44 protein-coding genes, 3 pseudogenes and 1 riboswitch are annotated in these 57387 nt (G+C 71.3%); of the genes and pseudogenes, 16 read left to right on the top strand and 31 right to left on the bottom strand.

What is annotated here, in order from left to right; genetic code table 11:
• Window positions 1–322 precede the first annotated feature (322 nt).
• Window positions 323–453: riboswitch (cyclic di-AMP (ydaO/yuaA leader) on the top strand.
• A gap of 6 nt (window positions 454–459) precedes the next feature.
• Window positions 460–1269, top strand: a complete 810-nt coding sequence (locus tag AB0M88_RS31345; protein ID WP_364108653.1) for an NlpC/P60 family protein — start codon at window positions 460–462, stop codon at window positions 1267–1269.
• A 51-nt stretch (window positions 1270–1320) separates the two neighbouring features.
• Here the strand turns inward: AB0M88_RS31345 and AB0M88_RS31340 are convergent, their stop codons facing one another.
• Window positions 1321–3336, bottom strand: a complete 2016-nt coding sequence (locus AB0M88_RS31340; RefSeq protein WP_364108651.1) for a response regulator — start codon at window positions 3334–3336, stop codon at window positions 1321–1323.
• Between the two features lie 221 nt (window positions 3337–3557).
• Between AB0M88_RS31340 and AB0M88_RS31335 the strand changes: the two genes are divergently transcribed.
• On the top strand, window positions 3558–5300 hold the full coding sequence (locus tag AB0M88_RS31335; protein ID WP_364108649.1) for a protein kinase: 1743 nt from the start codon (window positions 3558–3560) through the stop codon (window positions 5298–5300).
• Here the strand turns inward: AB0M88_RS31335 and AB0M88_RS31330 are convergent.
• Window positions 5290–6474 (bottom strand): MFS transporter, encoded by a 1185-nt coding sequence (locus AB0M88_RS31330; RefSeq protein WP_364108647.1) that lies wholly within the window; start codon window positions 6472–6474, stop codon window positions 5290–5292. The genes AB0M88_RS31335 and AB0M88_RS31330 overlap by 11 nt on opposite strands.
• Before the next feature lie 226 nt (window positions 6475–6700).
• Between AB0M88_RS31330 and AB0M88_RS31325 the strand changes: the two genes are divergently transcribed.
• Window positions 6701–7450 (top strand): L,D-transpeptidase family protein, encoded by a 750-nt coding sequence (locus AB0M88_RS31325; protein WP_364108645.1) that lies wholly within the window; start codon window positions 6701–6703, stop codon window positions 7448–7450.
• Window positions 7451–7692: 242 nt separating this feature from the next.
• Complete coding sequence (gene tuf / locus AB0M88_RS31320) at window positions 7693–8883, top strand: elongation factor Tu (protein WP_364108643.1); 1191 nt, start codon at window positions 7693–7695, stop codon at window positions 8881–8883.
• Between the two features lie 6 nt (window positions 8884–8889).
• Here tuf and AB0M88_RS31315 read toward each other — a convergent pair whose 3' ends face one another.
• The 8 genes from AB0M88_RS31315 to AB0M88_RS31280 all read right to left on the bottom strand — a co-directional run bounded on the left by AB0M88_RS31315 (window position 8890) and on the right by AB0M88_RS31280 (window position 23088).
• Window positions 8890–12423, bottom strand: a complete 3534-nt coding sequence (locus tag AB0M88_RS31315) for a glycosyl hydrolase family 28-related protein (protein WP_364108641.1) — start codon at window positions 12421–12423, stop codon at window positions 8890–8892.
• Window positions 12420–13247 carry a carbohydrate ABC transporter permease gene (locus AB0M88_RS31310; protein WP_364108639.1) on the bottom strand — a complete coding sequence of 276 codons (828 nt, stop codon included), beginning with the start codon at window positions 13245–13247 and terminating at the stop codon, window positions 12420–12422. Before AB0M88_RS31310 ends, AB0M88_RS31315 begins: the two co-directional genes overlap by 4 nt.
• Window positions 13244–14200: a sugar ABC transporter permease gene (locus tag AB0M88_RS31305; protein WP_364108637.1), complete on the bottom strand. Its 957-nt coding sequence runs from the start codon at window positions 14198–14200 to the stop codon at window positions 13244–13246. The genes AB0M88_RS31310 and AB0M88_RS31305 overlap by 4 nt, the downstream gene beginning before the upstream one ends.
• 5 nt (window positions 14201–14205) lie before the next feature.
• A complete protein-coding gene (locus AB0M88_RS31300) occupies window positions 14206–15582 on the bottom strand; it encodes an extracellular solute-binding protein (protein ID WP_364108635.1) in 1377 nt (458 codons plus the stop codon).
• A gap of 174 nt (window positions 15583–15756) precedes the next feature.
• Entirely contained in the window at window positions 15757–16905 is a 1149-nt protein-coding gene (locus AB0M88_RS31295; protein ID WP_364108632.1) for an ROK family protein, read from the bottom strand.
• Between the two features lie 104 nt (window positions 16906–17009).
• Window positions 17010–18599, bottom strand: a complete 1590-nt coding sequence (locus tag AB0M88_RS31290; protein WP_364108629.1) for a hypothetical protein — start codon at window positions 18597–18599, stop codon at window positions 17010–17012.
• The gene (locus AB0M88_RS31285) at window positions 18592–20232 is read right to left on the bottom strand and encodes a lectin (RefSeq protein WP_364108626.1); all 1641 of its coding nucleotides are present in this window, start codon (window positions 20230–20232) and stop codon (window positions 18592–18594) included. The genes AB0M88_RS31290 and AB0M88_RS31285 overlap by 8 nt, the downstream gene beginning before the upstream one ends.
• A gap of 15 nt (window positions 20233–20247) precedes the next feature.
• Window positions 20248–23088, bottom strand: coding sequence for a hypothetical protein (locus AB0M88_RS31280; protein ID WP_364108623.1), 2841 nt, complete (start codon window positions 23086–23088; stop codon window positions 20248–20250).
• Window positions 23089–23443: 355 nt separating this feature from the next.
• Here AB0M88_RS31280 and AB0M88_RS31275 point away from each other — a divergent pair, with 355 nt between their 5' ends.
• From AB0M88_RS31275 to AB0M88_RS31260, 4 genes and pseudogenes are all read left to right on the top strand, one after another.
• Window positions 23444–24535 carry a glycoside hydrolase family 11 protein gene (locus AB0M88_RS31275; RefSeq protein ID WP_364108620.1) on the top strand — a complete coding sequence of 364 codons (1092 nt, stop codon included), beginning with the start codon at window positions 23444–23446 and terminating at the stop codon, window positions 24533–24535.
• A gap of 272 nt (window positions 24536–24807) precedes the next feature.
• Window positions 24808–24989, top strand: a pseudogene (locus tag AB0M88_RS31270) (IS481 family transposase); the annotation flags it as partial.
• 157 nt (window positions 24990–25146) lie between these two features.
• Window positions 25147–25380, top strand: a pseudogene (locus AB0M88_RS31265) (transposase); the annotation flags it as partial.
• 68 nt (window positions 25381–25448) lie between these two features.
• Window positions 25449–25835, top strand: a pseudogene (locus AB0M88_RS31260) (transposase); the annotation flags it as partial.
• A 407-nt stretch (window positions 25836–26242) separates the two neighbouring features.
• On the opposite strand, the gene AB0M88_RS31255 reads toward AB0M88_RS31260, so the two are convergent.
• Window positions 26243–27448 carry a pyridoxal phosphate-dependent aminotransferase gene (locus AB0M88_RS31255; protein ID WP_364108617.1) on the bottom strand — a complete coding sequence of 402 codons (1206 nt, stop codon included), beginning with the start codon at window positions 27446–27448 and terminating at the stop codon, window positions 26243–26245.
• Window positions 27449–27573: 125 nt separating this feature from the next.
• Here AB0M88_RS31255 and AB0M88_RS31250 point away from each other — a divergent pair, with 125 nt between their 5' ends.
• Window positions 27574–29025, top strand: a complete 1452-nt coding sequence (locus AB0M88_RS31250; RefSeq protein ID WP_364108614.1) for a gamma-glutamyltransferase — start codon at window positions 27574–27576, stop codon at window positions 29023–29025.
• On the opposite strand, the gene aroA is transcribed toward AB0M88_RS31250, so the two are convergent.
• From aroA to AB0M88_RS31210, 8 genes are all read right to left on the bottom strand, one after another.
• Window positions 29022–30260 carry a 3-phosphoshikimate 1-carboxyvinyltransferase gene (gene aroA, locus AB0M88_RS31245; RefSeq protein WP_364108611.1) on the bottom strand — a complete coding sequence of 413 codons (1239 nt, stop codon included), beginning with the start codon at window positions 30258–30260 and terminating at the stop codon, window positions 29022–29024. The genes AB0M88_RS31250 and aroA overlap by 4 nt on opposite strands.
• 84 nt (window positions 30261–30344) lie before the next feature.
• On the bottom strand, window positions 30345–31466 hold the full coding sequence (locus AB0M88_RS31240) for a hypothetical protein (RefSeq protein ID WP_364108609.1): 1122 nt from the start codon (window positions 31464–31466) through the stop codon (window positions 30345–30347).
• A gap of 72 nt (window positions 31467–31538) precedes the next feature.
• Window positions 31539–31982, bottom strand: a complete 444-nt coding sequence (locus AB0M88_RS31235; RefSeq protein ID WP_364108607.1) for a hypothetical protein — start codon at window positions 31980–31982, stop codon at window positions 31539–31541.
• Window positions 31983–32058: 76 nt separating this feature from the next.
• On the bottom strand, window positions 32059–32766 hold the full coding sequence (locus AB0M88_RS31230; RefSeq protein WP_364108605.1) for a nitroreductase family protein: 708 nt from the start codon (window positions 32764–32766) through the stop codon (window positions 32059–32061).
• Window positions 32759–34396, bottom strand: coding sequence for a hypothetical protein (locus tag AB0M88_RS31225; protein ID WP_364108603.1), 1638 nt, complete (start codon window positions 34394–34396; stop codon window positions 32759–32761). Before AB0M88_RS31225 ends, AB0M88_RS31230 begins: the two co-directional genes overlap by 8 nt.
• Complete coding sequence (locus tag AB0M88_RS31220; RefSeq protein WP_364108601.1) at window positions 34393–35022, bottom strand: TOMM precursor leader peptide-binding protein; 630 nt, start codon at window positions 35020–35022, stop codon at window positions 34393–34395. Before AB0M88_RS31220 ends, AB0M88_RS31225 begins: the two co-directional genes overlap by 4 nt.
• Window positions 35023–35056: 34 nt before the next feature.
• On the bottom strand, window positions 35057–36367 hold the full coding sequence (locus AB0M88_RS31215) for a YcaO-like family protein (protein WP_364108599.1): 1311 nt from the start codon (window positions 36365–36367) through the stop codon (window positions 35057–35059).
• A gap of 135 nt (window positions 36368–36502) precedes the next feature.
• Window positions 36503–37234 carry a TetR family transcriptional regulator gene (locus AB0M88_RS31210; protein ID WP_364108597.1) on the bottom strand — a complete coding sequence of 244 codons (732 nt, stop codon included), beginning with the start codon at window positions 37232–37234 and terminating at the stop codon, window positions 36503–36505.
• 34 nt (window positions 37235–37268) lie between these two features.
• Between AB0M88_RS31210 and AB0M88_RS31205 the strand changes: the two genes are divergently transcribed.
• Window positions 37269–38087, top strand: coding sequence for an alpha/beta hydrolase (locus tag AB0M88_RS31205; protein ID WP_364108595.1), 819 nt, complete (start codon window positions 37269–37271; stop codon window positions 38085–38087).
• 37 nt (window positions 38088–38124) lie between these two features.
• Here AB0M88_RS31205 and AB0M88_RS31200 read toward each other — a convergent pair whose 3' ends face one another.
• The 5 genes from AB0M88_RS31200 to AB0M88_RS31180 form a co-directional block, all read right to left on the bottom strand.
• Window positions 38125–40338, bottom strand: a complete 2214-nt coding sequence (locus tag AB0M88_RS31200; protein ID WP_364108593.1) for a carbohydrate-binding protein — start codon at window positions 40336–40338, stop codon at window positions 38125–38127.
• 84 nt (window positions 40339–40422) lie between these two features.
• Window positions 40423–40740 (bottom strand): PLDc N-terminal domain-containing protein, encoded by a 318-nt coding sequence (locus AB0M88_RS31195; RefSeq protein WP_364108591.1) that lies wholly within the window; start codon window positions 40738–40740, stop codon window positions 40423–40425.
• Between the two features lie 54 nt (window positions 40741–40794).
• Window positions 40795–41829: an ABC transporter substrate-binding protein gene (locus AB0M88_RS31190; RefSeq protein ID WP_364108589.1), complete on the bottom strand. Its 1035-nt coding sequence runs from the start codon at window positions 41827–41829 to the stop codon at window positions 40795–40797.
• Window positions 41822–42667 (bottom strand): ABC transporter permease, encoded by an 846-nt coding sequence (locus AB0M88_RS31185; RefSeq protein WP_364108586.1) that lies wholly within the window; start codon window positions 42665–42667, stop codon window positions 41822–41824. The genes AB0M88_RS31190 and AB0M88_RS31185 overlap by 8 nt, the downstream gene beginning before the upstream one ends.
• Window positions 42657–43454, bottom strand: coding sequence for an ABC transporter ATP-binding protein (locus AB0M88_RS31180; protein WP_364108584.1), 798 nt, complete (start codon window positions 43452–43454; stop codon window positions 42657–42659). Before AB0M88_RS31180 ends, AB0M88_RS31185 begins: the two co-directional genes overlap by 11 nt.
• A 169-nt stretch (window positions 43455–43623) precedes the next feature.
• Between AB0M88_RS31180 and AB0M88_RS31175 the strand changes: the two genes are divergently transcribed.
• A complete protein-coding gene (locus tag AB0M88_RS31175) occupies window positions 43624–45210 on the top strand; it encodes a sensor histidine kinase (protein WP_364108582.1) in 1587 nt (528 codons plus the stop codon).
• A complete protein-coding gene (locus tag AB0M88_RS31170; RefSeq protein ID WP_364108580.1) occupies window positions 45207–45866 on the top strand; it encodes a response regulator in 660 nt (219 codons plus the stop codon). The genes AB0M88_RS31175 and AB0M88_RS31170 overlap by 4 nt, the downstream gene beginning before the upstream one ends.
• A gap of 24 nt (window positions 45867–45890) precedes the next feature.
• Here AB0M88_RS31170 and AB0M88_RS31165 read toward each other — a convergent pair whose 3' ends face one another.
• Entirely contained in the window at window positions 45891–46682 is a 792-nt protein-coding gene (locus tag AB0M88_RS31165) for an SGNH/GDSL hydrolase family protein (protein ID WP_364108578.1), read from the bottom strand.
• A 191-nt stretch (window positions 46683–46873) separates the two neighbouring features.
• Here AB0M88_RS31165 and AB0M88_RS31160 point away from each other — a divergent pair, with 191 nt between their 5' ends.
• Entirely contained in the window at window positions 46874–47269 is a 396-nt protein-coding gene (locus AB0M88_RS31160) for a hypothetical protein (protein WP_364108576.1), read from the top strand.
• Here the strand turns inward: AB0M88_RS31160 and AB0M88_RS31155 are convergent.
• The 4 genes from AB0M88_RS31155 to AB0M88_RS31140 are packed head-to-tail and all read right to left on the bottom strand — an operon-like array spanning window position 47259 to window position 50846.
• Window positions 47259–47525 (bottom strand): DUF6510 family protein, encoded by a 267-nt coding sequence (locus tag AB0M88_RS31155; RefSeq protein ID WP_364108574.1) that lies wholly within the window; start codon window positions 47523–47525, stop codon window positions 47259–47261. The two genes, AB0M88_RS31160 and AB0M88_RS31155, sit on opposite strands and share 11 nt — an antisense overlap.
• The gene (locus AB0M88_RS31150; RefSeq protein ID WP_364108572.1) at window positions 47522–48277 is read right to left on the bottom strand and encodes a ferredoxin reductase; all 756 of its coding nucleotides are present in this window, start codon (window positions 48275–48277) and stop codon (window positions 47522–47524) included. The genes AB0M88_RS31155 and AB0M88_RS31150 overlap by 4 nt, the downstream gene beginning before the upstream one ends.
• Window positions 48247–48846: a sulfite oxidase-like oxidoreductase gene (locus AB0M88_RS31145; RefSeq protein ID WP_364108570.1), complete on the bottom strand. Its 600-nt coding sequence runs from the start codon at window positions 48844–48846 to the stop codon at window positions 48247–48249. The genes AB0M88_RS31150 and AB0M88_RS31145 overlap by 31 nt, the downstream gene beginning before the upstream one ends.
• A gap of 32 nt (window positions 48847–48878) precedes the next feature.
• Window positions 48879–50846, bottom strand: a complete 1968-nt coding sequence (locus tag AB0M88_RS31140; RefSeq protein WP_364108568.1) for a S8 family serine peptidase — start codon at window positions 50844–50846, stop codon at window positions 48879–48881.
• A gap of 128 nt (window positions 50847–50974) precedes the next feature.
• Between AB0M88_RS31140 and AB0M88_RS31135 the strand changes: the two genes are divergently transcribed.
• Window positions 50975–51727, top strand: a complete 753-nt coding sequence (locus AB0M88_RS31135) for a hypothetical protein (RefSeq protein ID WP_364108566.1) — start codon at window positions 50975–50977, stop codon at window positions 51725–51727.
• Between the two features lie 115 nt (window positions 51728–51842).
• Here AB0M88_RS31135 and AB0M88_RS31130 read toward each other — a convergent pair whose 3' ends face one another.
• A complete protein-coding gene (locus tag AB0M88_RS31130) occupies window positions 51843–53768 on the bottom strand; it encodes a S8 family peptidase (RefSeq protein ID WP_364108563.1) in 1926 nt (641 codons plus the stop codon).
• A gap of 87 nt (window positions 53769–53855) precedes the next feature.
• Window positions 53856–55556, bottom strand: a complete 1701-nt coding sequence (locus tag AB0M88_RS31125; protein WP_364108561.1) for a S8 family serine peptidase — start codon at window positions 55554–55556, stop codon at window positions 53856–53858.
• Between the two features lie 197 nt (window positions 55557–55753).
• Here AB0M88_RS31125 and AB0M88_RS31120 point away from each other — a divergent pair, with 197 nt between their 5' ends.
• On the top strand, window positions 55754–56515 hold the full coding sequence (locus AB0M88_RS31120; protein WP_364108559.1) for a hypothetical protein: 762 nt from the start codon (window positions 55754–55756) through the stop codon (window positions 56513–56515).
• Between the two features lie 143 nt (window positions 56516–56658).
• Window positions 56659–57348, top strand: coding sequence for a hypothetical protein (locus AB0M88_RS31115; protein WP_364108556.1), 690 nt, complete (start codon window positions 56659–56661; stop codon window positions 57346–57348).
• The last annotated feature ends 39 nt before the right edge of the window (window positions 57349–57387 follow it).

Here is a 57387-nt window from a genome sequence, read left to right as displayed (position 1 = left end):
AATTGTGTGTTCTGGTTCACGCCGAATTCTCAACAAGAAGTAGTCGGGCACCTACGGAATGTCGCGGCAAATGTTCCCGGTCGATGGCAAATTGGACAACGCCTCGATCAACGATTACGGAAAGTCACCAAATGGCGCCCGACGATCATCAAAAAATTCGGATAGGAAGGTTTCCGCCGGTGGGCATCCGCTCGCCGGTCGCGCCGCCCAGGCTCACGCCGAGCCCTGCCCCGGGTCGGACGACGCGACCTTTGCACGCACGACCACAAAGGCATACGGGGGCAGGGACGGGGGACCCACAGCTTCTCGAGAGAGACAGCCGGTCCGCTCCGCGCCACCCGCTCCGGTGGCGGGCAACGGAGCAACCTCGGGGTGAAGTCGCGGCAACGCGACCGGGCACACCTTCCCGCCCGAACCCGACAGCTAACCTCGCAGGCGTGCCGGAGGGATTCCCTTACCGTGCCTCAGCACACCCTGAGCCGGCCTCGACGGCTGTCCGTCGGCACCGGCACCGCCGCGCTGTCCCTTGGTCTCTGCCTCTGCGCGGGCCAGCTGATGACGACGACGGCGGCGAACGCCGCCACCCCCGTCGTCACTCAGGCCGCGGTCGCCAAGGTCACGCCCAAGGTCATCGACTCGGTCAACACCTCGACCGTCTCCCTGGGCTCCCGAGTTCGGCTGACCACCAAGGTCATCAACCCCAAGACCGGCAAGGTCGTCACGTCGGGCCGCGTACGCGTCCAGGCGTACCGGAACGGCAAGTGGAACAACTGGTCGTCCACGCCGATCGGCAAGAACGGCTACGCCACGCTCTACGCCAAGCCCGGGGTCAACGGCTACTTCCGCACCGAGTTCTACGGCAACAGCGGCCTCAACGCCGGCTACGCCAAGCGGCTCTACGTGAAGGTGCAGGTCAACAAGGGGGCCAAGGTCCTCGCGGAGGCCAAGAAGCACACGGGCGCGCTCTACAAGTTCGCCGCGGCCGGGCCCAAGCGCTTCGACTGCTCCGGATTCACCATGTACGTCTACAAGAAGGCAGTGGGCAAGAAGCTGCCGCACAAGGCGAACTCGCAGCAGCACTACGGCAAGGCCGTCAGCAAGGGCAGCAAGAAGGTCGGCGACCTGATCGTCTTCCGCTCGGGCTCGTACGGCTACCACGCCGCGATCTACGCCGGCAACGGCTACATGTACGACTCCCCGCACACGGGAGCCCGCGTCGGCAAGCACAAGATCTACGGCAGCAACTACGTCGTACGCCGCATGGCCTGACACGCGGGAAAAGATGATGAGAGAGGCGTGAGCGGTTCGCTCACGCCTCTTTCATGTACGCGGCGGCTGCGGCCCGCACAGCGTACGGATCGCGCCCAGCAGAGTGGACCGGGTGAACGGCTTCTCGATCAGCATGCTGTTCTCGTCGAGCGTCAGCTGCGGCCCGAGCGACGCCGCCGTGTAGCCCGACATGTAGAGCACCGGCAGATCCGGGTGGTGCGTACGCAGCGCCGACGCCAGCTCCGGCCCGGTCATCGTCGGCATCACCACGTCGGTGATCAGCAGGTCCGGATGCGCCCCGGCCGCCACCTGGGTGACCGCCGTCAGCGCGTCGGTCGCCACCGTGATCACGTAACCGGCCGGCTCGATCAGCCGCTGCACCAGCTGGGCGACCTCGGGCTGGTCCTCGACGATCAGGACCCGGCCGATCACCGCGGGGGCGCCCTGCCGCTCGCCGGCCGCCGCCGTGCGTTCCTCGGCCGCCGGGAGATAGAGGTGCACGGTCGTGCCGATCCGGGGCTGTGACTCCAGCTCGATGTGGCCGCCGATGCCCTGCACGATGCCGGCCGTGGTGGCCAGGCCGAGCCCGGCCGCGGTCGGGCGAGTGGTGAAGAACGGTTCGAGCGCCCGCTGCCGCACCTCGTCGCTCATGCCGCTGCCGGTGTCGGTGATGACCAGGTGGACGACCCGGCCGGCCGGTGCCCCCTGGGGTGGCGCGCCGGCCTCGTGCACCTCGTTGGTCGCCGCCACCCGCACCATGCCGCCGTGCAGCATCGCGTCGCGGGCGTTCGCCGCCACGTTGACCAGCGCCTGCTCCAGAGGCCCGCGCTCGGCCCGAACCGGCCACACGTCGGCTCCGAACGCCAGGTCGAGGCCGATGTGCTCGCCGAGCGTACGGGAAAACAGCGATTGGACGTCGGTGAGTAGGTCGGGAATCGGGATGATCTCCGGCCGGTTGCCGTCGCTGCGGCCGAAGGCCAGCAGCTGGTGCGTGAGGGTCCGCCCGGTCGAGACGGCCTCCATGATGTCTCTGGCCAGCTGATGATGCTGTTCGTTCTCGGGGGTCGTCGTGAGGATCATGTCGGCCGAGCCGGCGACGACGGTGAGCAGGTTGTTGAAGTCGTGCGAGATGCCGCCGATCAGCTGGCCCAGGCTGTCGAGCCGGCGCAGGTGGTCGAGCTGGCGCTTGAGGCCGCGGGCGTCGATGTGGTCGGTGGTGTCGGTGATCATGCAGACCACGCCGTTGAACCGGCCGTGGTCGTCCATCAGCGGCATCATGCTCATCCGCACGCTGCGCCGGGAGCCGTCGGCCCGCATGAGCCGGGTCGCGCCGACCGTCGAGCGGCCGGCCTGGCACTCGTTGAGCCGCCGGGCGAGCTCCTTCTGTCCCTGGTCGTCGAGGAAGCCGCGCAGCGAGACCCCGACCAGCTGGGCCCGGGGGAGGCCGAGGACGACGCCGATCGGCTCGTTGGCGTACGTCGCGACGCCGTCCCGGTCGAGCTGGAGGACTCCCTCGGGGATCGTCTCGAGCACCCGGCGGTAGCGTTCCTCGCTCGCCCGCAGGCGTTCCATCGCCTGGGCGCTCGAGATGGCCAGGGCCAGCTCGCCGGCGATGTCGCGGGCCAGTTCGACCTCGGCGGTGGAGTAGAAGGCGCCCGGCGTCTCCCGGGTCAGCACCAGGTAGCCGGCGTAGGTGTTGTCGACGATCACCGGGCAGAGCACGGCGGCGTGGACCGGGTGCTCGCCGTCGCCGACGGGTGAGGCTCCGTCGCCGGCCAGCACGATCGGGCGCCGGCTGGCCGCCAGCGTGGTCGAGAAGTCGTCGTCGGGCAGCCGGCCGGCGTGGTCGAGCACCCGGCCGAGCGTGGCCGACCGCTCGTCGTCGATGTGGTGGTAGGTGATCGCCTCGTAGCGGCCGTCGTCGCGCAGTATCTGCACGCCGGCGCCGTCCCCGATCATGTCGGCGGCCGCCCGGGCCGCGGTCGAGCGCACCTCGGCGGCGTCATCGGCGGCCCGGCTGAGGGCCAGGGCCAGGTCGGCGAGCGCGTACCGGAGGGGGTAAGCCATGACACCCATGTCGTCACTATTCCGTGCCCGGTGGGGGGCGCGGGGCCGGTTCGCCAGGAATGCAACCGGTGTTTCTGTCGCGTCGAACGAGACCGGGGCGGCTGAGGTGACGCGAATTCGGGGACTCCTACCGAAGGTGCGAACTCGGGCGCTAAAGCTTGCCATCCTATCCGGACAAACAGCAGTATTCCGGTGCATTGCTGACACTGGAGGGAATCCGAGTGACCAAGGATCGCACGAGCACCAACGCCCGCGCGGAATCCGGCGGTGCATCGACCCTGGATCTCAGTGGGCGGCACGTCGGCAGCTCGTACATCCTTCAACGACCGATCGGCCAGGGAGCCACCGGTACGGTCTGGCGAGGTACTGATCTTTCGACCGGGCACCCGGTCGCGATCAAGCTGCTGCACGAGAGCCTGCTCCGGCAGCCCAAGCTGGTGACCCGCTTCGTGCAGGAGCGCACCATCCTGCTCATGCTGCGGCACCGCAACGTGGTGCGGGTGCGCGACCTGTTCAGCGTCGGCGAGACCCTGGGCCTGGTGATGGACCTGGTCAGCGGCGGCAGCCTGCGCGACCACCTGCGCCGGCACCACACCGTGCCGGCGGGCGAGGCGGCCCGGCTCGCCGCGCAGGTCGCGGCCGCCCTCGCCGAGGCGCACGAGCTCGGCGTGGTGCACCGCGACCTCAAGCCGGACAACATCCTGCTGCAGGCCGAGTCGGGCCGGCTGGAGACCCGGCTGACCGACTTCGGCGTCGCGCGCATCCTCAACACGCCGAGCATGACCACGCCCAACGCGGTCGTGGGCACACCCCACTACATGTCGCCGGAGGCGTTCCACAGCCCGTCGACCTCGCCCGCGACCGATGTCTACGCGCTCGGCGTGCTGCTCTACGAGATGGTCACCGGGCGCCCGCCGTACGACAGCGACTCGATCCCCGACCTGATGCGCCGGCACATGGAGGGCAAACCGGCCCGCCCGCCCGGCATCCCCGAGGGGTACTGGGACGCGATCATGGCCTGTATGGCGCTCAAACCGCGCCTGCGGCCGAGCGCCGCCGAACTGGTCGCCGACCTCTCCGACCTCGCCCAGGAGACCGGCGACTGGCCCGCCCTTCCGGCGCCGGCCGGGCCGCGGATCGAGCCGAACCCGCCGGTCTCCGGGTCGTTGTCGAAATCGGCGCTCCCCGACGCGTCGCCGAACCCGGCGATCTCGGTCGTCCCCGCCCCGCGCGAGCCGAAACAGCCCCGCAACCAGGCCCCGCGCTGGCGGTGGGCCCGGCCCGGCGCGACCATGGCGGTGATCGCGCTGGCCATGCTCGCCTCGGCGGTCGCGACCACGGCCTGGAACTTCGGCCACGGCGACACCGGCCGCGACGGCCTGGCGAGCCCGCATGCGCAGACCACTCCGGCGGCCAAGGTCTCCCATCACGCGACGCCGCGCACGGCGGCGAGCCCAGGGCCGGCGGCGTCGCGGGCCCACGCCGACGGCACGGTGGGGTCACTCCAGGCGGAGCGGTCACCCTCGTCTTCCGTACGCGCCACGCACCCCGCCGCCCGCCGCGCCGCCGCCCGGCCGGCCCGGCCCGAGGCCCAGCCGTACGGCCCGTGGCAGTGCAGCCAGGGCTTCGCCTTCGACCTGGGCAGCAAAACCCCGCTCGCGCCCCGGCCGTGCCAGATGCTCGGCCGCGACATCCGCTACCAGGCCTCGCTGACCGCACCAGGCGGCGCGACCGGCAGCATCTCGATCTCGCTGCAGGACACCGGCTCGGGTCACACGGTGGCCGGCCCGAAGACGTGCGACAGCCTGTCGTTCGGCGGCAACGAGGCCGCCACCGCCAACTGCGGCCCCGGTTCGGCGTCGCCGCCCCGCGGCCACCAGTACTCCGTCGTGATGGCCTACCGCTACGTCCGGGAGGGCCGCACGGTCACGAGCACCGCCCGGGGCCGGGCCTTCACGTGGTAGACGAGAGTTCCCGGCCGGCCCGCAGGGCGGGGGTGACGGCCGCCGCGACGGCGAGGAACGCCAGGACGAGGACCATCGCGCCGCGCAGCCCGTAGTGGTTGCCGAGAAGCCCGAGCGCGGGCGGCCCGGCGAGGAAGGCGACATAGCCGATCGAGGCGACCAGTGAGACGCGGGCAGTCGAGCCCGGCCCCGAGTCGGCGGCCGCGGAGAGGGCGACCGGAAAGCCGAGGGCGGCACCGAGGCCCCAGAGCACGACGGCGGCCCCGGCGACCAGGTTGTTGTCGGCGGCGACGACCACGGCCAGCCCGGCCCCGCCGACGACCGCGCTGCCGCCGAGAATCGCGGCCCGGCCGAACCGGGCGAGGAACCAGCCGCCGGCGAACCGCCCGGCGGCCATCGCGGCGACGAACCCGAGATAGACCGCCGAGCCGAGCGCCGGGGCCAGGCCGTGCCCGTCGACCATGATCAGGGGCAGCCAGTCGTTGGCCGAACCCTCGGCGAGGGCCAGCGCGAGAATCACGACCCCGAGCAGCAGCAGCCGGGAGTCGCGCCAGACCCGGCGGCCCTTCGCCGCGCCGTCGACGGGCGAGGGATCCCGGTCGATGCCGGGACCCATCCAGCGCACGGCCACGACCGCCGCCGGAACGCTGACCGCGGCGATCCCGATCATGTGCCACACCACGGGAAACCCGGCCGCCGCGAGCAGCAGCCCGAGGGCGGCGCCGAGCACGGTGCCGAGACTGTAGAAGCCGTGCAGCGTCGGCAGCACCGCCCGGCCGGTGATCCGCTCGACGTCGGCGCCCTCGATGTTGATCGCGACCTCGCTGCCGCCCACGCCGAGCCCGATCAGCAGCAGCCCGGCCGCCACGAGCACGCTCTGCGCGAACCAGGCCCCGATCCCGACCAGCGGCAGCCCGGCCAGCACCGAACCGACGCCCACGGTGATCACCCGCCGGGTGCCGAAGCGGGTGATCAGCGCCCCCGAGATCAGCACCCCGGTCATCGACCCGGCCGAGAGCCCGAACAGCACCAGGCCCATCTCGGCGGTCGACGCGTGCAGCAGGTCGCGGACCGCCGGGGTGCGGCTCACCCAGGAGGCGAGCTCGAGCCCGGGCACGAAGAACAGCAGCAGAAGCGCCGTCCGCCGCCGGGCGATGGTAAGGGTCGTCGGCATGATCACCACTATCCCCGGGACCCGCCCACCCGGACGCGCGGCGGGTGGTCACGGCAGTTCGGTGGGCGGCAATGCGACTGCGTTCAGTGCGGTGCGTCCTCGGCATCATCGGCCGCGACCTCGGCGGCCGGTGCATTCAACGCCAGCGCGACGCGGCCGGCAAGGCGGCCTGCCCGGTCTGACGATCCTTCGCCGGGTGTCCACATGTGCGGGTTAGCGTGGGAAGGTGCGACGCCTCGGCGTTCTGGTCGGCCTGCTTGCGGCGCTGTTGACGGGCGCGCCCGCCGATGCCTCGGTGCCGCCCTGGTTTCCCACGCGCCTCACACACGTCGGGACTGCGCAACAGTTGCTGGTTGTCGTGGGGACCGGGGGGACCTACGCCACCTTGCACGCCTATCAGCGGGAAAAGCCGGGGTGGCGCGAGGTGGTGCCGCCGATGGCGGCCCGGATCGGGTACGGCGGGTGGGTGTGGGCGGCCGCGAGGGTGCAGGAGACGGGGACGACTCCGGCCGGGACGTTCACGCTCACCGACGCGTTCGGGCTCGCGGCCGACCCGGGGGCGAAACTGCCGTACCGCCGGGTCGGGAAGAACGACTACTGGGTGGGGGACCGGCGCGATCCCCGTACGTACAACCTCTGGGAACCGGCGGCCGTGAGCGGCCGCACCTGGCGCACGGGGCAGTCGGAACGCCTCTCCTCCTATCCGGTCCAATACCAGTTCGCCGTCGTGATCGACTTCAACCGGCCGGCGCCGGCCACGGTCAGCTGGGACAAGACCCACCGTGAGTACGTGACGTCACGACCGTCCGGCATCGGGCGCGGGTCGGCGATCTTTCTGCACGTCAACGGGCGTGGGTCGACCGCCGGCTGCGTGTCGGTCAGCCGGGCCCACCTGGTCGGCATCCTGCACTGGCTCGACCCGGCGAAACGTCCGCGGATCGCGATGGCGCCGCTGGCCGACATCCGGCGGGCCTGAAATTCGGTCGACCCCGGAAGCGTTGATCACTATCGTGCTGGTCATGTTCGCGCTCGGTCTGCAGCTGCCCTTTGCGGTGGCTCCCGCGTGCGCAAAAGCAGATACGCGAAGCTGACCCTTCCCCACGAGCAGCAGAACCCGGGGGAAGGGTGGCTGCTCCACGCGCGGTTCTGGCGCGGTCCGCCTGGCAACGGCCCGCGCACCGGCAATGCCCTTACACCCAGTGAGGATCGAGAGAGATCATGGCCAAGAGCCAGTTCGTCCGCACCAAGCCGCACGTCAACATCGGCACGATGGGGCACGTCGACCACGGGAAGACCACCCTCACCGCCGCCATCACGAAGGTCCTCGCCGACCGCGACCCGGCAACCAACCGGTACGTCGCGTTCGAGGGCATCGACCGGGCGCCGGAGGAGGCCGCCCGCGGCATCACGATCACGATCGCGCACGTCGAGTACGAGACCCCGCAGCGCCACTACGCCCACGTCGACATGCCCGGGCACGCCGACTACGTGAAGAACATGATCACGGGCGCGGCGCAGGTCGACGGGGCGATTCTCGTCGTGAGCGCCCAGGACGGCTCGATGCCGCAGACCCGCGAGCACGTGCTGCTCGCCCAGCGGGTCGGCGTGCCGCACCTGGTGGTCGCGCTGAACAAGAGCGACGCGGTCGACGACCCGGAGCTGCTCGACCTGGTCGAGCTCGAGGTCCGGGAGCTGCTGAGCGAGTACGGGTTCCCCGGCGACGAGGTGCCCGTGGTGCGGGTCAGCGCGCTGAAGGCCCTGTCCGGCGACCCGCGATGGGTGCGGTCCATCGTGGACCTGCTGGACGCGGTCGACGCGTACATTCCCGTGCCGGAAAGGGAGCTGGGCGTGCCGTTCCTGATGCCGATCGAGAACGTGCTGTCGATCAGCGGGCGCGGCACCGTCGTGACCGGCAAGGTCGAGCGCGGCACTCTGCGGGTCGGCGACGCGGTCGAGGTCGTGGGCCTCGGCGAGACGCTGACCTCGGTGGCGACCGGGCTGGAGACGTTCGGGAAGTCGCTCGAGCGGGCCGAGGCGGGAGACAACGCCGCGATCCTGCTCCGGGGGATCAAGCGCGAGCAGGTCGAGCGCGGTCAGGTGGTGGCGCTGCCGGGCAGCGTGCGGCCGCACACGCGGTTCGTCGCCCGGATGTATGCGCTGACGAAGGAGGAGGGTGGCCGGCACACGCCGTTCGAGAAGAACTACCGGCCGCAGTTCTACTTCCACACCACCGACGTGTCGGGCGGCCTCGACCTGGGCGACATCGACCTGGTCATGCCGGGCGACACCCTGGACGCGGTGACGGTCACCCTGGGCAAGCCGGTCGCCCTCGAGGAGGGTCTCGGTTTTGCCGTACGGGAGGGGAACCGCACGGTCGCAGCGGGGACCGTGACCGAGGTTCTCGACTGAACACCGTCACGGGATGACCATGACATTCGTCAACTGAGCCGCGCCGATGCTGGTGCTTCCGTTGTAACGCATCAGGTTCACCACATCGGCGCGGCCGGCGGCCACCTTCACGGTGTAGCCGTCGCCGCCCAGGTTGTCGGTGCCCAGGTTGACCGCGTACGCCTCGCCGCCGTTGACCACCAACCCGTTGTGCTGGCCGTAGCCGAACACGTCGTGCAGCGACACGTGGCCGCCCTCGACCGTGACCAGGTCGGCCGACACCCGGGTGTAGCCGTCGATCACCTGCGGGAACAGGTTTTCGCCGCGCACCCAGTCGGGCGGGTAGAAGCCGGTCCGGACGTACGTGTTGCCGTTGCTGAGCACGCCGTCGATCAGGCCACCGTCGCCGCCCGCGCGGATGCCGTGCTGGACGAAGGTGCCGTCCACCTTGCGGACCAGGAACCGGTTGGCGTCGCTCACGTCGATGCCGTTCCACGCGTTCGGCAGGCCGACGTTCACGATGTAGAGGCCGGAGCCCTGGCCGCGGACGGCGTACGGATAGGGAACCAGGCCGCCCGCGGCGGCCGGGTTGTTCTCGGGGTAGAACACCCGCAACCCGCTGAGCCCGGACCGGTCCTTCAGAGTGATGGTGTCCGGGCCGGTGGTGTTCCGGCCGGCGTAGGCCATCAGCACGGTGCCGCCACTGCGGCCGTCCTCGTCCCGGTTGGGCACCGGCGAGGCGCCGCGCAACTCGACACCGGCCGGCACCGCGAGCCGCCCGGCGAGCCGGTACCAGCCGGCCGGCAGATAGACCAGGCCGCCGCCGTCCCGCCCGGCCCGGTCCAGCAGACGCTGGATCGCCGGGGTCGCGTCCCGCGCCGGGACGAAGCCGTTGCCGTGCGGGACGGCCGAGCCGTCGTAGAGCACGCCGCGCGCGGGCCGGGTCGACACCGGGGCCGGGCCGGCGACCGGGGCCGGGCCGTCGGTTTGCTCGACGATCCCGCTGACCGGGCCCGTCACCTCGGTGCCGGCGAGCTTCACGTAGCCGGCCGCGTTGTTGGTCACCGCGCCGTCCAACTCGCCGCCCGCCATCGCCATGCCCCACCGGCTGTCGATCTGGTCGACCAGCAGCGCGGTGCCGGTGCGGCTGATCCGGGTGCCGGTGAATATGCCGGTGAAGTCGGCCCGCTGCCCGGCCACCACGTGGATGCCGACCTGGAAGTCGGCCGCGGACAACCCGGAGAACTGGTCCCACTCGAGGTCACCGAGCACGAAGCCGGTGCCGTGGGCCCGGGTCCAGGCGTCCACGGTGGAGCGGGCCGGCGGGTGGTACGGGGCCGGCGCCCGCGTCCAGTAGGCGTTGCTGAACCTGATGTCGTCCCAGGTGCCGACGTCCGCCCCGTTGTACGCCACCGCGCCGGCCAGCAGCACGGTCCCGCGCACGTCGCGGACGGTCGCCGACTCGTGGGTCTGCCCGACCCCCGGCGGGCGGCCCCGCTCGTCGCGCATGGTGCTGATGCCGATCCCGCGGTACGAGTTGAGCATGGTGACGTCCGCGACGGTGGCCATCATGTAGTTCTCGTCGCTCGCCCAGGCGCTGCCGGTGATCTCGAAGGTGTAGTTGTACGGCACCGGCGCGGCCGCGTTCTGCTTCGGGTACCACGTGGTCACGCCCTCGACTCCGGCGCTGCCACCGATCCGGAACAGCACCGGCCCGTCGTCGCCGGAAGGAAGGTCGGCGACGATGACCGTGCCGTAGTCGCCGTGTCCCTGATCCGGGTCGCGGCGGTCGCCGCGCAGGGTGCAGAACGCCGGGACCTCGATGGTGGCGGTCACCCGGTACGTGCCGCCGGGCAGCCAGACCGTGCCGCCGCCCGCGTCGTAGCAGTCCCACAGCGCGCTCTGGATGGCGGCGGTGGAGTCTCCGGCGCCGTGCGGGCCGACGCGGAAGTCGGCGATCACCGCGTCGGCGGTCGGATACTTCGTCCGCACGAGTTCGGGCCTCGGCTGGACGTCGCGCTGGTGCCGGATCTCGAACCCGGTCACGTCGAAGCTGGTGCGGCCGGGCGCGTACCCGGTCAGCGTGAGACGCACGTAGCGTGCCGTCGTGGTCGCGAACCGGGTGCGGGAGGAGGCGCCGGTCGCGCCGGAGTGGCCAACCGCCCGGTAGGCCTGCCCGTCCCGGGACACCTCGACCGTGTAATCGGGTGAGTAGCCGGCGCCCCAGCGCACCAGCACCTCGTTGACCGGCCGGGCCGATCCCAGATCGGCCCGCAGCCACTCGCCCCGGCCCCCGTTGCCACTGGTCCAGGGCAGACCGGCGGCCCCGCTGCTCGCGGTCAGCACCGCGTTCCGGGCGAGGTCGGTGTCCACCGCGGACGCGAGGAACGCCTGGTCGGCCCGATAGAGCGCGGTCAGGGCCGCCCGCACCTCGGCCTCGGTGGCCGTGCCGTCGTCCAGCACCGCCTGGGCCGCCGCGATGTCGGCCCCGAACGCCGCGATCGAGCCACGCGGGTGCTGCCCGTCACGGACACCCTCCCGGGCGGCGTATTTCGCCAGGCCCGCGGTGGCGACCAGGTCGCGCAGTCCGGCCTTGACGTCCAGGACGCGGGGGATGACGGTGACCTGGATCGCGGCGACCCGCAGTTCGGTCGCCGAGCCCTCGTGGGTGAGCCGGAAGTCGGCCCCGTTGCTGCGGTTGGTCAAGATGGCGTCATCGAGCACGAAGTCCGTGGTCTTCCAGGTCTGCGTGTCGCCATAGGACAGTGCCCCGGACGGCTTGAACTTGTCGATCAGCTCGTCGCCGGGGGAGTCGTAGTGCAGGAACAACCGGCCGTCGCCGGCGTCGAAGTAGTCCACGCTGACCAGCACGATGTCGGTGGTGTCGTAGGCGTACGCGTCGGACACGTCGACGTAGACGAAGCCCGTGCCGGGTCCGCTGGTCTGCCAGTATCCGCGGCCGTCGGCGGTTCCCGTGACGAGTCCGCTCGGGTCGTCGCCGGCGCGGGGGCTCAAGCCGGTGTCCCGCACGGCCGGGCCGAGGTCGGCTCGCGGCCCGGGGACGGTGATGCGCACCTGGCCGATGGTCACGTCACCGGCGTCTCCGGCGAGGTGCAGCTCGCCGAGAACGCCCGGCGCGAGATCGACCGCGGCCGACCGCCAGGTATCGCTGCCGCCGAGGTCCGCGACCGTCGACGTGGTTCCGCCCGCGGTGCCCAGGGTCAGGTGGCCGGTGCCACGGTCGTAGTAGGTGACCATGACGACCGTGGGCCGGCCGCTGACGCCGGCCACGTAGTCGGCGGCCGGCGTGACGGCGAGATAGCTCGTGCCCGCGGCGACCTGGGTCTGCCAGTAGCCGCGGCCGTCGAGCGTGCCGGTGCGCAGCCCGGCCGCGTCGTCGCCGGCCCGGACGTCGACGCCCAGAGTGGTCGGCGTGGGCCCCAGGTCGGCGCCGACCCCGCGCGGGTACATCTCGGGGCCGGCCGCCCGTGCGGCCGTCTGGGCGGCCGGCCCGACGGGTAGCACCAGAGCGGCGCTCATCAAAAAGGCGAGGATTCTCATGCCTTGACCGCTCCCATCAGGCCGTTCACGAAGTAGCGCTGGGCGGCGAGGAACAGCACGACGACCGGTACGACCACGGTCAGCGCGCCGGCCATCAGCACGTTGTAGTGCAGCACCGCGCTGGACTGCAGATTCTGCAACGCGATGGGCAGCGTGAACGTCTGCGGATCGTTCAGCGACACCCGGGTCAGCAGGTATTCGTTCCAGGTCGGGATCGCGGTCAGCAACGTGATGGTGACCAGCACCGGCCGGGACAGCGGCAGATAGATCCGGGTGAAGATGCGGGCCTCGCCGCTGCCGTCCATCAGGGCCGCCTCGCGCAACTCCACCGGGACGCTCTCGAAGGCGTTGGTCAGCATCAGGATGGACAGCGGGGCCGAGCCGTTGACGAACGGCAGGATCAGACCCCAGTGGCTGCCCAGCAGGCCGAGCTTGTTCTCCAGCAGGACCAGCGGCAGCAGCACCGTCACGGCGGGCACGAAGAGCAGGGCGAGGAACAACCGGTACAGCAGCCGGCGGCCGGGAAAGCGCAGCACCGCGAAGGCATAGCCGGCCATCGAGTAGACGATCAGGACCAGCACCACGGTCAGCCCGGTCACCTTGAGGCTGTTCACGAAGTAGTCGAAGAAGTGCAGCTCGTTCCAGGTCTGGACGATGGTGTGCAGGGTCGGGCGGTGCGGGATGAGATGGCCGCCGGCGACCACCTCGCGCTGATCCTTGAACGCGGCCGACACCATCCACAGGAAGGGGTAGAGGCTGATCGCCGCGTACAGCAGAAGCAGCAGGCCGACGACGGCCCGGACCACCGCGGATCGCATGGTCATGCGATCCTCCGCAGCACCCGTACGTTCACCGCGGCCAGCACCACCGCGGCGAGGAAGAGCAGCCAGCCGAGCGCGCTGGCCAGCCCGAGGGTCGGCGCGAGCAGCTTCAGGAACGCCAGCCGGTAGACCTCGAGGCCGAGGACGTTGGTGTGGTCGCCCGGGCCCCCGTTGGTCATGATCAGAAACGTCTGGAAGCCCTGCAACGAGTCGCGCACGTTGAGCAGCACGACGATCGCCGTGATCGGGCGCAGCAGCGGCCACAGGACGCTGCGCGCGATGCGGAGACGGCCGGCACCGTCGATCTGTGCCGCCTCGATCAGTGTGGGATCGACCGCCTGGAGACCGGCGAGATAGAGCATCATCGACACCGGCACCGCCGTCCACACGCTGACGACGATCAGGGTGGGCAGTGCGGTGTCCGGGTTGCCGAGGAAGCCCTGCGGTTGCTGGAGGCTGCCGAGGCCGAGCGAGCGCAGCAGCAGGTTGATCGCGCCGTCCGGCTCCAGCATGTACTGCCACGCGAAGTACACCGCGATGCCGTTGGTCACGTACGGCAGGAAGTACACCGAGCGCAACGCCGCCCGCAGCCGGCGCACCGAGTTGAGCAGCAGCGCCAGCGGCAGGCTCACCAGCACGGTCAGCACGGGAACCGCCAGCAACACCCAGAACGTGTTCAGCGCCGCCGCGTGCACCGCGGGCGCGTAGACCGGGTCCCGCCACAGAAGATCGGCGTAGTTGCGAAGGCCGACCCAGTCCCAGTGCGGGGTGAACCCGTTCCAGGTCGCGAAGCTCAGCCCGAGCCCGTACGCGATGGTGTAGACGCCCATCACCGCGAACAGCACCAGGGCCGGCGCGACGAAGGCGGCGCCCCACATGACCTCGGACCGGCGGTAGCGGCGGCGCCGGCCGGGGGCCGGCACCTGCGCGGGCGGGCCCTCGACCACGGTGGACACCGCTGTCACTGCTTGGTCCAGTACGAGTCGATCAGCTTGGTGAGGGCGGTGCCGGTCTCCGGGGCGGACTTCGTCTTCAGCGGCGTGTAGTTCATCAGCACCGCACCGACGTCACCGGAGTCGTAGGCGTTCGGCCGGTAGCTGGTGTCGCCCGGGTTGTAGGCCGACGGCCCGGAGCCGAACGCCGCGATCATCGAGCCGAGCACCGGTCCGACCGCGGTCTTCGGGTCGGATCCGAGGTCGGTCGGCGGAATGTCGAGCGCGGTCTTGGCGAAGTCGGCCGAGGCATCGTGCCCGGCCAGGTATTTCAGGAGCTGGACGGCGCCGTCCCGGTTCTTGGTGGTGGCCGACACGGACAGCCCGGTCAGGGTGAACGGTGAGAGGCTGAGATTCTTGACCGCGCCGTTGGCCGGCGCGGGAACCGGGAAGGCGAGCACGTTGCCGGGGTCGAACCCGTTCTGGGCCAGGAACGCCAGCGTGAACGTGCCGCCGATGTCGAAGGTGGACCTGCCCTGGGCGAAGGCGAGGTCGGCCCCGTCGATGTCCAGGGTCTGCGTGCCCGGCATCCAGTACGGCGTCACCTGGCCGTACGTCTGGAGCACCTGGGTGCCGGTGGGGGAGGAGAAGTTGGTGCCGGCGTCCTTGCCCCACAGCGCGTGGAACTTCTCGGCGCCGAGCAGCCCGTACGCCATCGGCTGCAGGAACCACTCCAGCCCGGTCGACGGCGACTTGAGCCCGAGGCTGACGCCGCCGTTGCCCGGGTCCTTCGCCTTCACCTTGGCCAGGTCGGCCACGAAGTCCTCCCACGTGGCCGGCGCCGTGGTGATGCCGGCCGCGGTGAGCCGCTGCTTGTTGGCGTAGACGATGCCGAACGTGCCGATGGTCAGCGGCACGCTGAACCGCTGGCCCAGCTTGATGCCCTTGGTCTTGGCGTCGGCGGCCAGCGACTGCTGGTAGTACTGCTGGGTGACGCTGCCGTCGGTGCGCACCTCGGGGCGATAGCCGCCGAGCCACCCGGGGTCGACGTCCTTGGCCAGGTCGGTGAGCAGCCCGGCGGCGCCGAAGGTGAGGTCGTCGCCGTTGGTGTGCACCTCCATCAGATCCGGCAGGTTGCCGGTCTTCGCCGCGGCCTGCACCTTGGTGATGTACGCGTCGTCGGGCGTGTACGCCTGCACGGTGACCGAGATGCCGGTCTGCTGGGTGAAGCCGGACGCGACCTGCTGCAGCGCCTTCACGTGCGACTGCTTGAAGGTCCAGATCACCAGCGACTTGGCGCCGGAGGAGTTCTTGTCGTCACCGCCGCCGCACGCGGCCGTGGTGGTCAGGAGCAAGGTGGCGAGGACGGCCAACGACGGCCGCCACGTGCGCTTCAGAAGTCTCATCACGGAAGCCGAACCTCCACATTGGGAGTGACATCGACGAGCATCGTTGCGCCCGAACCTAAATCGAATCGATGTACTGTGTCAAGAACGTGAACAACGCAAAAACCGGGGAATCTCGCCGAAAAGAATCGGCATTCCGGCGCCAGATCAGGACGCGCCGGCCGCGCGGCGACCTCAGCCGAGCAGCAGGGACTGCGGCTGCACCGCCAGCATCTGGTCCAGCACCAGGCAGGCGGCGCCGATCGCGCCCACGTCGACGCCGAGCCCGGTGGTGGTGACCGCGGTCGGGTGGATCTTCTTGACGAACGGCGAGCTCTCCACAATGCCCCGCACCACCGGCAGGAACCGCTCGGCGAGCTGCGGCCAGATCGGCCCGCCGAAGACGATCATCTCGGAGTCGACCAGCGTCGCCGCGGCGACCACCCCACGCCCGACCCGCACCGCCCAGCGGTCGATGATCTCGCCGGCCGTCACGTTGCCGGCCGCCGCCCGCCGGCACAGTTCGCGCAGGCTCTGCTCGGCGTCGCGCGGGCCGGCCGGCTTGAACTCGGCGCCCAGCACGCCCTCCTCGATCGCCTCGCCCACCAGCGCGCTGGTCGTGCACGCCGCGTAGACCCCGCCGACCTCGCCGGCGTTGCCCGAGAAGCCGCGCAGCACCACGTCGTCGACGACCAGGCCCATGCCGGAACCGGTGCCCAGATAGAAGAACAGGAAGTTGCCGGTGTCGGCCGCCACGCCCGTCCACCGCTCGGCCACCGCCGCGGCGATCACGTCCTTGTCGAGCAGCACCGGCAGCTTGGTCGCCCCGGCCAGATAGTCGCGCAGCGGCACCCGGCCCCAGTCGGCCAGCTGGGGTGGAGCGATGACCAGCCCGGACTCCACGTCGACCGGCCCCGGCGCGGCGATGCCCAGGCCGAGGATGCGGTCGGAGGGCACCCCCGAGTCGGCGATCAGCTGGTTGATCGACTCGCTCATCCCGGCCAGCGTGGGGTCGGGCTCGGCCGCCTCCGGGGTGGGCTGCTGCGCGCGGGCCACGACCTTGCCGAGCAGATCGAGCACGACCAGGGTGACCACCGCCGGATCCAGGTGCACACCGACCGCGTAGCGCGCCTCGGCGTTGACCTGGAGCAACCGGCGCGGTTTGCCGGCGCCCGAACTGGTGGTGCCGCCCTCCCGGGCCAGACCCTCGTTGAGCAGGCGACGGCAGATGTTGGACACGGTCTGCGCGGAGAGGCCGGTCAGCGCGCTCAGCTCGACCCGGCTCAGCCCCTCGGGCACCCGGCGGATGGCGTCGAGCACCACCGACTCGTTGAAGTCGCCCATCCGGGGAAGGTTGGTGCCACGTCTGGTCGCCGGCCGCTTGTCCACTACGTTCGTCGTCCTCCCCAAGCTCCATCGAGTTGAATTAGCCTACCCGACCTCGCGTTTCAATCGAGTTGCCGCAACATCACGAGGGACCAAGGGGAAACGGTCCGGTCCACCCGCACCACACCGTCCGGCCCGGCGACCGCGGGCTCGACGGCGGTGGCCCGGGCAATCCGGTTCAGCACGGCGGTCAGCTCCCGGGTCGGCGTGGCCGGCTCACCCAGCCGGTGCCAGGCGCCGATCGCGTCGCCGTGCTCCCCGTCGAGCACCTCCACTTCGAAGCGGGCGCCCGGGCGCAGCCCGGAGACCGCCAGGTCGAGACGCCGGGGAAGCCCCTTGGCCTGGGTGGCGCGGGCGAGGTCGCGGTCGTCGAACGAGGCCGGCACCGAACGCGGCTCCTCGGCCGGATAGTGGTAGGCCAGGGCGGCGATCCGGCCGGTGGCCTCCTCGCGGGTCACGACCGCGCCGTCGGTCCGGGCCAGCAGGCGGTCACCGAGGGCGTTCAACATCCGGTACGCGTGGAAGGTGGGCTTGGGCACGCCGGGCAGCGTCAGCATGCCGAACCCGCCGTGGAACATCTCGTCGCCGGCCCCGCCCTCCTCGAACACGTCGGTGAAGGTCCAGTAGGACAGGGAGTCCACGGTGTCCAGGGCGTGCAGCACCGACCGCACCACGTAGGTCGCGGCCGGCAGCGTGTCGTGGGCGTGGTCGCGCGGAGACGACGAGGAACTCCACTCGGTCAGATGGATCTCGGCCTCCGGGAACGGGCTCGCGGCCACGAGCCGGCGCAGTTGAGCCAGGTCGGCCGGGGTGGCGTCGACGCTCCGGGTGAGCCTCTGCCCCTGGCCGTGCTCGTCCAGCGCCCAGTCGGTGGGGTACGGGTGGGTGGAGACGAAGTCGACCGGGAGCCCCTCCCGTTCGCAGAAGTCGAGGAACGCGTCCACCCAGACCGGATGCCAGTCCAGCGTGTCGATGTCCCGGTCGTCGGCCACCAGCCGGACGTCCACGTTCTCGGTCTCGCCGTCGAACCGGGCGTCCGGCACGAAGTTGGAGGTGGCCGGCCCGCCGACGCGCAGCCGCTGGTCGACGGCCTTCACCGCCTGCGCGGTCACCCGGTAGAGCTCGAAGTACTCGCTGCGGGTGCCGTGCCAGAAGCCCCACAGGTTGGCCTCGTTCCACACCTCGAAGTACCACCGGCGTACCTCGTCGGGGCCGTAGCGGCCGATCCAGTGGGTGACCACCCGGCCGACGAGCTCGGCCCACCGGCCCGGATCGGCCGGTGGCGCGCCGTGGGCGCCCCACCAGAACACGGTGTCGGTCTCGCGGGCGAGGGCGCGCGGGCTGAAACCGAACTCCACGAACGGCCGCACACCCAGCTCGAGCAGCGCGTCGAACAGCGCGTCGACGTACTGGAAGTTGTAGACCGGGGTGCCGTCGTCGCGCTCGGCGTAAACGAACATGTCGTCGTGGAACAGGCCGTGGAAGCGTACGTATTCGAACCCGCACGCGGCGCGCGCCTCGGCCAGCTGCCGTTGCCAGTCGGCGCGCAAGCCCTCGTTGGCGCGGCCGGCCCCGACGACCCGGCTCCAGTAGTGGTCCAGCGGGGTGGCCGCCGCGTCGGCGGCCACCCTCAGCGCAATCGGCTCAGTCATTGACGAGGTCGAACCGCTGCGCGGTGCCGATCGTCGTGCTGTTCGCGATCAGGGCCGCCGTGCCGGCGGTGACGTAGTTGTTGTTGGCCAGCGACTTCAGGCTCACCGTTCCGTCCGAGTTGTGGACGAGTTGGAAGGTCTCCCAGCCTCCGACCGCCGTGCGGTTGGCGATCAGCGCGGACGCCCCCGCGTTGTCGGCGCACACGATCTGGCTGTTGGCGTGCGAGCGCAGCGCAATGTTGCCGCCGCCCGCGTCCAGCACGTCGAACGTCTCCCACGGCCCGACCGCGGTGCGGTTGGCGATCAGCGGGGCGGCGCCGGCGTTGTCGGCACACACGTACATGTTGTTGGCCCTCGCCCGCAGGCTGATGACCGTCGCCGTCGGCGGCGGGTTGCCGCCGCCGACCACCGGTTGGGTGGGCCGGGTGGCGGTCAGCGCGAGCTGTTTCTTGAGCATCCGGCCGCCGTCGCCGGTCAGCCGCAGGTAGTAGTCGGAGGAGCAGGCGGTGCCGTCCTCGTCCAGCGCCAGCAGCCCCGAGTCGGTGGGCATGAAGGCCTGCGACTCGGCCGTCTTGACGATCTGGTTGCCCTCGTTGAACTCGTCGAACATCGAGACGTAGATCGCCGGCGACCCGGCCCGGATGACGTTGTAGAACTGCCGCCACATGAAGTCGCCGTGCACCCGCTGCCGCCCCGACACGTCACCGGGCAGCACGCAGGGCTGGTAGTCGACGCCGTGTGCGTTGCAGTCGGCCAGATCGGGCACGGTCAGATTGGTGTACGCGTTGTCCGAGTCGCCGGCGTTGCCGATGGCGCCGACCATCCACGGCGAGAGCATGTTCAGCGCGTGGTAGACGTCGGAGTATCCGGCCCGCGAACCGCCGGTTCCGGTACGCCACTCGCGCGGCACCCCGCCCATGACGTAGCAGCCCTGGCTCTTGAACCAGTTGATGACGTCGAGGCAGGTGGCGGCGTCCCACGGGTGGTTGTTGTCGTTGAAGCCGAAGCCCCAGATGCCGACCACCGGCTTGCCGTTCTGCCGCGCGTAGGCGCCCGACGCGGCGTGCGCGGACATCTTGCTCGTCCAGTCGGCCTTGATCTCCGACTGCATGTTCGTCCAGCCGCCCACGTCGTACATGATGTAGAACTTGCGGCCGGTCGCCTCGGCCGCCGTGCGGACCCGGCCGGCGACGGCGTCGCGGGTCGGGCCCTCGGAGCCGTTGGGGTTGAAGCGCTGCAGCGCGGCGGTGTCGATGTTGTTCTGCTGCATCCACTGGAAGTGCAGGCTCACCGTCGTCTGGTCGTAGGACGAGAACAGGGTGGCCGGCTGCCCGTTGCCGAGGTTGGCGTAGGCGGTCTTGTAGCCCTTCGGGTAGTCGCGCATGTCCGGCCACGCGCGCAGGGTGCTGTTGTTGCTCGCGGACGGCGTCCGGCCCCAGTCCTGGGCCCAGTGCCACCAGGCGTTGATCGGGGCACCGTCCCCGACGCAGGCGAACCACCCCTGATAGCCCACCGTGATCTTGCCGACCACGTCGCCGGGCGCGCTGGCCTTTTCCGCGAAAGCCGCGGGGGTCAAGGCAGCGGCGCCGGCCGCGGCCGCCGATTTGAGGACAGTACGGCGTGAAAGTCGCATAGTAGACACCACTTCTCAGTCGTTGATGAGGTCGAACTCTTCCCACGGGCCGATCGCCGTACGGTTCGCGATCAGCGGGGAAGCGCCCGCGTTGTCGGCGGTCACGTAGTCGCCGTTGGCCTGGGCCTTGAAGCTGACCGAACCGTCGCCGTTGTGGATGAGCTGGAACGTCTCCCAGCCTCCGACCGCGGTGCGGTTGGCGATCAGCGGTGCGGCGCCGGCGTTGTCGGCGGTCACGTAGTCGTTGTTGGCGTGCGATCGCAGGGCCACGTTGCCGTTGCCCTGGTCGACCAGGTCGAAGGTCTCCCAGGGCCCGATCGCGGTGCGGTTGGCGATCAGCGGCGAAGCGCCCGCGTTGTCGGCGGTCACGTAATCGCTGTTGGCGTGCGAGCGCAGGCTGATCGCCTGCGTCGTCCCGCCGGAGCCGGTGTCGAGGCCGATGCTGACCGTGCCCAGATGCCGGGCGGTCGACGCCGGACTGCCGGTGACCGCGGCGAACGGCAGCGCGGTCGTCGGCGCACTCGTCCGCTCGACGAGATACGACTGCCCGGACTGCACCGGAATCGAGAAGGTCGCGTTGCTCTGCGCGCCCACCACGGTGCTTCCGCCGCCGTTGACCACGGTGACGCTCTGCCCCGGCCACGGGCTGCGCATCGTGATCGACCCGGAGGCGCCGGCGGCGATCGCGACCGTGCCGACGGTGCCGCCGGAGACCTGGACGGAGACGCGCGAGTTGTGCTGGATCGCCACCGTGCCCTCGCCGGTCCAGTCACTTGGCCAGGCGGGCGCGATCCGGAGCAGGCCGTCGTAGTCCTGCACCAGGGCCTCGCCCACCGTCGCGGCCAGCACACCGGCCTGCTCGACGTACGGCTCCTGGGCCTGCGTCCGGGTGAAGCTGGCCAGGCCGGACGGGTACGCCTGATACGCCGTGGTCGCGTTGACCAGCGTCGACTTCACGTCACCGGCCAATCCGAGCCGCGCGGCGTCGAGCGGATCGAACGACCAGTCGGCCGCGTTGACGTACGGCCGGCTGGTGAACGTCCGCCGGGCCAGGGCCAGCATCGAGCTGTTGTCGCCGATCACGTTGTACGGGAACACCGCCTCGAGCCCGAGGTTCTCGCTGTTGTGGAACTCGGCCGTGGGCTGGGTCGACCACCCGATCATGTCGTTGCCGGCCGCGTCGGCCGAGGCGGTGAGGTTCTGCGTCCGGGTCGCCGTGTCGGTGCGGGGCAGCGGCGGAATCTTCGGGATCGCCGCGTTGAGCTGGCCGACCAGGTCGCCGTCCACGCCGAGCGCCTGGGCCGCCTTGACCGCGACCGGGAAGAGGGACTGCATGGCCAGGATGTCGGTGACCGGATCGGTGACACTCCACTGTGTCTCGTGCGCGTTGGCCTTGGTGTGCAGGAGGCCGTCCGAGCCGGTCGTCGCGTAGGAGAGCAGGAACCTCGCCGAGTCGCGGATGACCGGGTAGTTCGCCGACAGGAACGCGGAGTTGTCGGTCATCAGGTACTGCTGCCAGATCCAGAGTCCGATCTCGGCGCCGCTGGTGATGGTCTGCGAGTTGTACGTCGGCGCGATCGTCGAGTCGCAGGAGTCGTTGTCGGTGCCCCCGTTGTAGGTGCCGTTGCCGTTGAACCGCATCGTCTCGGGCACACAGACGCCCTGATGACCCGGCATCTTCTGGCTCGTCCAGGTGGTGATGTTGCCCAGGTTGCCGGTGTAGAGCTGATAGACCGGGTTGTTGAGCGCGAACTCGCCCGCCGAGAGGTTGGCCTGCACCTGCATGCGGAGGTTCCAGAACCAGTAGCCGGCCGGGAACCAGTCCTGGTGGTCCTGGGAGAAGTTGAACAGGTCGGCCACCCCGGCCTGCGATCCGGGCAGCCCACCGCTGCCGCTCTCGGCCGCGGCGTCGTAGAGGTAGAGCGTCCGCAGGTTCTCGATGTAGTCGCCGGTGCCGTCGCTCGACGAGACCTTGATCAGGCCGGCCGAGCCCCAGTAGTTGTGCCAGAACGCCAGATGGGCCGCGGTGACGCTGGACTGCGCGGCCGTCGCGTCCCCGCCCAGCAGCGAGGTCGCGGCGGAGACGGCGTTACCGCCGGTCCACGCCGGCGCGGCCGCGATCACCCGGAACGAGCCGTCGGTGTTGGGCTGGAAGCTCACCTGGGCGGTGGTCGAGTTCGGCGCCGAGCCGGTCACGCCCCGGCCGCCGGCGGTCACCGCGGCCAGCGAGCCGAACGTCTGCCCGGACGCACCGGCGCCGTTGTTGTCGACCCAGGTCTCGGCCAGCGCGGCCACCGGCCCGGAGGAGGCGGCCGCCGGGTTCCGCCCGCTCCAGAGCTTGACCTGCGCGGTCTGGGCGGTGTTCGGGTCGGCGCCGGTCACGTCGACGACCAACTCGGCCTTGTCAGACCGAAGGTACGCGGTGAGTGTCATCCCGCCGCCCGACTCGTGCAGCATCCCGTCGTACAGATCGAGGTAGCCCTTGAAGTCGGTCGCGGTGGTCAGCCGGGCGAGCCCGGGGACGACCAGCTGGCCGGGCGACTTGCGGTCGGGCATCGTGTCGGCCCGGTTGAGCTGAGCGGTGAACCCGCCGGCCGCCCAGACCGCGGCGCCGAGGCCGCCGTTGCCGAGCGGCACGAATTGGGCCGGGGCGGAGTTGGGACGGCCGAGCACGATGTCGGACCGGCGGACGAGATCGGGGGTGTCGACGACGAACCGGCCGCTCTGCCAGGCCGTGCTGCCGGGCGCGGCGTCGGCCGGCGCGGCGGTCAGGACCGAGGCGGTGCCGACGGCCAGGAGCAGCGCGGCGGACATCGTGAGGGCGCGATGGGGTCGATGCGTGGGGGACATACGCATCCTTCCGAACGTATGGCGAGGGGATCTGGAGCGGTGGTGGGGGCCACCGCCCTGGGGACAGATCCAGAGTCCTCGATGTAACGCTTAAATTAAGCGTGGTTTGCGGGCGCTGTCAATATAAATCCATCGATTTGATGGAGCAATTCCGAGCCCGAAACTTTCAGGGATCTATCGCTCGTCCTGATGGCCCTATTCGTTCGGAAGGATGTCGATGCGGCCAGCTCAATGGCATTCCGATACTTCCGGAAGTTGTTGACAGTTTTGGGCGGCCGTCCCAATACTGGTCCATCGATGAACTTCATCGCGCCCTCGCAGCCTCGTCCTCGGGCTGCCCGGACGAGAAAGGATCACGCGCGTGAGAAATCGGATCAGGCTGGTGATCAGCGGAGTCACCGCCGCTGTCCTGGCCGCGGCCTCGCTCACCCTGGCCGGCGTAGCCAACGCCGACCCGAACCAGACCATCAACTCCAACGGGACCGGCACCCACAACGGGTTCTTCTACTCGTACTGGAAGGACAGCGGGAACGTCAGCATGACGCTGGGCGCGGGCGGCAACTACAGCGTCCAGTGGAGCAACATGAACAACATGGTCGTCGGCAAGGGCTGGAAGCCGGGCTCGGCCCACACCGTCAACTATTCGGGCACGTTCAGCCCGAACGGCAACGGCTACCTCTCGCTGTACGGCTGGACCACGAACCCGCTGATCGAGTACTACATCGTCGAGAACTTCGGCAGCTACAACCCGAGTTCCGGTGCCCAGCACCTCGGCTCCGTCACCACCGACGGCAGCACGTACGACATCTATCGCACCCAGCGGGTCAACCAGCCCTCGATCATCGGAACGGCGACGTTCTACCAGTACTGGAGCGTCCGCCAGTCGCACCGCAGCAGCGGCACGATCACGGTCGCCAACCACTTCAACGCCTGGAAGTCGCTCGGGCTCAACCTGGGCAGCTTCGACTACCAGATCCTGGCGACCGAGGGCTACCAGAGCAGCGGCAGCTCGAACATCACGGTCAGTGAGGGCTCGGGCGGATCCACCACCCCGCCCACGACGCCTCCCACCACCGGGCCGACCACCGGGCCGACCACCGGGCCGACCACCGGGCCGACCACTCCGCCGCCGGCCGGCGGCGGGGCCTGCAAGGTGACCAACTCGGTCAGCGCCTGGAACACCGGGCTGACCGACAACATCACGATCACCAACACCGGCTCGACGGCGATCAACGGCTGGGCCCTGAAGTTCGCCCTCGCGTCCGGGCAGACCATCACCAGCGGATGGAACGCGAGCTACTCGCCGACCAGCGGCCAGGTGACGGCGACCAACGCCAGTTACAACGGTGCGCTGGCTCCCGGCGCCTCGACGACGATCGGCTTCCAGGCCAACCAGAATGGCAACGCGGCCGCCCCGACCGGCTTCACTCTGAACGGCGCGGCCTGCAGCTGATCCGGCCGCCGGCCGGCAGCCGTGCACAACGGCGCGAATTTGCCGCACCCGGCTGATTAACTCGGCCCCACCCAGCACGGGTGGGGCCGAGACGTCACGGGGGTCAAGCGATCCCCGGCCGCCGGCTGTGGTCAACCGCGCGAATCGGCCGGACCTCGGTCCAGTCCGGATCGGCTGGCGTCTCGGCCTGCCGCTTCCCCTGCCACGCGATCCGGCGCCGCAACGGCGCCCCCCGGCTGGCCCACCTCGACCGAGGCACCGCCGAACCGATCCGCCGCTACGCCTTCCCGCATGCCGCACTCGACGACACTCCCGGCTGGCCTACACCGAAATCCTGGCCGACGAGACCGAAGAAACCGCCACCGCCTTCCGGCGACGCGCCCACACCTGGTTCACCGACCACGGCATCATCATCACCCGGGTGCTCTCGAACAACGGGTCCTGCTACCAATCCCGCCTAATGGGAGGGCAGTCCTTCCCCGGCCTGGTCAGGTCGGGGAGGATGCGCCTTGAGCCGCCGGCGGGATGATCACTGCGTTCGCCTGAGACTTTGATCTCTAGTCCTAGGGGGTGACCCCGCCGGTCGCTGGAGGCTGCTGTCAGCTCCTGGGGTGTCGCACCGTGGAGTGCTGTCCATTAGGCCGCTGCACAGCCTCCTTGCGCTCGGACCGAGTCGAGGAGGACGTTTGGAGATCTTCTGTGGCATCGATTGGTCGGAACGCCACCATGACGTGGCGATCGTCGATCAGGCGGGAACGTTGCTGGCCCGGCAGCGCATCAGCGAGGACATCGACGGATTCATCGGGCTGAGCGCTCTGCTGGCCGCACACACGGGCCAGGAGTTCACCGCAGTCGACATCGCGATCGAGACAGATCGTGGTCTGCTGGTCGCGGCGTTGAAAGCGTCCTCGACAGCCTGCCCGGGCTCGGTCTCATCTTCGGCGCCCGGGTACTCGGCGAGTTCGGAGACGACCCGACCCGCTTCACCCATGCTGCCAGCCGCCGCGCCTACGCCGGAACCGCACCCGTCACCCGCGCCTCCGGCCGCCACCGCACCGTACTCGCCCGCCATATCCGCAACAAACGCCTGGCCGACGCCTGCTACCTCTGGGCCTTCGCCATCCTGACCCGCTCACCCGGCGCCCGCGCCTACTACGACCGGCGCCGAGCCGCCGGCGACAAGCACAACGCCGCCCTACGACGACTCGGCAACAAACTCCTCGGCCAACTCCACCACTGCCTGGCCACCGGCCAGCACTACAACGAAACCCTCGCCTGGCCCACACCAACCACAACTTGACGCACTAGGCAGGTGGGGTGTCTAGGGCCGTTGACCACGAACGTTCGCGGGGACGGCGACACACCGGGCCGAAGCCGGACAGCACATCGACTGCAACACCCAGGCCGACTCGAGGGGTGGCGCTTGCCCACCAACACGGCGGGTCGGGCATCGGACGCCAAGCAGCTGGTCGGGCTGCTGGATCGACTCGCCGTCGCCCGGCCCGGCGGGATCGGCCGGCCTCGCAAACGGCCCGGACAACGCGTACTCCAGCAAGGGCGAACCGGGCGGCGCTGGGCGCCCGCAAGATGGTCGCGGTGCTCCCCGAGCGCAGCGACCAGAAAGCCGACCGGGTGTGATCCGTCAGTTACGCCGTCCTAGGGGCCTTGGTGCTCGCACCGGAAGTTGCCGGGGGCCGCGCCGCCGCGCTACTGGCGGTAGGTGGAGAGGAAGGCGCGGATCCGGGAGACGGCGTCGTCGAGGATGTCCGTGCCGGCCAGGAAGACCAGGCGGAGGTGGTCTGGTGTGTCGAGGTTGAAGCCGGTGCCGTGGGAGATCAGGAGGTGCTGCTGCTCCAGGAGGTCGAGCACCAGGCGCTCGTCGTCGTGGATCTTGTGGACCTGGGGGTCGAGACGGGCGAAGAGGTAGAGGGCGCCGGCCGGTTTGACGCAGTCGACGCCGGGGATGTCGACGAGGGACTGCCAAGCGTGGTCGCGCTGCTCGAGCAGGCGGCCTCCGGGGCGGGTCAGCTCCTCAATGCTCTGGTAGCCGCCGAGCGCGGTCTGGATCGCGTGCTGGGCCGGCACGTTCGGGCAGACGCGCATGTTGGCGAGCAGCTGCAGCCCGTCCAGGTAGTCCGCGTCGCTGCGGCTGAAGCCGCTGGCGGCGAGCCAGCCGGAGCGGAAGCCCGCGGCCCGGTAGACCTTGGACAGGCCGCCCATGCTGACCACCGGCACGTCCGGCGCGAGGGCGGCGAGCGTGTGGTGCGTCGCTCCGTCGTACACGATCTTGTCGTAGATCTCGTCGGCGAAGATCAGCAAACCGTGCTGGCGGGCAAGTTCGATCATGCCGAGCAGCACCTCGCGGGAGTAGACCGCGCCGGTCGGGTTGTTCGGGTTGATCACCACGAGCGCGCGGGTGCGGTCGGTGATCAGCGACGCCATGTGCTCCAGGTCGGGGGCCCAGCCCGCGCTCTCGTCGCAGCGGTAGTGGACCGCGCGACCGCTGCACAGGTTCACCGCGCCGGTCCAGAGCGGGTAGTCCGGGCTCGGCACCAGCACCTCGTCGCCCGTGTCCAGCAGCGCCTGGAGCACCATCACGATCAGCTCGGAGACCCCGTTGCCGAGCAGCACGTCGTCCGGCTGCACGCCGGCCACGCCGAGGGTCTGGTAGTGCTGGGCCACCGCGACGCGGGCGGAGTAGATGCCTCGCGCGTCGCTGTACCCCTGAGCGGCCACGATATTCTGCACGACGTCGGCGACGATCGGCTCCGGTGTGGCCAGCCCCCACGGCGCCGGGTTGCCCAGGTTCAGCTTGAGGATCCGGTGCCCGGCGGCATCCAACTCCTGCGCCCGGCGCAACACCGGGCCACGGATGTCGTACCGGACACTCTTCAGCCGCTGCGCCTGTTGCATCGGACCCCCTTCGCGAAACGTCGTGTTCCGAGGACCGATGCTAGTGCGTCGTTCATGAACGTTCGCCGGCGTCGTCGCGGCGCAGGGGCTCGCCACGCGGGGACGGGGCGGGCGAGACTGGGGGCATGAGCGATGTCCCGCGGTTTCGTGACGCACCCGGCCGCGGTCCCGCGGTCGCCGCCGAGGCGATGGTCGCCACCAGTCAGGCTCCGGCCACCCTGGCCGGTCTCGACATGCTGCGCCGGGGCGGGTCGGCCGCCGACGCGGCGATCGCGGCCGCCGCGGTGTGCTGCGTCGCCGAGCCGATGTCGACCGGCATCGGCGGCGACGCGTTCGCGATCGTCTGGGACGCGGGATCGGCGACCGGGCTCGACGCGGCCGGGCCCGCCCCGCGCGGCGCGCAGCCACATGAGGTGCCGACTGCCGGCGGGCCGCGCTCGGTCGACGTGCCCGGAGCCGTGGCCGGGTGGGCGGCGCTGAGCGAGCGCTACGGCAAGCTCGGGCTCGACACCTGCCTGACACCGGCGATCGACCTGGCCGAGCGCGGGGTCGCCGCCGGCTATCACTGCTCGTGGATGTGGCGGCACACCCCGCACGCCCCGGCCGAGTTCGGGCCCGCGCCGGCGGTCGGCGAGGTCTACCGGCTGGCCGACCTGGGCCGGATGCTGCGGCTGATCGCCGGTAACGGGCCGGACGCCTTCTACCGGGGGCCGGTCGCCGAGGCGATCGCGGCCTCGACCTGGCTGAGCGAAGAGGATCTGGCGAGCTACCGGCCGGGCTGGGTCGAGCCGCTGAGCTATGCGTACCGCGGGGTGGACGTACTGGAGATGCCGCCGCCCACGCAGGGGGTCGCCGCCCTCGAAGCCCTCGGCCTGCTCGCCCCGCTGGAGCGGCCGACGCTCGGCGACCGGATGCGCGCGGTCGCTCTCGCGTTGGAGGACGCGTACGAGAAGGTGCGCGACGGCGCCGACGTCGCCTCCCTGCTGAGTGAGTCGCACCTGGCCGCGCGGGGCCGGGAGCGGCCCCGGCTTCTGCGGGAGCCGGCCGGCGGCACCGTCTATCTGTGTGCGCTCGACTCCGACGGCATGGCCGTGTCGTTCATCCAGAGCCTGTACGAGAGCTTCGGCTCGGGTGTCGTCGCGCCCGGCACCGGCGTCGTGCTGAACAACCGGGCCGAGGGCTTCGCCGTGAGCGGTGCGGTGGAGCCCGGGCGCCGGCCCTACCACACGCTGATGCCCGGCCTGCTGGTCGAGGACGGGCGGCTGCGGGGGCCGTTCGGGGTGATGGGCGGGTTCATCCAGGCCCAGGCCCACGTGCAATATCTGACGTCGGTGCTCGACGACGGGCTCGATCCGCAGGCCGCCCTCGACCGGGCCCGTTTCCGGGTCGACGCCGGCCGGGTGCGGCTCGAGGAGGGGCTGCGGCACCGCGCCGACGACCTGGCCGCGGCCGGCTGGCCGGTGCGGGTCGAGCCGGACCGGACGCTGTTCGGCGGCGGTCAGGCGATCGAGATCCTTGAGGGCCGGATCCTGGGCGGATCCGACCCGCGCAAGGACGGTTTCGCGGCCGGTTTCTAGCTTTTCAAGGCGGCGGCGAACCCGGCGAACACCGGGTGGAAGTCGGGGAAGGTCTTCTTCACGCAGCCGGGGTCGTCGAACGTGAGGCCGCCCTCGACCCGCAGCGCGGCCACGCTGAACGCCATCGCGATGCGGTGGTCGCGGAACGTCTCGATCTCGGCGGTGTGCGGCGTGCCCGGGTGGATCTCGATCCAGTCGCGGCCGGTGTCGACCGTGATGCCCATCCGCCGCAGGTTGCCGGCGCACGCCTCGAGACGGTCGCACTCCTTGAGCCGGGTGTTGTAGACGTCGACGATCCGGGTCGGCGCCTCGGCGAACGGTGCGATCGCGGCCAGCGTCGGCATCGTGTCGGAGATGTCGCGCATGTTGTAGGTGCCGCCGCGCAGGGCCCCGCCGCGCACCGTGGTGCCCTCGGGCGTGATGCGCACGTGGGCGCCCATCTCCTCGAGCACCTCGACGAACGCGAGGTCGCCCTGAAGGGCTCCGCTGCCCAGGCCGGGCACGGTCACCTCGCCGCCGATCAGGGCGGCGGCGGCGAAGAAATAGCTGGCCGACGAGGCGTCGGGCTCGATCCGGTACGCCTGGGGGCGGTAGACCTGCGGGCGCACGTCATAGGTCGAGCCGTCGACGTCGACCTCGATGCCGAACGAGCGCATCATCGCCACCGTGATGCCGACGTAGGGCACCGAGACCAGGTCGGACACGTCGATGCGCAGGCCCTTGCGGGTGAGCGGCGCGAGCAGCAGCAGCGCGGTCAGGAACTGCGACGAGATGCTCGCGTCGAGCGTCAGCGCCCCGCCGTCGATGCCGGTCGTGGACAGCGCGAACGGGTGGTGATCGGGCTCCCCGAGAAAGTCGATCTTGACGCCGAGCGCGGTCAGCGCGTCGGTCAGCGGCGCCATCGGCCGCCGCCGCATCTGCTCCGACGCGTCGAACCGGTAGGACCCGCGGCCGGTCGCGGCCAGCGCGGGCAGGAACCGCGCCGTGGTCGCGCCGTCACGGCAGAAGACCTCGGCCTCGGCGCTGGGTGGCCCACCGGCCCGCCCGCCGATCACCCACTCGTCGTCACGCGAGGAGTCGACCGCATAGCCCAGCCGGCGCAGCCCCTCGGCGAACGCCTCGGTGTCGTCCGACCGCAGCGGCTGGCTCAGGCGGGTCTCGCCGTCAGCGGCCGCGGCCAGGAACAACGCCCGCGCGGTAATGGACTTGGACCCGGGAATCCGAATGTCGACCACCCGGAAACCCTATCCGGCGGCGCCCGCGATCAGGCGGACCGTCGCTCCGGGTCCGGCCCGTGGGACGCTCGGCATCCGAGAGGGTCAGCCGGTGACCTGGAGGACCAGGGAGTAGTAGTTGCGGGCGATCAGGGTGAGGACGACGCCGACGTAGATGCCGCTGACGATGCCGTAGATCAGGTACATGCGGCGGCGGGCGGCCGAGACCGACCGGTGGGCCGACGGCAGCGGGATGCGGAACAGGACGTGGCCCAGGTAGGCGAAGGCGCGGTGCCGCAGGTTGAGCTCGCCGAGGGCGGCCTCCAGCGCGTGGTGTCCGTCGGTGACCGGCAGCAGCGGGTTGAGGTTGTTGCAGGCCAGGAACAGCTGCATGCCGAGCAGCCAGCGCAGCTCGTCGAACCGGGCCGGGTCGGCGAGGATCAGCAGGCTGGTCAGGCCGGCGGCGGTCACGTCGACCAGCGGCCCGGCGAGAGCGAGGGCGGCCCGGCCGGAGCGGGAGCGCACCCGGTAGGCGTCGGTGCGGTCGACGAAGGTCAGCGGGATGAGCAGCATGAGCAGTTTCACGCCCGCCTCGCGTACCGGCACGCCCAGCGCCTGGCACACCGCGGCGTGCGCGGTCTCGTGCACGGCCGCCTGCACCAGGAACACGCCGACGATCAGCAGCCACGGCGGCCCGGCGAAGGTCATCGGGGCGGGCCGGGTCATCGCGAGCGTGATGGCGGCGACGGCGGCCGCCGCGAGCAGCACCGCGACGGTAGAGATCGTCCGCCGGAAGCGGGCGAGGATCCGGGCCGGCGGCCCCAGCAGCCGGTTCAGGCGGCCGGCCGGGATGCGGAACTCGGGGGTGAGCCCGAAGAAGCGGGCGAACAGCAGCCGGACGCCTCGAAGGGGCTCGGGCGGCTCCGACAGGACCCCGGCCGACCGGAGGTCGGTGAGGAAGGTGAGCAGGTCCGGCGAGCGGTCGCGCACGCCGTCCGGGCCCCGGGACCGGCGGGCCGCGGCGAGCAGCGCGGTTCCCGTACGCGTTCCGTCGAGCAACGGCACCACGTGAGCGCCGGTGCGGCTCAGGCGTACGTAGACGCCGGTCTCGGCATTGAACAGCAGAGAGTGCCCGTCGGCGCCTTCGACGAGGCTGACCAGGGGGGCCAGCTCCACCGGTTGCTCGAGCCAGCCGGGCACGTCGGTCGTCATGGTCTCGGTCGACATCGGGGGGCCTCCGTTTCTGATGCGGCGTACAACCGACCGGGGGCGTGCCGGCGGGCACGCCCCCGAACGGGCTCAGATGCAGCCGAGAGTGGCCTTGCAGCCGGCCGTGGCCTTGCACCCGGCCGTGGCCTTGCAGCCGATCGTGGCCTTGCACCCGGCCGTGGCCTTGCATCCGGCCGTGGCCTTGCACCCGGCGCTGGCCTTGCAGCCGCCGCAGCCCTTCGAGCCCGCGCTGGCCTTGCAGCCGCCGCAGCCCTTCGAACCGGCGCTGGCTTTGCAGCCGCCGCAGCCCTTGGACCCGCCACAGCCCTTTGACCCGCCACAGCCCTTGGACCCGCCGCAGCCCTTGGAGCCCGCGCTGGCCTTGCAGCCGCCGCTCGCCTTGCAACCGCCGCAGCCGCCGGTCGCCAGCAGCGACGCGCTGACGACGGTCGGCAGCTGCTCGGCCGTCAGGTCGTCCTCCAGCCACAGGTCCAGCTCGTCGAATTCCTCACGGCCGGTGATCTCGATGTTCATACGACTCAGCTCCTTCGATGTGTCGTTTACCGGTGATGCCGGGCGGCCTGCGGGCCGCCGGCCAAGGCCCCGCGCTCTACGAGGGAGGGCCGAGATTCGGGATCGGGTGACCGGCCGCGAACGCGAACAGCGCGGCCCGGTGGTACCCGTCGGCGCCCGCTCGTGCCCGCAGGACACTGGGCAGCAGACCGGCGAAGACGGTGCCGGCGAGGTCGAGCCGCAGCGCGGCCAGCCACGCGGCGTGCCCGGCCGCCCCGGCCCGGGCCAGCAGCAGGCGGTGACCGTGGCTGCCGTGCCGCGCGAGCGCCGCGGCCAGGTTGCCGGTGATCACGACCAGGGCGGCCGCCTTGGCGAACTCCTCCTGCATGACCAGCTCCTCGGCCTCGGGCCCGTCCGGGAGGTTCGCCACCCGGCACAACTCGGACTGTTCCGGCCGGTAGCGGTACAGGCCGGTGTCCACTCCGGTCACCCGCCAGGCCGCGCAGTAGAGCTCCAGGTCGACGCCGGCCGCCCGTTCGGCCGGCCACCCGCGGGCGTCCATCCGGTCGGCGGCGGCGAAGAGGGCCGACAGATCGGCGCCGGACAGCGGGGTGGCGGCGTAGTCGCGGACGGCGGTGCGTTCCGGCAGTACGTCGTGCAGGCCGGAGCGCGGGGACGAGGGTGCGGGCAGCGCGGTCAGCGGCCCGCGGTGGGGCGGCCGGCGCAGTTCCGCGGCGACCGGTGCCGGCGGGCGGCGGGCCGCCTCGGCGTCCAGCCGGGTGTCGGCCAGGAGCTGGTTAAGCACGGGCGTTCCTCAGGGTGAGTGCGACCACCGCGGTCACCGGTTCGGAGTCGAAGTCCAGGTGCAGGGCCGTGCCGATGGCCGTGTCGTCCCAGCGGTCGGCGAACCGGGCCGTCAGACCGGCTTCGTCGGCGACGGCGGCCAGCTGGGCCAGGGCCACGCCGGCGTCCAGGCCGAGGATCCGGTAGGCGAAGTCGTGGTATTTGGCGGCCACCACGTCGAGCGCGCCGGTGAGGACGACCAGGGCGGCCGGGCGCTGGGGTCCGACACCCGGCCAGACCGCCTCGGCGTGGCCGTCCGGCGCCGACAGGGCGCGGACCCGGGCCAGGCTGTGGTCGCCGCGCTGGTAGAAGTACCAGCCCGGCGCGAGCCCGGCCACGTCGAGCGCGAGCACGTACGCCTGGGGGGAGCCCAGGTTTCCGCCCGTCGGCGCCCATCGGCTGACCTGGCCGGAGTCGGTGTCCCGCAGTCCGAAGGTCCGCAACAGCAGCCCGGAGAGCGGCGAGTCGTCGAGCGGGATCCGCGGCGAGCCCAGGTACTCCTTGTTGTACAGCTGGAGGGCCGCGTTCGCCGGCCGGTAGTGCCCCTGATGGTCCTTCGGGTTGAGCCATTCGCGCGGCGGGAAGGTCACCGCCTGCTCGTACATGTGGGCCAGGACCGGGCCCTCCGGGGGCGGCCCCTCGGTCGGCACGCACCGCGGGCAGCCGGGCCGGGCGTACGCGCCGACCGCCGACTGGGTCCACTCGTCGAGGTCGAACACGGTGCAACCGGACACGGCCGGCGTCAGACCGACCCGCGACAGCAGGTGCACGACCTCGGTCGCGGTCAGCGCCGCCCAGGCCGCGACGCGGGCCGGTGTCGGCTCGCCGGCCGGCGCCGGCCGTCCCTCGGCGAAGCACCGGTAGCAGCAGGTGTGCCGGGCGTCGAACAGCGGTCCCACCTCGACCGTGCCCGGCCCGCAGGCGACTCGGAGCCAGGCGATCCCGGACCGGCGGCAGGCCTCGTCCAGCTCGGCCAGCGCCTCGGTGTCCCCGTCGTCGACGGCGACCAGGAAATCGCCGGCCGCGATGGCCCCGCCGGTGTGCAGCCCGTGGGTGTCGACGCCGGCCACCGCCAGCTCGGCGCCCAGCTGGACGGCGAGCGGCTCGGGTCCGGCGATCAGCACCCGGGTCTGAGCCAGCCGCTCGCAGGCCTCGTTGAGGTTGCGGTTGACCCGGGTCGTGTCGAGGTTGCGGCCCAGGTAGCCGGCGACCTCGCCCGGGATCAGCTCCACGTCCGTACCGGCCGGGCCGTCCTGCAGCAGGCCGCTGACGTAGAGCAGGGAGACGCAGGCGCTGAGCGTGCCCGGCGCGACGTCGGCGTGGGTCTCGGCCAGTTCGGCCAGGGTGCGGGTGCCGTCGAGGGTCGGCAGCAGCCGCGGGATCAGCGAGATCGCGGTCCGCCCGCGCAGCGCGGAATGCCGGTTGCCGGTGCCCAGGAACGCCAGCCCGTCCGGCAGGAGCACCCGCACCAGGCCCGGCACCAGGCAGGGCCGGACGGGCACGCGGAACTGCGGGTCGGCCGCGACGGCGTACGCCATGTGCGCGGCGGACAGCTGACCCTCGTGGTGGGCGGCCTCGTCGGTCTCGATCACTCCCACACTCCCTTCAACAAGGCGGGCAGACGGTCGTACGACCGGGTGGTCTCGTCCCGGCCCAGGCCGCAGCGCGGGCACCCGTGCACGCCGACCACCCGGCCGGACCAGAGCGCCTGTGTCGGCACGTCGAGCTGGCGGATCCGGCCGGCCTCCTTCTCCGGCGCGGTCGCCAGCCGGTCGACCACGTCGGCCACCGTGGCGGCGGCGAACAGGGCGGTCGACGGCAGATATCCGTCCGGGCCGGCCGACGGGTCCTCGTCGTAGTGGGCGTCGACCGTCGCCCGGAATGCGCCGGCCGGGTCGTGCTGGGCCATCCGGCCGCGGTAGCAGCCGTGGCAGGGACCGACCCCCGGCACGACCACGGGGCCGATCTCGAGCACCGGATGGTCGAGGATGACCGGCAGCCAGGGCTGGCCGGTGCGGAACGCCTCCTCGTCGAATTCGGGTTCCATCCGCGGCACCCGGCGCCAGGCGATGAGCAGGTTCAGCCGGGGCTCCGGCACCCGCGGCCGGACGACGCCGGCGCCGGTGCCGGCGATCTCGACGTCGGTGCACAGGTCGCGGAGGCGGTCTGCGACCGCGAGCCCGAACGGCCCGACGGGCGTCACTATCAGGTGGTACATGTCGGCTCCAGGGGAAGGATTCGGGGCAGAGGCATCAGGCGAACGGCTGCGGCCACGCGTTGAGCTCGGCCTCGGCCCGGGCCGGGTGGCCCATCCGGACCGGTGCCTCGTAGAGCCGCGGGTGCCCGAGGAAACGGGCCCGGTGGTGGAAGGTCAGCGGCTGCAGCCCGGGGACGATCGCCCGCACCACGGTCATGCCGACCCGCAGCGCCTCGTCGGTGGTCAGGTCGACGACGTACGCGGCCATCCCGCAGGCCGCCAGCCGGTCGCGGACCAGGCGGAGGTCGGCGGTCGAGTCGCCGGTCGACAGCGCCGGCATCTCGGACAGCCGGCGCCGGGCCGGGGAGTCGAGGAGGAAGTCGAACGCCGACGCCCGCTCGGGGACGCACATGTAGGTCGCGCCGTCCGACACGTCGGTGAACGACTCCACGTCCTCGGTCGACGGCTCGTCGTCGTGCAGCGCGATGCGGACCGACACCAGCTCGCAGATCGCCTTGGCGGCCGCGGTCTGCGGGTCGAGGCTGGTCGCGCAGGAGACCACGGTGCGCAGGCGCGGGTGGTCGGGCGCGACCGAGACGCCGTACACCGTCGGGACGCCGACGTCGGTGGTGGCGTCGAAGAGCCGGATCGTCATGTCGCGGTCGGCGCTCGCGTCGAGGAATCTCCGCAGGTGCGGGCCGACCTCGTCGAGCTCGATCCGCGGCAGGGGGAGCCGGTGCAGCCAGGTGAGGCTGATCGCGTCCCGTTCGATCACCTCGCACAGCGCGCTGCACACCGCCACCGCCGGATCGGGGTGGGCGGCCGATCCGGTGGAGATCGGGTTGGTGATGCGTTCCGCGTCCTGCGACGGGAAGTGGATGTAGACCAGCGACGCCGGCACCCAGGCGGGCCGGCCGGTGTGCATGTCGAGGCCCCGGATCCACCGGATCGGCGCCGTCCGGTCGGGCGGCACGACGGGGCATGCGGGATCGGCCAGCTCGGCCGGCGAGCAGCGGGGCAGGGTGTCCAGGTCGAGCGCTTCGGCACCGAGTTCATCGGCGGTCGCCCAGCGGAACTGGCGTTCGTCGTACACGCAGTTCGCGTAGCGTTCCAGCGATTCGGCGACCGCGACGATCTCGGCCCGTTCCGGGTCGAGTCCGGTTCCGGCGCCGTCGAGCGAGCCGAGGCACTCGGGCCCGCACTGGTCGGCCAGCACGGTCGAAACATCGCCGAGGGCGGCCGAGAAGACGGCGAGTTGCGGGCTCGACGGCTCGACCGGCAACCGCATCACGTCGTCGATCAGGCCGCCCAGCGGGGACACAAGGTCTTGGAGCCGGGGCACTGCCCCGGTGGTAACCGCACTCATTTTCCGCGCGCTCTTTCGTTGCGTAGCCCGTTGATCTCGCGGACGGGGGAGAGCGTCCGGCGAAGCCGGTGGGGATCCCGGCGCGACCACTACTTTCGCGGGATATTCCCCAGTTCGCCGGGGTTTGCGGAAATTTCAGGCTGGTAAGATTCTCGACCCCTGTTCGGGTGACGCGGCGGCCGCGATCAGTCGAACGACATCGGCCAGCCCGGCGCGCGGGGCGTCGGTCCAGTCGGCCGTCGCGCTCACCGCAAGGGCGGCCGACCTCGGGTAGCGGTCGGCGAAATCGGGGATCAGGTGCCGGGTCGCCGACGCCCGGGCACACCACTGTTCGGCGTCGGCCGGCGTCAGATCGCGATAGGCGGCGGCGGTCTCGGCGGTCGCCCGGACGGTGGCGTAGAGCGTCGTGACCACCGGAGCGGGGGCCGGCAGCGGGGCCAGGATCGCGAGAAGGCGTTCCATCCAGTCCTGCTCGTTCGGCCCCTGGGTGTGCCGGGCCCAGCCCCGCGAGAGCAGCCACGGGTGGGTCAGGTGCAGGTCGAAGAAGGCGTTCGCCCAGGCGAGCAGGTCGTCGGCGAGCGCCGGGCCGGGATCGTCCCACGACGGCAGGGCGGAGGCGTGGTCCTGCATCAGGGCGAGCAGGTTCTCCTTCGAGCCGACATAGGCGTACAGGGCCATCGGGGTCTTGCCGAAGCGGGCCGCCACGGCCCGGGTCGAGACCGCCGCCAGGCCGCCGGCGTCGGCCAGGGCGATCGCCGCCGCGAGGATCTCGTCGAGATCGAGGGTGCCCTGGGGGCCCCGGCGCGGGGCGGGGACGGTCGTGCCGCGGTGCCGCCAGAGTCGCCGGACGTGGAGGTCCTGTGTCATAGTGCTTACAGTGTATATGGTTTTAGGAGGAGCAATGGCGACGGCACGCCTGCACGACGGCTCGACCATCGAAGTGACCGTCCGAGGGGACGGTCCGGCGATCCTGCTGCCGGTGCGCACGACCCTGATCGAGGGCGAGGCGGCCGAGCAGATGCGGGCCTGGGGTGCCGAGCCCAACGCCGGCCACGACCTCGCCGCCGGCCTGACCGGCCACCGGGTGATCACCGCCGACTACGAGGGCCACCGGGCGGCCCACCCGGCGGCCGCGACGCTGACCGCCGAGGCGGTGGCGCACGATCTGCTGGCGATCGCCGACGCGGCCGGGGCCGCCCGGTTCGACTACTACGGCTACTCGTGGCTCGCGCTGGCCGGGCTGCAACTCGCGATCCGCACCGACCGGCTGACCGGGCTCGCGATGGGCGGCTACCCGCCGCTCGGCGGCCCCTACGACGCGATGCTCGCCGTCACGCGCTCGGCCCACCGGCAGGCCCTGGAAAATCAGGCCGATCCGCCGGCGCCGAAAGAGGTCGTGCCCGGCGACTGGGATTCGGCCGAGCTGACCGCGACCCCGGAGCAGACCGGACAATACGTGACGCTCTACGAGTCGCTGCAGGGCTTCGACGAGTCAGCAGTGGAGCTGACGATCCCGCGGCTCGCCTTCGCCGGCGCCGACGACGTGATCGAGTACGGCGCGAGATGGGACCACGCCCGGGTCGAGATCGGGCCCGCGCTGGCCCGCAACCAGGACGAGCTCGAGCGGAAAGGGTGGATCGTCCGCATCATCGACAACGCCGACCACATGAGCGCGATGCACGCGCCGGTCGTCCGGGAATGGCTGAGGGGCCGCCGCTGAACCGCGACGACCCCCCAGCGACCTACCGGGTGAGAATTCAGGAAAGCTGGAGATAGTCCAGGTTGAAGCCACCGGTCTCGCAGTAGACGGTGACCAGTTGGTCGCCGGCCGCCAGCGTGACCGGTACGTGCACCGAGACGTACTTCGTCCAGTCCCCGGTGTCCGGCACCGAGGCGGTGGCCAGCTTGGTGCCGGCCGCGTCGCGGAACGAGATCGCGTCCGGTGCGGCCGCGCCGGAGCCGTTGGCGACCCGCAGTTCCAGGTCGTAGGTGCCGGCGGTGGCGACGTCGACGCGGTACTGGAGCCAGTTGCCGGTCGCGGTCCAGCCGACGTCCGCCCCGCCCGAGGCACCGCTCGACTCGACGAAGTTGGCGCCGCCGTCGGTCCAGCCGTTCTCGCCGACGTACGACTCGGCCTCGACGCGCGTGCCGATCGGGGCGCCGTGCGGGGCCACCGTCAGGTGCACGGTGGTCGTGGCGCGGGCGGCGCCGTCGGTGGCGTAGAAGGTCAGCGTCTGGTCGCCGGCCTTGGCCGGGTTGACCGTCACCACGCCGGTCCGGGCGTCGACGGTCACGCCCGCGGGCAGGTCGGTCGCGTAGAAGGCGAGCCGGTCCCGATCGCGGTCGGACGCCTTGAGCTGGAACTTCGTGGTCACGTACTGGTCGGCCGTCACCGGCGTCAGAGGCGCCAGAACCGGTGCGTGGTTGCGGTGGGTGCTCGGGACGTCGGCCTTCCAGCGGTACGTCGCGTACGCGTTCGCGGGCACCTCGACCACGAAGGTCTGGTCACCGAGCACGACCCGTACGGAAGAAGGGGTGGTGTTGTCGTTGCCCAGAATCGCGGTGAAGTCGTCGCCGTCGCGGTAGACGACGTTGCTCACGCCACCGGACGCGGCACTCGACTCGACCCGCGTGTCCGACGGGGTCAGGTACTTCGAGAACTGGCCGAGCGTGTACAGCTCGTCGCGTACGGAAAAGGTTCTGGTCTCGGTGTCGGTGGTGACCAGCCGGTCGGTCCAGTGGTCGTTGGCCGCCACCTGGTCCCAGTCGACGTTGTTGTCGCGGTCGCCGGTCCAGTGCAGGGTGCCGCCGTTCTGGTCGGTGTTCTGCGCCCACAGCACGTAGGAGCTGGCGTCGTACCGGAAGTACTGCATCACCGTCGACGGCGACAGGTCGCTCGTCTCGGTCATCTGGATCGGCTTGTGGTACTGGTTGTACGCGTCCCGCATGACCGACGGGTCACCCCAGTACGGGTGGAAGGCGATCGAGTCGGCGGCCGCCGCGGTCGCCGGGTTCTGCATGATCCGCCAGTACTCCTTGGTCTCGGTGGAGTCCGGGTTCTTCCAGTCGTAGAAGTTGAAGTCGTGCACCCAGAGCTGGGTCTTCAGCCCGGCGGCGTGGAACGCCTTCTTGATCGCGATCGCCAGCTTCTGCTGCTGGTCGACGCTGATGTCCATGGCCGGATAGACGACGTCGATGCCGGGTTCGTTGAGCAGCGTGATCGCGTCGAGGTTCACGCCGAGGTGCCGGTACGCGCTCACGTACTTGGCGTAGTAGCGGGCGAACACGTCGATCATGTCGTCGCGCAGCTTGCCGACCTGGTAGTAGGTGGTGGTGCTGCCCGGGATGAGGGCGACCTGGCCGGTGAACTGGTTGTTGGTCTTCATCCAGGCGGGCGCGCTCCACGCCGAGGCGAAGAACATCGCGTGCGGGTTGTACTTCTGGATCAGCTTGACCATGTCGACGATGTGCAGGTCGAGGTCGCGCTGGATGGAGAAGTACTTCAGCGTCGGGTCGGACGTGACGCCGGGCGGCAGGTCGTCCTCGGACCAGAACGGCAGGTGCTCGATCAGGTCGGGGCTGCCGATGGTGAGCCGGAAGCGGTCGAAGCCGGCGCCCGTCTTCGGGTCGACCAGCAGCTTGACCGCCTTCTCGCGCTCGGCCGGGGTCAGCTTCCAGTAGTTGGAGACGGCGGTCTCGTCGATCGAGAAGCCCATGCCGTTGTACCGCTGGCGCAGCTGGGACGGGTCGACCACGACGGTGGAGGTGGCCGGCCGGCCGGTGTCGTCGCCGACGTGGGTCGTCGGCAGCGGGACCCAGGCGGCGGCCGCGCCGGTCGAGTAGGTGCCGGTGACCTTGGCGCCGTGTGAACGGTCATGTCCGTATCCGCCGGCCGAGGCCGGTTGTGCCGCCGCGAGCACCAATGCCGTCGCCGAGGCGGCGGCGAGCAACGCGGTCGTGGATCGCTTCACGAGTGGCCCTCCCACGAGATAGATCAAGCCCTATCGCGTCGGAGTTTATTCACCACTTTAACTAATGCGCAACGACCTGGAAATCTAGTCGCCGTCGACCCGCCGGAGGTTCGCGGCGAGGCCGGCGATGAACGCGGCGTCGTCCTCGGGCCCGAACGGCCGCATCGACCGGCGCCGCTCGACCCCGTGCCGCCGGACCGGCCGCGGCGGGGCGGGGGACAGGGGCTTGCCGAGGAGGATCCAGGCGAACGCGCCGACCGGCGACGCCAGCAGGATCAGGAAGATCCAGGCCGCCCGGGGCAACGACCGGATCCCCCTCTCCGGTGCCGACAGGCAGTCGACCAGGGCGACGACCATCAGCGAGACGTGCAGCAGCAGGACGATCGTCAGGAAGCGGGCCATGGGAGAAAATGCTGGCCGCTCCCGGTGGCCCGCTCCGGTTCCGCATCGGTGCGCTTACGGTGCGACCTTCTCCACGTACGCCGTGGTGTAGGTCTTCGCCAGGTCGATCTGACCCTTCTTGCCCTGCACGTTGGGGGAGAACTGGCCGAGCACCTGCAGCACGTTCTGCGCGCCCTCGGGCTTCATCCGGCCGTCGGCGTTGAACATGCCGATCGTGTCGTGCACCGCCTTGGCGTACAGCTGGGGGTTGCCGCCGTTGTAGTCGGCCGGCATCTTGGCCGCGACCTCGTCGGCGCTGTGCCCCTTGATCCAGCGGAGCGTCTTGACGAACGCGTTCGCGAGCTTCTGCACCTGTGCCGGGTGGGCCTGCACCCAGGCGCAGTCCATGTAGAGCGAGCTGGCCGGATAGAGCCCGCCGAGCGCCGCCTTGGTGCCCTGTTCGGTACGCATGTCCAGAAGTACCTTGCCCTTGCCCGTGCTCACCAGCTGGGCCGCGGTCGGGTCGGTGGTCATCCCGGCGTCGATGCCGCCGTTGTCGAGCTCGGCGATGAACGTCGCACCGGCCCCGGCCTTGACGGTCGTGTAGTCGGCCTTGGTCAGCCCGCCCTTGGTGGCGAGATATTGGGTGAGGAAGTCGGTCGACGAGCCGGGGCTGGTCACGCCCATCTTCCGGCCCTTGAAGTCGGCCGGTCCCTTGATCGTGGCCGCCTTCGACGCGGCGACCATCTCGACCTCACCCGGCACATCGGCCAGTTGCACCACGCTGGTGATGCACTTGCCCTTGGTCTGCAGGTCGATGGTGTGGTCGTAGAAGCCGACCACGCCCTGCACGTCGCCCGAGATCAGCACGTTCTCCGCGGTCGCGCCGGACGGCTCGGTGAGCAGCTGCACGTTCAGGCCCTCGGCCTTGAACCCGCCGAGCTGCTCGGTCAGCTTGGCCGGCAGGTAGATCACCTTGTCGATGCCGCCGACCATGATCTTGACGGTCTCGTTCGAGGCGGCCCCGGACTTGGCGTCGTCGGGGCTGGTGCCGCGGCAGCCGGCCAGCGCCACCAGCAGGACGCCCGCGACCGCGAGGAGCTTACGCATTGGTGGTCCCTTCGTTCCGCACCGGCGGACGCCAGCGGAGGAGACGGTTCTCGAGGAGGGTGATCAACCACTCGGCCAGCAGCGCGACGACCGTGACCACGAGCATCGCGGCGTAGATGCCGGCCGCGTCGAACGTGCCCTGCGCGTTGGAGATCAGCAGGCCGAGGCCCTTGTCGGCGCCGGCGTACTCGCCGACCACCGCGCCGATCAGCGCGAACCCGAACGCCGCGTGCAGCGACGCGAAGATCCACGAGGTCGCGCTGGGCACGATGATCGAAGTCAGCACCTGCACGCGCGAGGCGCCCAGCACGCGCGCGTTGTCGACCAGGTTGCGGTCGACCTCCCGGGCGCCCTGGAACGCGTTGAAGAAGACCGCGAAGAAGACGAGCACGACCGCGGTCGCGACCTTCGAGGTCAGGCCGAGCCCGAACCAGATGATGAACAGCGACGCGAGCACGATGCGGGGCACCGCGTTGGCCGCCTTGATGAACGGCGCCGCGACCTCGGCCGCGAACCGGGCCCGGCCGAGCAGGATGCCCAGCACGACCCCGAGCACCGAGCCGACCAGGAAGCCGAGCACGGCCTCCTCGAGCGTCACGGACAGCTGGGTCCAGATCGACCCGAACGCGGTGCCCTTGGTGAACCAGCCGACGAGCCGGTCCCAGATCGCCGACGGCTTGGAGTAGAAGAACGGGTCGATCCAGTGGGTCGCCGTGATCTCCCAGCTGCCCAGCCAGACCACGACCAGCAACAGGCGAACCGACCAGAGGCGGGTTTTCCGGTTCCGCTTCGGCCTGATCAGCTCGATCTCCGGAGCGGCGACTGCTTCAGCCTGCATGAGCGGCCTCCCGGCGGGCCACGGCGACCTCCTCGCGGAGGCTCTCCCACACCTCCCGGTACGCGGCGACGAAGGCCGGCGTCATCCGGATCTCCTCGACGTCGCGCGGCCGGGGCAGCGGAACGTCGAAGACCGCCTTGACGGTGGCCGGTGACGCGGTCATCACGACCACCCGGTCGGCCAGCGCGATCGCCTCCTCGAGGTCGTGGGTCACGAACACGACCGCCGCGCCGGTGCCCGCCCACAACCGCAGCAACTCGTCCTGCATCAGTGCCCGGGTCTGCACGTCGAGCGCGCTGAACGGCTCGTCCATGAGCAGGATCCGGGGCTCGTTGACCAGGGTCTGGGCCAGCGAGACCCGCTTGCGCATGCCGCCCGAGAGCTGGTGCGGGTAGTAGTCGGCGAACGCGGCCAGGCCGACCTTGCCGGTCCAGTTCGCCGCGCGCTCCCGGGCCTCGGCCTTCGACAACCCGCGCCAGCGGGGACCGGCCGCTATGTTGTCGGCCACCGAGCGCCAGGGCAGGATCGCGTCGGTCTGGAACATGTAGCCGACGCCGGGCGGGATGCCCCGGACCGGCTCGCCGTCCACCTCGACCTCGCCCGACGACGCCGGCTCGAGGCCGGAGACCAGCGACAGGGTGGTCGACTTGCCGCAGCCGGTCGGCCCGACCACGGCCACGAACTCGCCGGCCTCGACGGTGAAGGTGAGATCCCGGACGGCGGTGTGCGGCCGGCCGCCGGCGCCCGGGAAGCGTTTGGTGGCGTTGCGCAACGCGATCACGGTCATCGCAAGCGGCTCCCATCGCGTTTCGTGGATGTTTCGTGCCAGCGACCGTAGGAAGGCCGGCCGGGTCCGCGATATCCATTCCGGCGTTGTGGCCGCAGTCCGCGTTGAGTGCGTATTGCGCGTTCTGCTCACCGGGTTCGATGGCCCGGTGCGGCACTACGCTGCGGTCATGTCACGCCGGCCGATCCCGTTCGCCTGGCAGGTCCTGGGCCTGCAGGTAGGCCTGCTCGTGGTGGTCTTCGGCCTCGGCTGCGGGCTGATCGGATGGCTCTTCGACCAGGAACTGACCGACCAGTACGGCATTCGCGCCCTGGCCGTCGCGCACACCCTCGCCTCCGATCCGGCGATCGCCGCCGCGGCCGCCGCCGAGGATCCACAGGGCATCCTGCCGGCGCGCGCCGAGCGGATCCGGGTGGCCAGCGGGGCGCTCTTCGTGGTCATCACCGACCGGCACGGCCTGCGCCTCGCCCACCCGACCCCGGAACTGCTGCACGAGCGGGTCAGCACCGACCCGAGCGCCGTCCTCAACGGACACGACACGATCAACGTCGAACACGGCACGCTGGGCCTGTCGGCCCGCGGCAAGACCCCGCTGCGCGAGGCGGACGGCACGATCGTCGGCGAGGTCTCGGTGGGTTTCAAGATCGACGAAATCCGGACGTACGTGTGGAAGCAGCTCGGACTGGCCGCCCTGGCCGCGGGTTGCGCGCTGCTGCTCGGAATCGCCGGCTCGGCGCTGCTCAGCCGGCGGCTGAAGCGGCTCACCCTGGGGCTCGAACCGCGCGAACTGGGTGAGCTGGTGCAGGAGCGCGAGGCGGTGCTGCACGGCATCAGCGAGGGCGTGCTCGCGGTCGACGCGGCCGGCCGGGTGTCGGTCTGCAACTCGGAGGCGGCCCGGCTGCTCGGCGTCGACCCGCGACCCGGCTCACCGGTGAGCGGGCTCGGCCTGCCGCCCGGACTGCACTCGATCCTGGAACACGGCGAGGCCGACAACGTGATCACGGTGGCCGGCGACCGGGTCCTGGTCGTCAACTACCGCGCGGTCCGGCGCGACGGGCGCGACCTCGGTGGCGTGCTGACGCTGCGGGACCGCACCGACCTGGAGAACATCACCCGCGAACTGGAGTCGGTGCGGACGCTCAGCAACGCGCTGCGGGCGTCGCGGCACGAGTTCGCCAACCGGCTGCACGTGCTCTCCGGGCTGCTTCAGAACGACCACCGCGACGAGGCGCTGGAATATCTGCACGCGGTGGCCGGCGGGCAGGTGGCCGCGGGCGGGGCGGCCGACCAGCTCGACGACCCGTACCTGCAGGCGTTCGTGGCCGCCAAGACGGCCGAGGCGGCCGAGCGGGATGTGCGGCTCACCCTCGCCGACACCAGCTGGGTCGGCACCCGGGTGAGCGCGCCGGTCGAGGTCACCACGGTGCTCGGCATCCTGGTCGACAACGCGCTCGAGGCGGCCCGGCACGGCGCCCGCCGACCGGCCTGGGTCGAGCTGGCGCTGCTGTCCGACGCCGACGCGCTGCACGTCTCGGTGGCCGACTCGGGCGACGGGGTCGGCGAGGGCGTCCGCGAGGAGATCTTCACCGCCGGGGTGAGCACCCGCGACGAGCCGGGCCGCGGCCTCGGGCTCGCGCTGGCCCGGCAGGCGGCCCGCAAACTGGGCGGCGACGTGCGGCTGACCGCCGGGCGGGGCGACGGCCACGGCGCGGTCTTCGAGGCCTCGCTGCCGCACGCGCTGGCGGCGGTCCCGTGATCCGGGTTCTGGTGGTGGAGGACGACTTCCGGGTCGCCCAGGTGCACGTCGACTTCACCCGCCGGGTCGAGGGCTTCACCGTCGTGGGCACCGCGCGTACGGCCGCCGGCTGCCGGGAGTTCCTGGCCCGGCACGCGGTCGACCTGGTGCTGCTCGACAGCTACCTGCCCGACGAGCCCGGCCTCGACCTGCTGCGCGACCTGACGGTCGACGCGATGATGCTGACCGCGGCCGCGGACGCCGCCTCGGTGCGCGCGGCGTACGCCCGGGGCGCGCTCAACTACCTGGTCAAGCCGTTCACGGCCGAGCAGTTGGCGGCCCGGCTGGCCGCCTATCGCCGTTACCGGGGTGCGCTGGCCGCCGACCGGCCGCTCGCCCAGGACGAGATCGACCGGGGGTGGCGGCTGCTGCACGACGGCGACCGGCCGGCCGCCCCGAAGGGACAGTCGGCCGTCACCGTGCGGCTGGTCAGCGAGGCCCTGCGGCACTCGGGTGGCCCGCGGACCGCCGCCGAGATCGCCGACGAGCTCGGCATCTCGCGGGCGACCGCGCAGCGCTACCTGGCCGCCCTGGCTCGCGAGGGCGCGGCCGAGATGCGGCTGCGCTACGGCACCACCGGCCGCCCCGAGCACCGTTACCGCTGGCTCGCCTTCTAGACCGTGCCTTCTAGACCGTGCTGTCTAAACCGCGGCGTTCAGAGCGGGCAGGTAGCCGTTCTTGTAGCCGGTCTGGTTGGGGTGGAAGGAATTGGTCGGAGGCAGGATCGTGAGGTTGTTGAGGTACGGGCTCGACGAGCAGATGCCGTGCCCGGCGAACGTGCCCTGCACCTCGGCGAACGTGAAGCCGGCCCGCTGGGCGGCGGCCTTCACCACGGTGTCGAGGGCGACCGCGCCGGCGTCGAGCACCTTCCGCTTGGCCAGGCTCATGCCGCCGAGGCCGCACGACGACTTCGCCGTGTCGAACAGTTGCGGGTAGTCGAGCACGACGACCTCGGCCCCGGGCGCCTTGCTCGTGATCGCGGCGTACGTGGCGTCGAGCTTGGCCGGCAACTCCTGGCTGATGTCGTTCTCGGCCGCGGCGACCGTGGCCGCGCAGGCGGCGTCGCTCGACACCTCGCAGGACAGGACGGTCGGGGCGAACCCGGCGTCGTTGCCGCCGATGGTGATCGTGATCAGGTCGGCGCCGCTGGAGAGCGCGGGCACCTGGGTCGAGAGGACGTCGTCGGTGATGGCGCCGCTGCAGGCCAGGTTGGTGAACGAGCGGGGGGAGTTGGCGGCCGCCCACAACCCGGGATAGCCGTTGGGACTGCGCAGACACGAACCGGTCTGTCCGGGCGCGCCGACGCCCGACGAATAGGAGTCGCCGAGCGCGACGTAGTCGACGCTCGAGGCTGCGGCGGCCGGCCCGGTGAGGAGGAGGGCGAACAGGGACGAGGTGGCGAGAGATCCGAGGACGAGGTGACGTCCGTTCATCGGTGGCCTCCGGTCCAGGTGGGGACGGGGAAGCCGAAGCGCTCCGGTAACCGCAAACTAGGTCAGGGCACCGGGAAAAGAACCGTCCTGACATTCCTGTTACGGAGGAGTAACATTCCGTAGCCGACTCTCACGGCGGGCACAGGCCGTATTCAGCGTGCCCACAGGTCACGCGACTAGCTTTGCCTCCCATGGAAGAGGAACGGGCACGTCGAGTCGTCGAGACGCTGCGCGGGCGCAACGTCTTCGCCCATGTCAAGCTGCCGCAGGCCGGCATCACCCAATACGGCATCCGCGTGGTGCTGCCGGACGGCCGCGAGGCGATCTGGGACAACGACGGCACCGCCGGGCTCGAGGCGCAGATCATGCGCAACGGCATCCTCGTCGGCTACGTCGCCTCGATCCCCGACTCGGAGAACTACGGCGACGGCCAGATCGTCGAGGCGATCGCCACCGCCGACTACGACCGGCCGGTCGGTCGCAGCCGGCCGTCCACCCCGCGCCTGCCGACCGGCCGGCCGCCTCAGACTCAGGGCCGGCCGGCGGCCACCCTGGCCCAGCGACTCAAGAGCACGTTCAAGGGTTGACGGGCACCGGCACCTCGAGGCGCACCGTGCCCCGCAGGTCGAGAAAGACCCGGCCCGGCGCCGAGACCAGGCGCAGCACCACGTCGTCGCAGTGCGGGCAGCGGCCGACCTGGCCCGGGGCCGGCCCCCACAACCGCAGCGTGGCGACCGCGTCGGCGTGACCGCACCCCGCGCAGGTGAAGCGGGCCGCGGTCACGTCGACCGCGAAGATCTCCCGCAGAGAACCGGCCATGGCGTTGCCGTCCAACTCGTTCACGACGTACCTCCGAACCGCTCGGTGCGGACGCGCTTGGGGTCATGGCCCAGCGCGACCAGGATGTCGGCCGCCGTCTCGACGAACGTCGTCGGGCCGCAGACGTAACAGTCGGGCTGGAAGTCGGCCGGCCAGCCGTACGTGTTGACCGTCGCCACGTCGATCCGCTTCGGTGGATCGGGCCAGCCGTCGGGCGTTTTGCGCGTGTAGACGTAGCGGACGTCGAGACCGTGCTCCTCGCGTACGCGTTTAGCCAACTCCTCGGCGTAACAGGCGTCCTCGGGCGTGCGCACCGAATAGATCAGCCGGAACGGCTGCTGGCCACGCGCCGCGCCGCGGGCGCGGATCATCGCCATCAGGGGCACCACGCCCGAGCCGCCGGCCAGCAGCAGCACCGGCGCGGTCTGCTTCTCGCGCCAGACGAACCAGCCGCCGACCGGGCCGCGCAGCTCGAGCTGGTCGCCGACCTCCAGCCCGTCGGTCAGGTAGGGCGAGACCTCGCCGTCCTCCAGCCGCTGGATCATCAGCTCGACCCGGTTCTGCGGATGGGGCCAGGCCGAGGCGATCGAATAGCTGCGCTGGGCGCGATAGCCGTCCTCGGCCGTCAGCCGGACGTCGATGTGCTGGCCCGCGGTGTGGCCCGGCCAGTCGGGCACGTCGAGAACCAGGGTGCGGGCGGTCGGCGTCTCCCAGCGCGCCTCGGTCAGCGTCGCCGCCCGCCAGATCAGTCGCCCTGATAACGCTGTTCGAGCCATGGGTCTCCATACATGTGGTAGCCGGCGGCTTCCCAGAAGCCCGGCTCGTCCTGATTCATCATCTGCATCCCGTTGACCCACTTCGCGGACTTCCAGAAGTAGAGGTGCGGGACGATCATGCGGGCCGGGCCGCCGTGCTCGGGGGCGAGGTCGTCGCCGTCGAACTTGTAGGTGATCCAGGCCTTGCCGTCGAGCAGGTCCTCGAGCGGGACGTTCGTGGTGTAGCCGCCGAAGCTGTGCACCATCGTGTAGTCGGCCGAGGTCTCGACGTCGGCCAGCAGCGTGTCGAGGGACACGCCGTGCCAGGTGGTGCCGAGCTTGGACCACTTGGTGACGCAGTGGATGTCGGTGCTGACGTCCTCGGACGGCAGCGCCTGGAACTCCTGCCAGTTCCAGGACTTCTGCTCACCGGTCTCGGTGGTGATCGTGAAGTGCCAGCGGTCGAGCGGGATCCGCGGCGTGGGCCCCGCGCTGAGCACCGGAAAATCGTGCGTCAGGTATTGCCCGGGCGGCAGACCGGGCACCGACTCACGGCGCCGGCCCCCGAACCCGCGGGAAATGATGGCCATGGGTGGTTATTCAACCCCATGGCCATGACGTTTCACAGCCGCACCGGCCCACTTGTGACCCCGGCGAAGGTGGCGCTGTTCGGAACGACGACGCGGTAGCTCTTCTTTGCGGTCAAACCGGTCACCGTGGTATGCGCGGCGGCTTTGAACGTCTTCGCGGTCACCCAGCGGGTGCCGTCCAGCCGCTGCACGGCGACGGTCTGCCGGTCGACGCCACCGAGCGCGACCGAGAGCGACTTGGAGCTCGCCCTGGTGACGGTCACCGCGGCCCGCATCTTGTAGTTGGCGCTCGCCGAGGCCGTCGCGATGGACAGGCGCACGCGGAACGGGGCGGTGGCGCGCCGGGCCCAGGTGACGACGCCCTGGTCGTCGGTGGTGACGCCGGTGCAGGTGAAGGCGCCGCCGTTGACCGCGACGCAGAGGTCGGCCGCGGTGCCGGCGACCGGCTCGCCGTTCCCGGTGACCCTGAAGGTCACGGTCGGGGTGGTGCCGTAGCGGATCAGGCGGGCGGTCGCGTTCGGCGTGATCACCGGGGTGACGGGGCCGGCGGTCGGCTCGACCGTCGGCTCGGTGGTGGGATCGGCGGTCGGGCCGGTGCCGGGATCAGTAGTCGGCTCGACCGTCGGCTCATTGGTCGGCTCATTGGTCGGCTCAGCGGTCGGCTCAGTGGTCGGCTCAGTGGTCGGCTCGGTGGTGGGATCCGCGGCCGGGTCGGCCGGGTCGGCCGGGTCGGCCGGGTCGGTCGCGGGCGGGGTCGCCGGGTCGCCGGCCGGCCCGGTCGCCGGGGGCGTCGCCGGGGTGATCGCGGCCAGCGCCGCGGCGGCGTCGATCCGGCCGTAGCCGTAGTCGTCGTCGCGGCCGGCCGGCCCGAGGTCGGTCGCCGAGGTCTCCAGGGCGCTCTCGACCTGGTCCGGCGACAGCGACGGGTCGGCCGAGCGGAGCAGCGCGGCCACCGCGGCCACGTGCGGGCTCGCCATCGAGGTGCCGGACATGATGGCGTAGCCGGTGCCGTTCAGCGCGACCGGGTAGGTGCTGAGGATCGAGCTTCCGGGCGCCGACACGTCGACGTAGCCGCCCGAGTTGGAATAGCCGGCGACCAGGTCGGTGGAGTCGGTCGCGGCGACCGCGATCACGCCCGGGTCGGCCGCCGGATAGCTGGTCGGGTTGCCCTTCTGCCGCTCGTTGCCGGCGGCGGCCACGACCACCACACCGCGGCTGCGGGCGTACGCGATCGCGCTGCTCACCGTCTCGTCGTCCTGGTCCGAGCCGAGCGACATGTTGATCACGTCGGCGCCGTGGTCGGCCGCGTACACGATGCCGTTGGCCGCGTCGGACGTGTAGCCGCCGCCGTCGGCCCGGAGCACCCGGACCGGCAGGATCTTGACGTCGGGCGCGATCGCGCTGATCCCGGCATCGTTGCCGGTGAGCGCGGCGATGACGCCGGCGACGTGGGTGCCGTGGCCGTTCGGGTCGATGTTGCCGCCCTCGGTCTGGCTCAGCTCGTCGTAGCCGGTGAGCACCTGGCCCGCCAGGTCGGGGTGGGACGCGTCCACGCCGGTGTCGACGACCGCCACGACCGCGCCCGAGCCGGTCGACCGGTTCCAGGCCTCGGTCCCGTCGATGCGGGTGAGGTCCCACTGACGCGAGCGCAGCGGATCGGCCCCGGACGACGCCTCAAACGCGTGGATCGGGCGGTCGACCTGCACGCCGAGCGCGTTCTTCGCCCGCTGGGCCCGCTCGACCAGGCTCACGGCGCCGGCCGGGTCGGTGGCGGTGCGGACGGTCGCGACCGGGCGTCCGTGGTCGAGGACCGTGCTGACGACGCGTACGGGATGGGCGCGCGACACCGTCGCCGGCAGCAAGGATGCCGGGGTCTGCCGGAGACCGAAGGTCGACGGTTGCCAGGACGGATGTGTGCCCGGCAGCGCGAGCGCCGCGCCGCCCGCGACGGTGCCCACCGCCAGCGCGCCCAGAATGTATTTACGCAGATGTTTCCCCATGACCGGCCTCCCCAGAACGTGTCGGTCTGAACATTCGGGCGCGCCGGTTCCGGGAGCGGTTGGCGGCCGGGTGCGGGCCGGTTGCCGTTTTACTGCTATATGTCCCTGTTCGATGCGACGATGAGGCCATGGGCGAAGGCGACGGCGTCTACTACTCCGGCTCCGCGTACTCCGGCTCGCGCTCCCCGGCCCGCTCCGGCAACCGGCGCTCGGTCGCGCGCCGCCTCAAGAAGGCGGCGGTCGCGGTGGTCGGGCTGAGCGCGGTCGGCGGCGGCGCCTACTTCGGGGCCACGCTGCTCACCGGCAACCCGCCGGGCTACGTCTCGGGCGGCCCGGACGCGCTGGCGCCGGTCGCTCCCGCGCCCTCGCCGTCGGCTTCTCCCTCGCCGCCGCCGTCGCCGGGTCCCTCGCCGGGCCCGCAGGCCGGAACCAGGAACGGGGTCCGGCAGTCGGCGCGCCCCTCGCCGACCCCGTCGATCCCCGACGACGAGGTGGCGGCGGCCCAGGTCGGCCGCCTGCTGCAGGCTTCGCCGCGGCCGGCGGCGTCGGCGATGGCGATCGAGAGCGGTCCGGTCACGGTTTCCACCGAGACGGGTACGGACGGGAGCTCGATCCGGGTCGTCGCCGCCCGTTACGACATGACCGGCCGCTGGTCACCGCTGTCCACCGGGGACCCGGGGCAGGCCGTCGGGGACGCCCGCTGCACGGCCAAGCTGGCGGCGCTGCCCGGTGGCCCGGCCGAGGAGCGCCCGTCGATGCTGATGTGCTGGCGGATGAGTCCGCTCAAGAGCGTCGTCACGGTGGCGATCCGGCCCCGGGCCCGCCCGCTGGCCGGAGCCAGCGTCGACGTGCTCGACCGCAACTGGACGGCGATGGGCTGAGATCCCGCGGCCCATCGCCGTCCGGTGCAGCCGGTCGGCGGTGACGTCGATGCCGGGCGGTGACGTCGGCGCCGGTGGCGCCGGTGGTGCCGGTGGTGCCGGACCGAGTTGCCGTTCAGGCGGTGACGTTGGTGCTGGTCGCGCCGGACAGGGTGGCCGTGGCGGGCACGACCAGCCGATAGGCCCTGCCCGCGAGCAGGCCGGAGAAGGCGTGGGTCGCCGCGGCGCGGTACGTCGTCACCGGCAGCCAGCGGCCGCCGTCGAGACGCTGGAGCTGGACGGTCTGGCCGGCGGCACCCGCGACCGTGGCGGTCAGGGCGCCCGGACCGGTGCGGGTCAGGGTGGCCTGGGTGCGGACGGTGACCGTCGCGGCCGCCGAGGTGACGGCGACCGAGGTGCCGGTCTCGGCGACGGTCAGCTGGACCGTGGTCTTGCCGGTCGCCGGGAACGAGACCGGAACCAGGCCCGTCGCGGTGGTCTCGGCGGTCGTGCAGGTGGCGGCGGCGCCGGCCAGGGTCACGCAGACCTTGACCGGCTTCTCGGCCCACGGCTTGCCGCTCGCGGTGACCGTGAAGGTCACGGTCGCGGTGGTTCCGGCGACGACGGTCTGGGAGGCCGGCGTCAGCGTCACGACCGGACGGATCTTGGCGACGGGCTTGGTCGGGGCCGGCGTGACGGTCTTGGTCGGCGTCGGGGTGACGGTCCTGGTCGGGGTGGGCGTGGCGGTTTTGCTCGGCGCCGGGGAGGTGCTGGGCTCCTTCGTCGGAGCGGTGGCCGGCGAGGACGTCTTGACGCTCGGGCTGGGCGTTGCCGAGGACGTCGCCGGGGCGGGCGACAACGTGGCGGCCGCGGCCAGGGCGGCCGGGGCGTTGATGCGGCCGTAGCCGTAGTCGTTGTCACGGCCGGTCGTCCCCAGGTCGAGCGCGCTGGTCTCGATCGCCTTCTCGACCTGGTCCGGGCTCAGCGCCGGCCGGTACGCCTTGATCAGCGCGGCCAGCGCGGCCACGTGCGGGCTGGCCATCGACGTGCCCGACATCGAAGCGTAGTTGCCGAGCGAGACCGGGTAGGTGCTCTCGATGCCGACGCCGGGCGCCGCCACGTCGACATAGGAGCCCGCGTTGGAGAAGGACGCCACCTTGTCGTTCGCGTCGGTCGCGGCGACCGCGATCACGCCCGGGTCGGCGCCCGGCCAGGTCGTCGGGCTGCCGTCGCCGCGGTAGTTGCCGGCCGCCGCGACGACCACGACGCCCTTGCCGCGGGCGTACGAGATGGCGTTGGTGACCGCCGCGACCTGCGTGGTCGCGCCGAGCGACATGTTGATGACATTGGCGCCGTGGTCGGCGGCGTAGATGATGCCGGTCGCGGTGTCGGACATGTATCCCGTGCCGTCCGCGCCCAGCACCTTGATCGGAAGGATCCTGGTGTCCGGGGCGAGCGAGGCGACCCCGATCCCGTTGCCGGTCACCGCGGCGATCGTGCCGGCCACGTGCGTGCCGTGTCCGAACGGGTCGGTGCTGGTCCCGGCCTTGCCCGCGATCACGTCGTAGCCCGGGAGCACGTGCGAGGCCAGGTCGGGGTGAGAGGCGTCGACGCCGGAGTCGATGACCGCGACCGTGACGCCGGCGCCGGTCGACTTCGCCCAGGCGTCGCCGGCGCCGACCTTCGCGAGGTCCCACTGCTGGCCGCGGTAGGGATCGCTGCCGGTCGGCACGGCCGCCGCCGAGACGACTGCATCCAGCTCGACCCCGACCGCGCGCGACGCCGACTGGCCCTGCTTGACCAGCTTCGCCGCGGTGGACCGGTCGGTCGCCGTGTGCACCGAGACGACCGGGCGGCCCGCCTGGCCGAGTTTGGTGCTGACCACCCGCACCGGGTGCGCCGTCGAGACGGTCGCCGGTAGCAGCTGGGCCGGCGTCTCGTGCAGGCCGTAGGTGACCGGCTGCCAGGTCGGCGCGGTCGCGTGCAGGCCGAGCGCGGTGCCGCCGGCGACCGCGCCGAGGGCGAGGGCGCCGACGGCGTACCGGCGCAGGGGGTTCTTCATGCGGTTCCTCCCGTTGGGGTCGGGAAGAATGTCGGCCGCGGCTGAGAGTCGATCAGTGATTCCGGGGTTGCAGCTGTGGTGCAGCCGTCAGAGCTGCACCACGGCGCTCGTCGAGCCGGTCATCACCGGCGCGCTCGGGACCACGACCCGGTAGCGGCCGGCCGGCAGACCGGTGACGGCGTGGACCGCCTCGGCCGGGTAGGTGGTGGCGACGGTCCAGCGGGTACCGGACATGCGCTGCAGCTGCACGGTCTGGCCGACGGCGCCGGCCAGGCTCACGGTGAGCGTGCCGGGTGCGGTCGCCGCGAGGGTCACCCGGGAACCGACGACCACGGTCGCCGCCTGCGACGCCACCCGGTCGGAACTGTCGGTCGCGGTTGTGACGATCTTTACCGCGTACGTCTGGAGAGCCGTCTGCAGGACGGTGACCGTGCCCACCTCGGTGGTGGTGTCGTCGGTGCAGGTGAAGGCCGAGCCGGCCGGGGCGAGGCAGATCTGAACCGGCTGGAGGGCCCAGGGCTTGCCGAAGGCGGTGATCGTGAACGTCGTGGTCACGGCGTCGCCGAACGGGACCAGCCGGCGCAGATTCGCGGTCTTGATCGTCGGGCGCGCCTTGGCCTTCTTCGCCGGGTCCGGCGTCGTGGGGCTCGTCCCGGGCCCGCTGGGCGTCCCGGGCCCGCTGGGCGTTCCGGGGGCGCTGGGCAGATTGGGGATGGACGCGGCGAGGGCGAGCGCGGCGGCGGCGTCGACCCGGCCGTAGCCGTAGTCGTCGTCCCGGCCGGTCGCGCCGAAGTCCTGCGCCGAACGCTCCATGACCCTCTCGACTACGTCCGGGGTGAGCGTCGGGTCCTTGGCCATGATCAGCGCGGCGATCGCCGCGACGTGCGGGGCGGCCATCGAGGTGCCGCTCATCGCCTTGATCGTATTGTCCGGCCAGGTGCTGAGGATGTCGGTGCCGGGCGCGGCCAGGTCGACGAAGTCGCCGGCGGTCGAGAAATCGGCGATCCGGTCCTTCTGGTCGGTCGCGGCGACCCCGAGCACGCCGTCGGTGGCCGCCGGATAGCTGACCGGGTTGCCGGCCTTCCGGTCGTTGCCGGCCGCGGCGACCACCACGACACCCTTGCTCCGGGCGTACGCGACGGCGGTCGTGACGGCGTCGACCGGCGCGGCGGTCGAGAACGACATGTTGATGACCGCGGCGCCGTGGTCGGCCGCGTAGACGATGCCGTCGGCGACCGCCGACATGTAGCCGTTGCCGGCCGCGTCCATCACCCGGATCGGAAGGATCTTGGCGTCGGGCGCGATCGAGCTGATCCCGGCCCGGTTGCCGGTCAGCGCCGCGATCGTGCCGGCGACGTGGGTGCCGTGGCCGTTGGGGTCGGTGTCGGCGGTGCCGCCGTGGGCGATCGCGTCGTAGCCGGGGAGCACCTGGCCGGCGAGGTCGGGCTGGGTGGCGTCGACGCCGGTGTCGAGGACCGCGACGGTGACGCCGGCGCCGGTCGACTTCTGCCAGGCGGCGGAGGCGCGCAGCCGCTGAAGATCCCACTGGCGGGGTCGGTAGGGGTCGGAACCGCCGGGGACGCCGGACGCCGTGATCTTCGCGTCGACCTGGCCGCTGACGGCCTCGGCCGCCGTGCGCACGGTGATCACGGGGCGGCCGGTCCGGTCGAGAGTGGTGCTGACCAAGCGCACGGTCTCGTGCGTCTCGGTGGTGACGGCCAGGCTGCCGGCGACCAGGGCGGTGGCGGCGAGCAGGGTCGTGCCGTAGGTCCGCAGGGAGTGGCGCATCCTCGACTACCTTCCGTGGGCCTGTCTTTCGGGTCGAGGCTTAGATTCGGATGCGCCGAGCGTCAGTTGGGGCTTCCGGTGGTGCAGCCTTGTTGCAGCGTTTTGCCCTGTTTTATCCGATCGGGTGGGACCATGGGGGTCCGAGGCGCTCAGCCGCGACGGCTGGACGCCGCAGCCGATCGCGAGGGACGAAGACGATGAGCATCGCCGACGAGGACCGCTCCGGGACGAATCGTCGGGGGCCGCGCCGGAATCGGCTCGCCGTGGGTGCGGCCGCCGCGGTCGTCGTGCTGGGCGGTGGCGCCTACCTGATCACGCGGGCGGGCGAGGACCGGCATTCGACCGCGGCCGAGGACACGCGGGTTCTGGCCCCGCCGGTTTCCTCGGCCCCGTCCGCCACCTCGGGTGCTCGTTCGACCCCCGCGGCGACCTCCTCATCGACCCCATCGGCGCCGCGTGCAGCCACGCCTTCGCCCACCGCGCGAACCGCTGATCCGGCCGCTGATCCGGCCGCTGATCCGGCCGCTGATCCGGCCGCTGATCCGGCCAAGGTGCGTAAGCAGGTCGAGCAGGCGCGCGAGAAGGCGGCCAAGGACGGCATTCCCCTGCAGCGGCCCCTGCCCACCCCGACCGCGATGATCCATGACGCCGGCTCCTACGCCGAGGAGAGTCGTCCGCTGCCCGGCGGCGGGACGATGCGGATCATGTCGGCCCGGTACGACCTGAGCGATCAGCACGAGATGCTCTGGGCGGCCGACCGGGGACACCGGGTCGGCGACGCCCGCTGCACCCAGAAGTTCCACTTCAGCGAGACCGGCCGGGCCATGGTGCGGCCGACGATGCTGCTGTGCTGGCGTACGTCGGACGCACGCAGCGTCGTGGTGCTGACCGTCGCCAAGAAGCCGTCCGCCGCCGACAGTGCCGAGGCGATCGATCAGCAGTGGGCCAAACTCGGCTGACTCCGGAAGCTGTGTATCCCCTGACTAGATGAATGATTTACCCGGAATTGCCCGGGTAGACGGCAAGTATGGGGATTCGGGGGTTGCCCCGCTGTCCGTGCGGGGGCCTCCCGGCAACCGAGACCTGCGAAGGACAAGAGCACATGACTAACGCTGACCAAGAAGACGGCGGTTTTCCCTCGGGCTCGCCCCGCAGGCGGCGCGTGATCCTCGGCGCGACCGGGCTGGCGGCGGTTCTGGGCGTCGGCGCACTCCTCGCGACCGACCGGATGACCAGGGACCCGGGAACGACGACCGCCGGCCCGGCCCGGCCGGCGGCGCTCACCGCCCGCGCCTCGGTGTCCGCCTCCGTCCCACCTTCTGTGCCACCCTCCGGCGCGCCGTCCACTTCCGTTCCCGGCCCGGTCAAGTCTCCGGCCGCCGTTCCGAAGGCGGTGAAAGAGCGGGCGGACCAGGCCCGGACGGCCAACCAGCGGCTCGGCACCGAGGCACGCCACCCGCTGCCGTCGAGCACCAGCACGGTCGACCCGGGCAAGGTCACCGTCGAGCAGACCGGAACCGACACCGGCGGGCACATGCTCCGGGTCTCGTCGTCCCGGCAGGATCTGACCGGATACCGCGAGCTCGCCTGGGTGCGCGACGGCGAACCGTACGGCGACGCGACCTGCACCCAGACGATCACGGTCAGCCCGGACGTGCCGCCGCGCAAACGCCCGACGCTGCTGATCTGCTGGCGGACGAGCGCGGCGCGGAGTGTGTACACGATCGCCGTCGACTTCGCGCAGCATCCGTCGGCGGACCAGAGCGTACGTGCCCGCAGCTGGAGGAGATGATCGCCCGCCACTCCGGTCAGCCGGTCGACAAGGTCCGCA

The organism is Actinoplanes sp. NPDC051411, from assembly GCF_040682075.1.
Classification (GTDB): Bacteria; Actinomycetota; Actinomycetes; order Mycobacteriales; family Micromonosporaceae; genus Actinoplanes.
Note: the sequence above shows the minus strand (reverse complement) of the source record. Positions and strands in the feature narration are given on the sequence as shown.

What these genes read in the sequence shown, in the direction of transcription:
- AB0M88_RS31290 (WP_364108629.1), bottom strand. Translation starts at nt 18,599, where the DNA reads ATGACTGAGCCGATTGCGCTGAGGGTGGCCGCCGACGCGGCGGCCACC.
- AB0M88_RS31150 (WP_364108572.1), bottom strand. Translation starts at nt 48,277, where the DNA reads ATGGCTCGAACAGCGTTATCAGGGCGACTGATCTGGCGGGCGGCGACG.
- AB0M88_RS31240 (WP_364108609.1), bottom strand. Translation starts at nt 31,466, where the DNA reads ATGTCGACCGAGACCATGACGACCGACGTGCCCGGCTGGCTCGAGCAA.
- AB0M88_RS31145 (WP_364108570.1), bottom strand. Translation starts at nt 48,846, where the DNA reads ATGGCCATCATTTCCCGCGGGTTCGGGGGCCGGCGCCGTGAGTCGGTG.
- AB0M88_RS31210 (WP_364108597.1), bottom strand. Translation starts at nt 37,234, where the DNA reads ATGACACAGGACCTCCACGTCCGGCGACTCTGGCGGCACCGCGGCACG.
- AB0M88_RS31135 (WP_364108566.1), top strand. Translation starts at nt 50,975, where the DNA reads ATGGGCGAAGGCGACGGCGTCTACTACTCCGGCTCCGCGTACTCCGGC.
- AB0M88_RS31310 (WP_364108639.1), bottom strand. Translation starts at nt 13,247, where the DNA reads ATGACCATGCGATCCGCGGTGGTCCGGGCCGTCGTCGGCCTGCTGCTT.
- AB0M88_RS31255 (WP_364108617.1), bottom strand. Translation starts at nt 27,448, where the DNA reads ATGCAACAGGCGCAGCGGCTGAAGAGTGTCCGGTACGACATCCGTGGC.
- AB0M88_RS31315 (WP_364108641.1), bottom strand. Translation starts at nt 12,423, where the DNA reads ATGAGAATCCTCGCCTTTTTGATGAGCGCCGCTCTGGTGCTACCCGTC.
- AB0M88_RS31220 (WP_364108601.1), bottom strand. Translation starts at nt 35,022, where the DNA reads ATGTACCACCTGATAGTGACGCCCGTCGGGCCGTTCGGGCTCGCGGTC.
- AB0M88_RS31295 (WP_364108632.1), bottom strand. Translation starts at nt 16,905, where the DNA reads ATGGGCGACTTCAACGAGTCGGTGGTGCTCGACGCCATCCGCCGGGTG.
- AB0M88_RS31160 (WP_364108576.1), top strand. Translation starts at nt 46,874, where the DNA reads ATGGAAGAGGAACGGGCACGTCGAGTCGTCGAGACGCTGCGCGGGCGC.
- AB0M88_RS31235 (WP_364108607.1), bottom strand. Translation starts at nt 31,982, where the DNA reads ATGAACATCGAGATCACCGGCCGTGAGGAATTCGACGAGCTGGACCTG.
- AB0M88_RS31300 (WP_364108635.1), bottom strand. Translation starts at nt 15,582, where the DNA reads ATGAGACTTCTGAAGCGCACGTGGCGGCCGTCGTTGGCCGTCCTCGCC.
- AB0M88_RS31130 (WP_364108563.1), bottom strand. Translation starts at nt 53,768, where the DNA reads ATGAAGAACCCCCTGCGCCGGTACGCCGTCGGCGCCCTCGCCCTCGGC.
- AB0M88_RS31285 (WP_364108626.1), bottom strand. Translation starts at nt 20,232, where the DNA reads ATGCGACTTTCACGCCGTACTGTCCTCAAATCGGCGGCCGCGGCCGGC.
- AB0M88_RS31330 (WP_364108647.1), bottom strand. Translation starts at nt 6,474, where the DNA reads ATGCCGACGACCCTTACCATCGCCCGGCGGCGGACGGCGCTTCTGCTG.
- AB0M88_RS31120 (WP_364108559.1), top strand. Translation starts at nt 55,754, where the DNA reads ATGAGCATCGCCGACGAGGACCGCTCCGGGACGAATCGTCGGGGGCCG.
- AB0M88_RS31115 (WP_364108556.1), top strand. Translation starts at nt 56,659, where the DNA reads ATGACTAACGCTGACCAAGAAGACGGCGGTTTTCCCTCGGGCTCGCCC.
- AB0M88_RS31185 (WP_364108586.1), bottom strand. Translation starts at nt 42,667, where the DNA reads ATGCAGGCTGAAGCAGTCGCCGCTCCGGAGATCGAGCTGATCAGGCCG.
- AB0M88_RS31180 (WP_364108584.1), bottom strand. Translation starts at nt 43,454, where the DNA reads ATGACCGTGATCGCGTTGCGCAACGCCACCAAACGCTTCCCGGGCGCC.
- AB0M88_RS31250 (WP_364108614.1), top strand. Translation starts at nt 27,574, where the DNA reads ATGAGCGATGTCCCGCGGTTTCGTGACGCACCCGGCCGCGGTCCCGCG.
- AB0M88_RS31175 (WP_364108582.1), top strand. Translation starts at nt 43,624, where the DNA reads ATGTCACGCCGGCCGATCCCGTTCGCCTGGCAGGTCCTGGGCCTGCAG.
- AB0M88_RS31205 (WP_364108595.1), top strand. Translation starts at nt 37,269, where the DNA reads ATGGCGACGGCACGCCTGCACGACGGCTCGACCATCGAAGTGACCGTC.
- AB0M88_RS31280 (WP_364108623.1), bottom strand. Translation starts at nt 23,088, where the DNA reads ATGCGTATGTCCCCCACGCATCGACCCCATCGCGCCCTCACGATGTCC.
- AB0M88_RS31340 (WP_364108651.1), bottom strand. Translation starts at nt 3,336, where the DNA reads ATGGCTTACCCCCTCCGGTACGCGCTCGCCGACCTGGCCCTGGCCCTC.
- tuf (WP_364108643.1), top strand. Translation starts at nt 7,693, where the DNA reads ATGGCCAAGAGCCAGTTCGTCCGCACCAAGCCGCACGTCAACATCGGC.
- AB0M88_RS31140 (WP_364108568.1), bottom strand. Translation starts at nt 50,846, where the DNA reads ATGGGGAAACATCTGCGTAAATACATTCTGGGCGCGCTGGCGGTGGGC.
- AB0M88_RS31215 (WP_364108599.1), bottom strand. Translation starts at nt 36,367, where the DNA reads ATGAGTGCGGTTACCACCGGGGCAGTGCCCCGGCTCCAAGACCTTGTG.
- AB0M88_RS31125 (WP_364108561.1), bottom strand. Translation starts at nt 55,556, where the DNA reads ATGCGCCACTCCCTGCGGACCTACGGCACGACCCTGCTCGCCGCCACC.
- AB0M88_RS31190 (WP_364108589.1), bottom strand. Translation starts at nt 41,829, where the DNA reads ATGCGTAAGCTCCTCGCGGTCGCGGGCGTCCTGCTGGTGGCGCTGGCC.
- AB0M88_RS31165 (WP_364108578.1), bottom strand. Translation starts at nt 46,682, where the DNA reads ATGAACGGACGTCACCTCGTCCTCGGATCTCTCGCCACCTCGTCCCTG.
- AB0M88_RS31195 (WP_364108591.1), bottom strand. Translation starts at nt 40,740, where the DNA reads ATGGCCCGCTTCCTGACGATCGTCCTGCTGCTGCACGTCTCGCTGATG.